At 71.4% G+C, this 56,519-nt stretch carries 55 protein-coding genes and 1 pseudogene (2 of these 56 only partly in view); 47 read left to right on the top strand and 9 right to left on the bottom strand.

The window, feature by feature from the left end; all coding sequences use genetic code 11:
- The 12 genes from P3T35_RS17575 to P3T35_RS17520 form a co-directional block, all read left to right on the top strand.
- Window positions 1–432, top strand: partial view of a GNAT family N-acetyltransferase gene (locus P3T35_RS17575; protein ID WP_101380556.1) — the 3' portion only. Its footprint begins 3 nt before the window's first position; the window shows 432 of its 435 coding nt (coding positions 4–435); its start codon lies beyond the left edge, outside the window; its stop codon occupies window positions 430–432.
- Window positions 433–664: 232 nt separating this feature from the next.
- The gene (locus P3T35_RS17570; RefSeq protein WP_101380555.1) at window positions 665–2,275 is read left to right on the top strand and encodes a biotin/lipoyl-binding protein; all 1,611 of its coding nucleotides are present in this window, start codon (window positions 665–667) and stop codon (window positions 2,273–2,275) included.
- Window positions 2,275–3,126: an ABC transporter ATP-binding protein gene (locus P3T35_RS17565; protein WP_101380554.1), complete on the top strand. Its 852-nt coding sequence runs from the start codon at window positions 2,275–2,277 to the stop codon at window positions 3,124–3,126. Before P3T35_RS17570 ends, P3T35_RS17565 begins: the two co-directional genes overlap by 1 nt.
- The gene (locus P3T35_RS17560; RefSeq protein WP_101380553.1) at window positions 3,123–4,334 is read left to right on the top strand and encodes an ABC transporter permease; all 1,212 of its coding nucleotides are present in this window, start codon (window positions 3,123–3,125) and stop codon (window positions 4,332–4,334) included. Before P3T35_RS17565 ends, P3T35_RS17560 begins: the two co-directional genes overlap by 4 nt.
- 7 nt (window positions 4,335–4,341) lie before the next feature.
- On the top strand, window positions 4,342–5,010 hold the full coding sequence (locus P3T35_RS17555) for a hypothetical protein (RefSeq protein WP_180356468.1): 669 nt from the start codon (window positions 4,342–4,344) through the stop codon (window positions 5,008–5,010).
- A gap of 128 nt (window positions 5,011–5,138) precedes the next feature.
- Window positions 5,139–5,840, top strand: a complete 702-nt coding sequence (locus P3T35_RS17550; protein WP_101380551.1) for a VC0807 family protein — start codon at window positions 5,139–5,141, stop codon at window positions 5,838–5,840.
- A 202-nt stretch (window positions 5,841–6,042) separates the two neighbouring features.
- Complete coding sequence (locus P3T35_RS17545) at window positions 6,043–6,888, top strand: response regulator transcription factor (RefSeq protein ID WP_101380550.1); 846 nt, start codon at window positions 6,043–6,045, stop codon at window positions 6,886–6,888.
- 4 nt (window positions 6,889–6,892) lie between these two features.
- On the top strand, window positions 6,893–8,446 hold the full coding sequence (locus P3T35_RS17540) for a HAMP domain-containing sensor histidine kinase (RefSeq protein WP_218976678.1): 1,554 nt from the start codon (window positions 6,893–6,895) through the stop codon (window positions 8,444–8,446).
- A gap of 285 nt (window positions 8,447–8,731) precedes the next feature.
- Window positions 8,732–10,276: a cytochrome ubiquinol oxidase subunit I gene (locus tag P3T35_RS17535; protein ID WP_101380549.1), complete on the top strand. Its 1,545-nt coding sequence runs from the start codon at window positions 8,732–8,734 to the stop codon at window positions 10,274–10,276.
- A gap of 19 nt (window positions 10,277–10,295) precedes the next feature.
- Window positions 10,296–11,297, top strand: a complete 1,002-nt coding sequence (gene cydB, locus P3T35_RS17530) for a cytochrome d ubiquinol oxidase subunit II (RefSeq protein WP_101380548.1) — start codon at window positions 10,296–10,298, stop codon at window positions 11,295–11,297.
- 27 nt (window positions 11,298–11,324) lie between these two features.
- On the top strand, window positions 11,325–14,894 hold the full coding sequence (gene cydD, locus P3T35_RS17525) for a thiol reductant ABC exporter subunit CydD (RefSeq protein WP_101380547.1): 3,570 nt from the start codon (window positions 11,325–11,327) through the stop codon (window positions 14,892–14,894).
- A gap of 50 nt (window positions 14,895–14,944) precedes the next feature.
- Window positions 14,945–15,298, top strand: coding sequence for an antibiotic biosynthesis monooxygenase (locus P3T35_RS17520; protein WP_101385038.1), 354 nt, complete (start codon window positions 14,945–14,947; stop codon window positions 15,296–15,298).
- Window positions 15,299–15,963: 665 nt separating this feature from the next.
- On the opposite strand, the gene P3T35_RS17515 is transcribed toward P3T35_RS17520, so the two are convergent.
- Entirely contained in the window at window positions 15,964–16,860 is an 897-nt protein-coding gene (locus P3T35_RS17515; protein ID WP_180356467.1) for a type II CAAX endopeptidase family protein, read from the bottom strand.
- 112 nt (window positions 16,861–16,972) lie between these two features.
- On the opposite strand from P3T35_RS17515, the gene P3T35_RS17510 reads away from it, so the two are divergent.
- The 3 genes from P3T35_RS17510 to P3T35_RS17500 all read left to right on the top strand — a co-directional run bounded on the left by P3T35_RS17510 (window position 16,973) and on the right by P3T35_RS17500 (window position 19,186).
- The gene (locus P3T35_RS17510; RefSeq protein WP_218976677.1) at window positions 16,973–18,244 is read left to right on the top strand and encodes a histidine kinase; all 1,272 of its coding nucleotides are present in this window, start codon (window positions 16,973–16,975) and stop codon (window positions 18,242–18,244) included.
- Window positions 18,232–18,906, top strand: coding sequence for a response regulator transcription factor (locus P3T35_RS17505; RefSeq protein ID WP_101380545.1), 675 nt, complete (start codon window positions 18,232–18,234; stop codon window positions 18,904–18,906). The genes P3T35_RS17510 and P3T35_RS17505 overlap by 13 nt, the downstream gene beginning before the upstream one ends.
- Window positions 18,907–19,042: 136 nt before the next feature.
- A complete protein-coding gene (locus P3T35_RS17500; RefSeq protein WP_180356466.1) occupies window positions 19,043–19,186 on the top strand; it encodes a hypothetical protein in 144 nt (47 codons plus the stop codon).
- A 15-nt stretch (window positions 19,187–19,201) separates the two neighbouring features.
- On the opposite strand, the gene P3T35_RS17495 is transcribed toward P3T35_RS17500, so the two are convergent.
- The 3 genes from P3T35_RS17495 to P3T35_RS17485 all read right to left on the bottom strand — a co-directional run bounded on the left by P3T35_RS17495 (window position 19,202) and on the right by P3T35_RS17485 (window position 21,423).
- The gene (locus P3T35_RS17495; protein ID WP_101380544.1) at window positions 19,202–20,077 is read right to left on the bottom strand and encodes a GNAT family N-acetyltransferase; all 876 of its coding nucleotides are present in this window, start codon (window positions 20,075–20,077) and stop codon (window positions 19,202–19,204) included.
- Between the two features lie 84 nt (window positions 20,078–20,161).
- Window positions 20,162–20,296 carry a hypothetical protein gene (locus P3T35_RS17490; protein WP_280706634.1) on the bottom strand — a complete coding sequence of 45 codons (135 nt, stop codon included), beginning with the start codon at window positions 20,294–20,296 and terminating at the stop codon, window positions 20,162–20,164.
- A complete protein-coding gene (locus P3T35_RS17485; RefSeq protein WP_101380543.1) occupies window positions 20,293–21,423 on the bottom strand; it encodes a radical SAM protein in 1,131 nt (376 codons plus the stop codon). Before P3T35_RS17485 ends, P3T35_RS17490 begins: the two co-directional genes overlap by 4 nt.
- A gap of 915 nt (window positions 21,424–22,338) precedes the next feature.
- On the opposite strand from P3T35_RS17485, the gene P3T35_RS17480 reads away from it, so the two are divergent.
- Together P3T35_RS17480 and P3T35_RS17475 are read left to right on the top strand one after the other, a co-directional pair.
- Window positions 22,339–23,691, top strand: a complete 1,353-nt coding sequence (locus P3T35_RS17480) for a transcriptional regulator (protein ID WP_101380541.1) — start codon at window positions 22,339–22,341, stop codon at window positions 23,689–23,691.
- 30 nt (window positions 23,692–23,721) lie between these two features.
- Window positions 23,722–24,243, top strand: coding sequence for an NUDIX domain-containing protein (locus P3T35_RS17475; protein WP_180356464.1), 522 nt, complete (start codon window positions 23,722–23,724; stop codon window positions 24,241–24,243).
- A 100-nt stretch (window positions 24,244–24,343) separates the two neighbouring features.
- Here the strand turns inward: P3T35_RS17475 and P3T35_RS17470 are convergent, their stop codons facing one another.
- On the bottom strand, window positions 24,344–24,682 hold the full coding sequence (locus tag P3T35_RS17470) for a hypothetical protein (RefSeq protein WP_101380540.1): 339 nt from the start codon (window positions 24,680–24,682) through the stop codon (window positions 24,344–24,346).
- 130 nt (window positions 24,683–24,812) lie between these two features.
- On the opposite strand from P3T35_RS17470, the gene P3T35_RS17465 reads away from it, so the two are divergent.
- From P3T35_RS17465 to P3T35_RS17455, 3 genes are all read left to right on the top strand, one after another.
- Complete coding sequence (locus P3T35_RS17465; RefSeq protein ID WP_101380539.1) at window positions 24,813–25,724, top strand: hypothetical protein; 912 nt, start codon at window positions 24,813–24,815, stop codon at window positions 25,722–25,724.
- Window positions 25,725–25,769: 45 nt separating this feature from the next.
- Complete coding sequence (locus P3T35_RS17460; RefSeq protein ID WP_143676814.1) at window positions 25,770–26,480, top strand: hypothetical protein; 711 nt, start codon at window positions 25,770–25,772, stop codon at window positions 26,478–26,480.
- Between the two features lie 94 nt (window positions 26,481–26,574).
- Complete coding sequence (locus P3T35_RS17455) at window positions 26,575–28,356, top strand: GAF domain-containing protein (protein ID WP_348533418.1); 1,782 nt, start codon at window positions 26,575–26,577, stop codon at window positions 28,354–28,356.
- 45 nt (window positions 28,357–28,401) lie between these two features.
- Here the strand turns inward: P3T35_RS17455 and P3T35_RS17450 are convergent, their stop codons facing one another.
- Window positions 28,402–28,953: a carboxymuconolactone decarboxylase family protein gene (locus tag P3T35_RS17450; protein WP_101380536.1), complete on the bottom strand. Its 552-nt coding sequence runs from the start codon at window positions 28,951–28,953 to the stop codon at window positions 28,402–28,404.
- Between the two features lie 85 nt (window positions 28,954–29,038).
- Here P3T35_RS17450 and P3T35_RS17445 point away from each other — a divergent pair, with 85 nt between their 5' ends.
- The 11 genes from P3T35_RS17445 (at window position 29,039) to P3T35_RS17395 (ending at window position 41,438) form a co-directional block, all read left to right on the top strand.
- Window positions 29,039–29,533 (top strand): MarR family transcriptional regulator, encoded by a 495-nt coding sequence (locus P3T35_RS17445; RefSeq protein ID WP_101380535.1) that lies wholly within the window; start codon window positions 29,039–29,041, stop codon window positions 29,531–29,533.
- Between the two features lie 218 nt (window positions 29,534–29,751).
- The gene (locus P3T35_RS17440; RefSeq protein WP_280706627.1) at window positions 29,752–30,339 is read left to right on the top strand and encodes a DUF1508 domain-containing protein; all 588 of its coding nucleotides are present in this window, start codon (window positions 29,752–29,754) and stop codon (window positions 30,337–30,339) included.
- Window positions 30,332–30,745: a hypothetical protein gene (locus P3T35_RS17435; RefSeq protein WP_101380533.1), complete on the top strand. Its 414-nt coding sequence runs from the start codon at window positions 30,332–30,334 to the stop codon at window positions 30,743–30,745. The genes P3T35_RS17440 and P3T35_RS17435 overlap by 8 nt, the downstream gene beginning before the upstream one ends.
- Before the next feature lie 321 nt (window positions 30,746–31,066).
- Complete coding sequence (locus tag P3T35_RS17430; RefSeq protein WP_101380532.1) at window positions 31,067–32,122, top strand: substrate-binding domain-containing protein; 1,056 nt, start codon at window positions 31,067–31,069, stop codon at window positions 32,120–32,122.
- 137 nt (window positions 32,123–32,259) lie between these two features.
- A complete protein-coding gene (locus P3T35_RS17425; protein WP_101380531.1) occupies window positions 32,260–32,853 on the top strand; it encodes a hypothetical protein in 594 nt (197 codons plus the stop codon).
- Between the two features lie 205 nt (window positions 32,854–33,058).
- On the top strand, window positions 33,059–35,665 hold the full coding sequence (locus P3T35_RS17420) for a hypothetical protein (protein ID WP_143676813.1): 2,607 nt from the start codon (window positions 33,059–33,061) through the stop codon (window positions 35,663–35,665).
- Window positions 35,662–36,663: a phosphate ABC transporter permease subunit PstC gene (gene pstC / locus P3T35_RS17415; protein ID WP_101380529.1), complete on the top strand. Its 1,002-nt coding sequence runs from the start codon at window positions 35,662–35,664 to the stop codon at window positions 36,661–36,663. Before P3T35_RS17420 ends, pstC begins: the two co-directional genes overlap by 4 nt.
- A gap of 40 nt (window positions 36,664–36,703) precedes the next feature.
- On the top strand, window positions 36,704–37,861 hold the full coding sequence (gene pstA / locus P3T35_RS17410) for a phosphate ABC transporter permease PstA (protein ID WP_218976676.1): 1,158 nt from the start codon (window positions 36,704–36,706) through the stop codon (window positions 37,859–37,861).
- 29 nt (window positions 37,862–37,890) lie between these two features.
- Entirely contained in the window at window positions 37,891–39,684 is a 1,794-nt protein-coding gene (locus P3T35_RS17405) for a substrate-binding domain-containing protein (RefSeq protein WP_101380528.1), read from the top strand.
- Window positions 39,681–40,583, top strand: a complete 903-nt coding sequence (locus P3T35_RS17400) for a sortase (RefSeq protein ID WP_101380527.1) — start codon at window positions 39,681–39,683, stop codon at window positions 40,581–40,583. Before P3T35_RS17405 ends, P3T35_RS17400 begins: the two co-directional genes overlap by 4 nt.
- 33 nt (window positions 40,584–40,616) lie before the next feature.
- On the top strand, window positions 40,617–41,438 hold the full coding sequence (locus P3T35_RS17395) for a phosphate ABC transporter ATP-binding protein (protein WP_101380526.1): 822 nt from the start codon (window positions 40,617–40,619) through the stop codon (window positions 41,436–41,438).
- 29 nt (window positions 41,439–41,467) lie between these two features.
- On the opposite strand, the gene P3T35_RS17390 is transcribed toward P3T35_RS17395, so the two are convergent.
- Window positions 41,468–42,301, bottom strand: coding sequence for an HAD family hydrolase (locus tag P3T35_RS17390; protein ID WP_101380525.1), 834 nt, complete (start codon window positions 42,299–42,301; stop codon window positions 41,468–41,470).
- Window positions 42,302–42,607: 306 nt separating this feature from the next.
- On the opposite strand from P3T35_RS17390, the gene P3T35_RS17385 reads away from it, so the two are divergent.
- From P3T35_RS17385 to P3T35_RS17370, 4 genes are all read left to right on the top strand, one after another.
- A complete protein-coding gene (locus P3T35_RS17385) occupies window positions 42,608–43,132 on the top strand; it encodes a helix-turn-helix transcriptional regulator (RefSeq protein WP_101380524.1) in 525 nt (174 codons plus the stop codon).
- A 222-nt stretch (window positions 43,133–43,354) separates the two neighbouring features.
- Window positions 43,355–43,921, top strand: a complete 567-nt coding sequence (locus P3T35_RS17380) for a hypothetical protein (RefSeq protein WP_101380523.1) — start codon at window positions 43,355–43,357, stop codon at window positions 43,919–43,921.
- Window positions 43,921–45,135, top strand: a complete 1,215-nt coding sequence (locus tag P3T35_RS17375) for an MAB_1171c family putative transporter (RefSeq protein WP_101380522.1) — start codon at window positions 43,921–43,923, stop codon at window positions 45,133–45,135. Before P3T35_RS17380 ends, P3T35_RS17375 begins: the two co-directional genes overlap by 1 nt.
- 5 nt (window positions 45,136–45,140) lie before the next feature.
- Window positions 45,141–45,644, top strand: a complete 504-nt coding sequence (locus P3T35_RS17370) for a hypothetical protein (RefSeq protein WP_101380521.1) — start codon at window positions 45,141–45,143, stop codon at window positions 45,642–45,644.
- Here P3T35_RS17370 and P3T35_RS17365 read toward each other — a convergent pair.
- Window positions 45,615–46,079 (bottom strand): helix-turn-helix domain-containing protein, encoded by a 465-nt coding sequence (locus tag P3T35_RS17365; protein WP_101385034.1) that lies wholly within the window; start codon window positions 46,077–46,079, stop codon window positions 45,615–45,617. The two genes, P3T35_RS17370 and P3T35_RS17365, sit on opposite strands and share 30 nt — an antisense overlap.
- Window positions 46,080–46,088: 9 nt before the next feature.
- Window positions 46,089–47,009, bottom strand: coding sequence for an MBL fold metallo-hydrolase (locus tag P3T35_RS17360; protein ID WP_101380520.1), 921 nt, complete (start codon window positions 47,007–47,009; stop codon window positions 46,089–46,091).
- Between the two features lie 570 nt (window positions 47,010–47,579).
- Here P3T35_RS17360 and P3T35_RS17355 point away from each other — a divergent pair.
- The 12 genes and pseudogenes from P3T35_RS17355 to P3T35_RS17300 all read left to right on the top strand — a co-directional run.
- Window positions 47,580–47,819: pseudogene (locus tag P3T35_RS17355) on the top strand (LLM class flavin-dependent oxidoreductase); the annotation flags it as partial.
- Window positions 47,820–47,938: 119 nt separating this feature from the next.
- Window positions 47,939–48,547: a Crp/Fnr family transcriptional regulator gene (locus tag P3T35_RS17350; protein ID WP_180356462.1), complete on the top strand. Its 609-nt coding sequence runs from the start codon at window positions 47,939–47,941 to the stop codon at window positions 48,545–48,547.
- A gap of 10 nt (window positions 48,548–48,557) precedes the next feature.
- Complete coding sequence (locus P3T35_RS17345; protein WP_280706614.1) at window positions 48,558–49,409, top strand: NADP-dependent oxidoreductase; 852 nt, start codon at window positions 48,558–48,560, stop codon at window positions 49,407–49,409.
- 57 nt (window positions 49,410–49,466) lie between these two features.
- Window positions 49,467–50,357 (top strand): LLM class flavin-dependent oxidoreductase, encoded by an 891-nt coding sequence (locus P3T35_RS17340; protein WP_101380517.1) that lies wholly within the window; start codon window positions 49,467–49,469, stop codon window positions 50,355–50,357.
- Window positions 50,358–50,362: 5 nt separating this feature from the next.
- A complete protein-coding gene (locus P3T35_RS17335) occupies window positions 50,363–50,674 on the top strand; it encodes a hypothetical protein (protein WP_101380516.1) in 312 nt (103 codons plus the stop codon).
- A gap of 88 nt (window positions 50,675–50,762) precedes the next feature.
- A complete protein-coding gene (locus P3T35_RS17330; RefSeq protein ID WP_101380515.1) occupies window positions 50,763–51,551 on the top strand; it encodes a hypothetical protein in 789 nt (262 codons plus the stop codon).
- A 4-nt stretch (window positions 51,552–51,555) separates the two neighbouring features.
- Window positions 51,556–52,386: a hypothetical protein gene (locus P3T35_RS17325; RefSeq protein WP_143676812.1), complete on the top strand. Its 831-nt coding sequence runs from the start codon at window positions 51,556–51,558 to the stop codon at window positions 52,384–52,386.
- Entirely contained in the window at window positions 52,383–53,195 is an 813-nt protein-coding gene (locus tag P3T35_RS17320; RefSeq protein WP_180356461.1) for a hypothetical protein, read from the top strand. Before P3T35_RS17325 ends, P3T35_RS17320 begins: the two co-directional genes overlap by 4 nt.
- On the top strand, window positions 53,192–54,055 hold the full coding sequence (locus tag P3T35_RS17315) for a hypothetical protein (RefSeq protein ID WP_180356460.1): 864 nt from the start codon (window positions 53,192–53,194) through the stop codon (window positions 54,053–54,055). Before P3T35_RS17320 ends, P3T35_RS17315 begins: the two co-directional genes overlap by 4 nt.
- Window positions 54,056–54,215: 160 nt before the next feature.
- Window positions 54,216–55,157, top strand: a complete 942-nt coding sequence (locus P3T35_RS17310) for an ABC transporter ATP-binding protein (RefSeq protein ID WP_101380512.1) — start codon at window positions 54,216–54,218, stop codon at window positions 55,155–55,157.
- Entirely contained in the window at window positions 55,147–56,085 is a 939-nt protein-coding gene (locus P3T35_RS17305) for an ABC transporter permease (protein ID WP_280706608.1), read from the top strand. The genes P3T35_RS17310 and P3T35_RS17305 overlap by 11 nt, the downstream gene beginning before the upstream one ends.
- A 9-nt stretch (window positions 56,086–56,094) precedes the next feature.
- Window positions 56,095–56,519 carry the beginning of an ABC transporter ATP-binding protein gene (locus P3T35_RS17300; RefSeq protein WP_101380511.1) on the top strand. It continues 493 nt past the right edge of the window, so the window shows 425 of its 918 coding nt (coding positions 1–425); its start codon is at window positions 56,095–56,097; its stop codon lies beyond the right edge, outside the window.

The following is a 56,519-nucleotide window of genomic DNA, read 5'->3' as shown; positions in this document are numbered from 1 at the left end:
CTCACCATTGACAGGCTGACCGAGGGCGACCGCGCGGACTGGGCGGAGCTCTTCCGCGACTACTTCACCTTCTACAAGCGGGACGAGCCGCAGGAGACCTACGACCGCTCCTGGGCCGGCTTCCAGGAGGACACCCGGATCCACGCGCTCGGCGCCAAGCTGGACGGGCGGCTGGTCGGGATCACCCACTTCCTGGTGCACGCCAACACCTCGGGCCCGGACGTCTGCTACCTGCAGGACCTGTTCACGGCCGCCGACGTGCGCGGCAGGGGCGTGGCGCGGGCGCTGATCGAGGCGGTGGTCGAGTTCGCCCGCGAGCGCGGCTGCGGTCGCGTCTACTGGATGACCCACGAGACCAACGCCACCGCCCGGCTGCTCTACGACAAGGTGGCCGACAACCGCGGCTTCATCCGCTACCAGATCGACCTGTGATCGACCGGTAGGCGCCAGGCCTCTCGGGCTCCCGGGGCCCCGAGGGACTCGTGAGATCCACGACCCAGGTGGCTGGGAAGACTCTGGGAGTTGCCTCAACGGCGTCTTCGACGGGCAGAGTCAACTGGGGCATTTGTCCAAATATGTCGGCAACCGCCTGGACTGGGTGGTTCAGCGTCCACCCAGGCGGCGCCCAGGGCTTCGCAAGAGCACGGGGCGACCCTTGACAGCCATGAAGGTCCTCCCGCGACGGCGTGGCGCCGTCCTCGTCAACTCGGTGCTCGGCGCGGCCCTGGTCGCCGGCGGGGTGCTGGCATACACCACCGTGAACAGCACCAGCAGCGCGGCGGCAAGCAAGCAGACAACCCGCACTGCGACCGTCAGCAAGGGCACGGTCCTGGCCACGGTGTCCGGATCCGGCACCCTCTCCTCGCCCACCGACGCGGGCGAGGACTTCGTGACCGGCGGAAAGCTGACTGCCGTGAAGGTGTCGGTCGGCGACACCGTCACCCAGGGCGAAGTGCTGGCCACCGTGGACACCACCGCGGCGCAGCAGGCAGTGGACGCGGCCAACGCGGCACTGTCGACGGCGCAGGCGGGGGTGGACTCGGCACAGGCCAACCTGACCAAGGCGCAGGCGGGGACCACCACGACCAGCACCGTGCCGGTCGGGCAGGCGGGCAACACGGCGGTGCAGGCGTCGTTCACCGGCCCCGGTTCCGGCGGTGGCGGCTCCCGCCCCTCGCCGTCGCCGGATCCGTCGGCCTCGTCCGGTTCGGCCACGCCCACCAGCTCGACGTCCGGTGACCAGACGTCGACCTCGTCGACTTCCCACGGCGGCGGCAGCAACAACGGCGGCGGCAGTAACGGCGGCAGCACCGGCGGCGGCGCCCCCGCCCCGCAGACCACCACCATCACCACCACCAAGGTCGACCCGGCCGCCGTGGCCCAGGCGCAGCAGCAGCTGACGCAGGCCCAGCAGCAGCTCGCCACCGCGCAGACCAACGTCACCAACGCCCAGACGGCGCTGGCCGGCACCACGCTGACCGCCTCGGTCGGTGGCACCGTCGCGTCGGTCGGCGGCAAGGTCGGCGACACCGTCAGCGGTAGCGGCGGCTCCGGGGCGACGGGTTCGGGCGGCAGCGGCAGTGGCAGCTCCTCGGCGTCGAAGACCACGTCGAGCAGCAGCAGCGGCTCCAGCACGCCGTCCGGCTTCATCGTGATCACCAACCCGAGCGGCATGCAGGTGACCGCGGACTTCTCCGAGCTGGACTCGCTCAAGCTGCAGAAGAACCAGTCCGCCACCGTCACCCTCAACGCGCAGTCCGACACGGTGCTCGGCGCGACCGTGCTGAGCGTCAGCTCGCTGCCGGTGAGCAGCGGTTCCAGCGGAGGCGGTGCGAGCTCCGGCGGCGCGGTGCAGTACGCCGCGGTGCTGCAGATCAACGGCGACACCAGCAAGCTGCGCACCGGCATGAGCGCGACCATCTCGGTGGTCACCGGCAAGGCGGACAACGCGCTCTCGGTGCCGGCCGCCGCGCTGGCCGGCACCGGCGCCAGCCGGACCGCCACCGTGGTCAACGCGGACGGCACCACCTCGCGGGTCAACGTCACCGTCGGCATCCAGGGCGACACCACCGACCAGGTGGTCTCCGGTCTGAACGAGGGCGACAAGGTGGAGATCATCCCGACCACCGCAGGCGGCAGCAACGGCTTCCCGAGCGGCGCCTTCCCCGGCGGCTTCGGCGGTGGCGGCGGCCTCGGCGGCGGTGGCCGCGGCGGGGCCGGCGGTGGCGGTGGCGGTGCCCGGACCGGTGGCGGCGGCAGCAAGGGCGGCAACTGATGATCCGCCGCACCCGCAAGTCGCGGGCGGCCGAGGAGCGGCGGCAGGGCCCGCCGCCCCCGGTCATCCAGGTCCACCGGCTCACCAAGTCCTACGGCCACGGCGACGCGACCGTGCACGCGCTGCGCGGTCCGTCCGACCCGGCCACCGGTGAGCCGCAGGGTGTGACGCTGGACATCGAGCAGGGCGATTTCGTTGCGGTGATGGGCAGTTCGGGTTCCGGCAAGTCCACCCTGATGAACATCCTGGGTTGCCTGGACGTGCCGACCGCCGGCCGCTACCTGCTGGACGGCGTGGACGTCGGGCACCTGGACGAGCAGCAGCTCTCGCTGGTGCGCAACCGCAAGATCGGCTTCATCTTCCAGTCGTTCAACCTGGTGCCCCGCACCACCGCGCTGGCCCAGGTGGAGCTGCCGCTGGCCTACGCCGGCGTGCGGGCGGCCGAGCGGCGCCGGCGCGCCGAGGCGGCGCTGTCGCTGGTCGGCCTGGAGCAGCGGATGGACCACAAGCCCAACGAGCTCTCCGGCGGCCAGCAGCAGCGCGTCGCGGTGGCCCGTGCGCTGGTCACCGCGCCCGCCATGCTGCTGGCCGACGAGCCCACCGGCAACCTGGACAGCCGCTCCACCGAAGAGGTTCTGAACATCATCGACGGACTGAACGCGACCGGCCGAACGGTCGTGCTGATCACCCATGAGGACGAGGTGGCCGCCCACGCCAAGCGCGTGCTGCGGCTGGTCGACGGCCAGGTGGTGTCCGACGTGCGGCAGGGCGCGGTGGCCGGACCGCCGCCGCTGCTCGCCGACACCCTGGCGACCACCCGGCAGATCCCGCTGGTCGGAGGCCCCCGATGATCCTCTGGCAGATGATCCGCTTCGCCTTCGCGGGCCTGGCGGCCAACAAGGTGCGCTCCGCGCTCACCATGCTCGGCGTGCTGATCGGTGTCGCCTCGGTGATCCTGCTGCTCGCCGTCGGCAACGGCTCCTCGGTGGCGGTGAAGAACTCCATCACCGCGCTCGGCACCAACTCGCTCACCGTGACGTCCGGTTCGAGCGGCGGCGCCCGCACGGCGAGCACCGTGAAGAAGCTGACCGTCGACGACGCCCGGGCGCTGGCCGATCCGAGCACCGCGCCCGACATCAAGTCGGTCGCCCCGGTGGTCACCACCACCGCGGCTGCCGACTACGGCAACATCTCGTACACCCCCGGCTCGGTGATCGGCACCTACCCGGCGTACTTCGAGACCGCCAACGAGAAGATCGCGCACGGCGACTACTTCAGCAGCGACGACGTGCTCAACTCCCGCAAGGTGGCGGTGATCGGCTCGACCACCGCGCAGCAGCTGTTCGACACCGAGGACCCGGTGGGCAAGCAGATCAGCCTGGGCGGCACCCCGTTCACCGTGGTCGGCGTGCTGGCCACCAAGGGCGGTGCCACCGGCTTCAACGACCCGGACGACGTGGTGATCGCCCCGCTGCCGACCGTGCAGAACGCCTTCACCGGCTTCAGCTCGGTCAACCAGATCCTGGTGGAGGCGACTTCGGCCGACACCACCACCCAGGCCCAGTCCGAGATCACCCAGATCCTGATGGGCACCCACTCGCTGACCGACCCGACCAAGCTGGACTTCCGGGTCAGCAACCAGTCGTCGCTGCTCAGCGCGCGGGAGAGCACCAGCCAGACGTTCACCGTGCTGCTCGGCGCGGTCGCGGCGATCTCGCTGCTGGTCGGCGGGATCGGGATCACCAACATCATGCTGGTGACGGTGACCGAGCGGACCCGCGAGATCGGCATCCGCAAGGCGCTGGGCGCGCCCAAGGCGGTGATCCTGGGGCAGTTCCTGGCCGAGTCCACGCTGCTGTCGGTGATCGGTGCCGGGCTCGGGGTGGCGGTCGGGATGCTCGGCTCGCACTTCAGCGTGGTCGGCATCAAACCGGTGGTGATCCCGTCCTCGGTGCTCGGCGCGTTCGGCATCGCGGTCGCCATCGGCCTGTTCTTCGGCAGCTATCCGGCCAACCGGGCCGCCTCGCTGCGACCCATCGACGCCCTGCGGCACGAGTGAGGAACCCATGAGCATCGACAACGAGCTCACCGAGCTCACCGGCCCCATGGCCGACCCCGTCGACCCGGCCCGGCTGCTGGCCACCCCGCCGGACGCGCGAGACATCAGCGCCGAGCTGGCCGCCCCGCCGCGCCGCAAGCTCCCCTGGCTCAGCCTGCTGCTGGCCGGCGGGGTGATCGCGGCCGGCGCCTTCGCCGGCGGGGCCTGGTACCAGAAGCAGTACGGCGCCACCAGCGGCGGCAACAACCGGGCGGCGGCCGCGGCCGCGGCGCAGCGCGGCTCCCAGGGCGGCGGCGGCCGGACCCGCGGCGGCGGCTCCCAGGGCGGCGGCTCCCAGGGCGGTGCCGGCGGCTTCACCCGCGGCACGGTCAAGCTGGTGGACGGCAGCACCGTCTACCTCACCGACGCCAACGGCAACATCGTCAAGGTGACCACCGACGGCTCCACCAAGGTCTCGGTCTCCCAGGACGGCAAGGTCGGCGATCTGCAGCCGGGCCAGAGCGTGACCGTGGTCGGCACCCCGGACGGCTCGGGCGGCTACTCGGCCAGCCAGCTGACCGAGGGCGGCGCGGCCGCAGCCGGCGGCTTCGGTGGCGGCGGCTTCGGTGGGGGTGGCTTCGGCGGCGGAAGCGCCGGTGGTGGTTCCGCCGGTGGCGGTGCGAAGAACGGCGGGTGACGTCTCCTCAGGAGCGAAACCGGACCCTCCCCTTCTCTGTACCGGAACCCCGCTGTTCCGCCACAATGTGCGACGCGTCGGCGATAGTGCGCCGGCGCGTCGCACATTCGCTTCCCCGGGGGAATAGCTTGTCCAGTTCCGCTCCGCCGCCCGCTCCTGCCCGCAAGGGCGCCAACGCGGCCCTCAGCTGGTTGGTCAGCATCGGCTTCAACATCCTGGCGCCGATCTTCATCTACAACCACTTCCACGGCCACACCAGCGAGTACCTCGCGGTGCTGCTCTCCGGCCTCGGCCCGGTCATCGACGTCGTGATCTACCTGGTCTGGCACCGCCGGGTCGACGAGTTCGCGGTGGTCTCGCTGGTCTTCGTCGCGCTCACCCTGATCGTCTCCTTCATCGGCCCGCACGACGCCAAGCTGCTGCTCGCCAAGGACTCGGCGATCACCGGCCTGTTCGGGGTGCTCTGCCTGGTCACCCTGCTCGCGCCCAAGCCGCTGATGTTCTACTTCGGCCGCAAGTTCGCCACCGACGGCACCGCCGAGCAGATCGCCTGGTGGAACGGCCTGTGGCAGTACGAGGGCTTCCGCACCGTGCAGCGCAACCTCACCATCGGCTGGGGCGTGGGCTTCCTGCTGGAGGCGGCGATCCGGCTGGTCTGCGTCTACACGCTGCCCCACGGCCAGGTGGTCACGGTGAACAGCATCCTGCCCTACGCCTTCACCGGTGCGCTGGTCTTCTGGACGATGTCGTACGCCAAGCGCTCCCGCGCCCGTGGTGAGGCCGCCCGCGCGGCGCTGGCGGCCCAGTGCGAGCCGGGCGCCACCGCCTGATCTTCACCCGCGCCACCGGCGAGGCGTTCACGAACAAGCCGGTGGCCGCATGCCAACGCGGTGTGACCGCGCCGATCCGGTTGGTCTCGTCGAATACGGAGGGACCAACCGGCTCATGCATTTTTCACAGATTTCGCGTAGCCTCCGGAACCGTCTGTCATCCGATCGGAAGAACGCCCAGAGCCGGGAGGCCCGCCACGTGATGCCAGGGATCGCCACACAGGAAACCATCCGCCCAGGAACGACCGCCGGCGCGCAAGCCCCGATCGGCCAGCCCAGCGGTGAGGCCTTCCTGCTCGTGGTGGACGACGAGCCGAACATCCGCGAGCTGCTCTCCGCCTCGCTGCGGTTCTCCGGCTTCCGGGTCGAGTCGGCCGCCACCGGTGAGGAGGCGCTGGCCGCCATCGCCGAGGAGCGGCCCGACCTGGTGGTGCTCGACGTGATGCTGCCCGACGTGGACGGCTTCACGGTGGTGGAGCGGCTGCGCGAGCAGACCCGCCGCCAGCAGATCTCCAACCCGGCCGGCCTGGCCGCCCGCCCCGGCCGTCCCCGCCCCTCCGAGCACCTGCCGGTGCTCTTCCTCACCGCCAAGGACGGCACCGAGGACAAGGTGCACGGCCTGGCCGCCGGTGCGGACGACTACGTCACCAAGCCGTTCAGCCTGGAGGAGCTGATCGCCCGGATCCGGGCGATCCTGCGCCGGGCCGGCGGACCGGCCGAGGACGGCCGCCTGGTGGTCGCCGACCTCACCCTGGACCCGCTGGCCCACGAGGTCACCCGGGACGGCCGCCCGGTCTCGCTGTCGCCCACCGAGTTCAAGCTGCTGCACTACCTGCTGGCCAACGTCGGCCGGGTGGTCTCCAAGGCGCAGATCCTCGACCACGTCTGGGCCTACGACTTCGGCGGCGACCTCAGCATCGTCGAGTCCTACATCTCCTACCTGCGCCGCAAGTTGGACGCCGGGCCGGAGCACGGCCCCAAGCTGATCCACACCGTGCGCGGCATCGGCTACGCGCTGCGCCGCCCGCCCCAGCAGAACCAGGACTGACCTGGTGCGGCGACTGGCCCGGGTGCGCGGGCGCGTGCTGAAACCGCTCTCGCTGCGGGCCAGGCTGCTGGCGCTCACCCTGGTGCTGGTCGCCGCCGGTCTGGTGGTCAGCGACCTGGTGGTGCTCGGCACCGTGCGCAACCAGATGACCAGCCGGCTCGACCAGCAGCTGGAGCGGGTCGGCACCCCGCTGGCCCACCGCAGCGGCCAGCACGGTGCCGGGCCGTCCAGCTCGCCGTTCGCCGTCGACAACTCGGTCACCACCCGCCGCAACCCGCTGACCGGCATGCTGCCCAGCCTCTACGAGGTGCGGATGCTGGCCGCCGACGGCAGCGTGCTGCGGACGATGCGGCAGCCGATGACGCCCTCGGACCCCGGCCTCCAGCTGCCGCACTTCACCCCCGACGAGCTGACCGCCCACTGCGGGCAGGCGTTCGAGGTACCGGGCCAGAGCGGGGACGGCGACGACCCCTGGCGGGTGCTGATCCTGCCGGTGGACCGGCCCGCCCCGGCCTCCGGGACCGGCAAAGCTTCTGGGAACGGCGGCTCCTCCGCCTTCGTGGTGGTGGGCGCCTCGATGGACGAGGTGGACTCCACGGCGGACAAGCTGGGGGTCGCCTTCGTGGCGATCGGCGGCGCGGTGCTGGTGCTGCTCGGCGGGGTCGGCTTCTTCGCGGTGCGGGCCGGGCTGCGCCCGCTGCGCCTGATCGAGAACCGCACCGCGCTGATCGCGGCCGGTGAGCTCTCCCAGCGGATGCCCGAGCTGCCGACCTCCACCGAGGTCGGGCGGCTCGCACTGGCGCTCAACGGCATGCTCGACCAGATCGAGTCGGCGTTCGCGGCCCGGGCCGCCTCCGAGGCGAGGATGCGCCGCTTCGTCGCCGACGCCTCGCACGAGCTGCGCACCCCGCTGGCCGGGATCCGCGGCTTCGCCGAGCTCTACCGGATGGGCGCGCTGCGCGAGGAGGCCGACGTCAAGCGGACCATGGGCCGGATCGAGGCCGAGGCCCAGCGGCTCGGCGGCCTGGTCGAGGACCTGCTGACGCTGGCCCGGCTCGACGAGGAGCGCCCGCTCGACCTGGCGCCGATGGACCTGCGCACGCTGGCCGCCGACGCGCTGCACGATCTGACCGCGCTCGACCCGAGCCGGCCGGTCTCACTGACCGGCCCCGGCGGCACCGGCGCGCCCGGCGCCGCGCCGGTGCTGGGGGACGAGGCGCGGCTGCGCCAGGTGGTCAGCAACCTGGTCGGCAACGCGGTCAAGCACACCCCGCCGGGCACCCCGGTGCGGATCGGGGTGGGGTCGGTGAACGGCTCGTGCCTGCTCGAAGTGGCCGACGCCGGACCGGGGTTGACGGATGATCAGGCGGAGCGGGTGTTCGAGCGGTTCTACCGGGTGGACGCCTCGCGCAGCCGGCTCGACGGCGGTGGCGCGGGCCTCGGCCTGGCCATCGCGGCAGCCCTGACCCGCGCCCACGGCGGCGAGCTGACCCTGGAGACCGGGGCCGGCGCGGGCGCCGTCTTCCGTGTCGCGCTGTCGTCGGCGACAGGCTCCTGACCCGCGCTGTCGTCGGCGACAGGCTCCTGACCAGCGTCTTCACACCGCTGTGAGCGGTTTAACAGCACCCCCGCCGCATCGTGCTGATGGTGTGTAGGTCATACTGTTCGCAGACCTTGTGAAAGTGTTCACGTTCACAAGCTCACTAGCTTGACCTGCCTTGGTGCGGTTTGCGACAAAGCGCACCTTTGCCGGTTAAGTGAGGCAGGATTCTGGTGAAATCCGGTCAGAACGGACAGCCGTCCGCTCCGGGGCCGGGCGGCGATCAGCAGGGAAGAGGCCGAGGTGGAGCTGGCAATCGCTCACGAGACCATCGCCCGATGGCAGTTCGGGGTCACCACCGTCTATCACTTCCTGTTCGTGCCGCTGACCATCAGCCTGGCCGCGATGACCGCCGGGCTGGAGACCGCCTGGGTCCGCACGGGGAAGCAGAAGTACTTCCACGCCACCAAGTTCTGGGGCAAGCTCTTCCTGATCAACATCGCCATGGGCGTGGTGACCGGGATCGTGCAGGAGTTCCAGTTCGGCATGAACTGGTCCGACTACTCGCGCTTCGTCGGTGACGTCTTCGGTGCCCCGCTCGCGATGGAGGCGCTGATCGCCTTCTTCTTCGAGTCCACCTTCATCGGCCTGTGGATCTTCGGTTGGGACAAGCTGCCGAAGAAGCTGCACTGCGCCTGCATGTGGCTGGTGTCGATCGGCACCATGCTCTCCGCCTACTTCATCCTGGCGGCCAACTCCTGGATGCAGCACCCCACCGGCTACCGGATCGACCCGGTCACCGGACGGGCCCAGCTCACCGACATCGGCAAGGTGCTCTTCCAGGACACCACCCTGGTCGTGGTCTTCCACACCCTCACCGCCGCCTTCCTGACCGGCGCCGCGTTCATGGTCGGCATCGCCTCGTACCACCTGTGGAAGGCCAAGCGCCGCCCTGAGCAGGTGGACGGCCGCAAGGTCGCCTCGATGCGCACCTCGCTGCGGCTCGGCCTGGTGATGGCCGTGGTCGCCGGCCTGGGCACCGCGGTCAGCGGTGACACCCTGGCCAAGGTGATGTTCGAGCAGCAGCCGATGAAGATGGCCGCCGCCGAGGCGCTCTGGAACACCGAGCAGCCCGCCCCGTTCTCGATCTTCGCGATCGGCGACGTCACCAAGGGCCACAACTCGGTCGAGCTGCAGATCCCCGGGATACTGTCCTTCCTCGCCAAGAGCAACTTCACCGACGCGGTGCCCGGCATCAACGACACCGCCGCCGCCGAGGCCGCCAAGTACGGCGGCAGCCCGCACGACTACATCCCGAGCGTCTTCGTCACCTACTGGGGCTTCCGCCTGATGATCGGGTTCGGCATGACCTCCTTCGTGGCCGGGCTGATCGGACTCTGGACCACCCGCAAGCGGCGGTTCCTGGCCCCCGAGTTCCGCACCGGCGACGACGAGCCGCCGCGCCTGATGCTCACCCCCACCCGGGAGATGGGCCCGCTGCTCACCAAGTGGAGCTGGCGGATCGGCATCCTGACCATGGGCTTCCCGCTGATCGCCAACAGCTTCGGCTGGATCTTCACCGAGATGGGCCGGCAGCCCTGGAGCGTCTTCGGCCTGCTGAAGACCGCCAACTCGGCCTCGCCCAACGTCAGCGTCGGGACCCAGATCGGCGCGTTCGTCACCTTCACCGTGCTCTACGCGATCCTCGCCGTGATCGAGGTCCGGCTGCTCGCCAAGTACGCCAAGGCCGGCCCCGACGTCGACGAGCAGCCGCCCGCCAAGGACCCGGTGCTGCGCGGTCCCGGCGCGGACCAGGACGCCGACCAGCCGATGGCCTTCGCCTACTGAGCCCGGAAGGGAACTCGCCATGCACCTTCACGACGTCTGGTTCGTGCTGATCGCCGTCCTGTGGATCGGGTACTTCTTCCTGGAGGGCTTCGACTTCGGAGTCGGCATCCTCACCAAGCTGCTGGCCCGCGACCGTTCCGAACGCCGGGTGCTGATCAACACCATCGGCCCGGTCTGGGACGGCAACGAGGTCTGGCTGCTCACCGCGGGCGGCGCCACCTTCGCGGCCTTCCCCGACTGGTACGCCACCCTGTTCAGCGGCTTCTACATCCCGCTGCTGATCATCCTGGTCTGCCTGATCGTGCGCGGCGTCGCCTTCGAGTACCGCCACAAGCGCAGCGGCGACGCCTGGCAGAACGGCTGGGAGCAGGCGATCTTCTGGAGCTCGCTGCTGCCGGCCTTCCTCTGGGGCGTGGCCTTCGCCAACATCGTGCACGGCGTCGACATCGACCAGCAGAAGAACTACGTCGGCACGTTCTGGGACCTGCTGAACGGCTATGCGATCCTCGGCGGCCTGGTCACCCTGTCGCTCTTCGTCTTCCACGGCGCGGTCTTCACGGCGCTGAAGACGGTCGGCGACATCCGGGTCCGGGCACGGGCGTTGGGGCTTCGGGCCGGACTGCTGACCGCCGCGCTGGCGGCCGCGTTCCTGATCTGGACCCAGGTCCACCAGGGCGACGGCTGGAGCCTGGCGGCCCTGGTGGTCGCGGTGCTCGCCCTGGTCGGCGCGCTCGCCACGCTGCGGATCGGCCGGGAGGGCTGGGCGTTCACCCTCTCCGGGCTGACCGTGGTGGCCGCCGTCGGCATGCTCTTCCTGGCGCTCTTCCCGAACGTCATGCCGTCCACGCTCAACCCGGCCTGGAGCCTGACCGTCAGCAACGCCTCCTCGACCGCGTACACGCTCAAGGTGATGACCGTCGTGGCGGCCGTCTTCACGCCGCTGGTGCTGCTCTACCAGGCCTGGACGTACTGGGTGTTCCGCAAGCGGATCGGCGTGCAGCACATTCCGGTCGAGCACTGAGTTCCGGTTAGTGAGCGGGGAGTTGACGTGAAACCGGTGGATCCACGGCTGCTGGCCGAGGCACGGGCGGCGCGGCTGTTCATGGCGGCCACCGTGCTACTGGGTGCGGTGGGTGCCGCGCTGACCCTGGCACAGGCGACGCTGATCGCGGAGATTGTCGTCCGATGCTTCCAACACGGCCAGGACGTGCGGGCGTTGGCCCTCCCGCTGGGGCTGCTCGCGCTGGTGGCGCTCGGCCGAGCGGGCGTCGCCTGGCTCACCGAGCTGGCCGCGCACCGCTCGGTGGCCCGGGTCAAGTCCCGGCTGCGCGGGCGGCTGGTCGAGCACGCCACCGCGCTCGGCCCGGCGTACCTGGCCGGCCGCCGCACCGGTGAGCTGGTCACCCTGGCCACCCGGGGCATCGACGCGCTGGACGACTACTTCGCCCGCTACCTGCCGCAGTTGGCCCTCGCCGTGGTCGCCCCGGCGGTGCTGCTGGCCCGGATCCTCGGCGCCGACTGGGTCAGCGCCGCGATCATCGTCGGCACGCTGCCGCTGATCCCGCTGTTCATGGTGCTGATCGGCTGGGCCACCCAGGGCCGGATGGACCGTCAGTGGCGCTCGCTCGCCCGGCTCTCCCACCACTTCCTCGACGTGGTCGCCGGATTGCCGACTTTGAAGGTCTTCGGCCGGGCCAAGGCCCAGGCGGCGGCGGTCCGCAAGATCACCGACGACTACCGCCAGGCCACCCTGCGCACCCTGCGCCTGGCCTTCGTCTCCTCCTTCGCGCTGGAGCTGCTGGCCACCATTTCGGTGGCGCTGGTCGCGGTGTCGATCGGCTTCCGGCTGGTGGACGGGTCCATGGACCTGGAGACCGGCCTGCTGGTGCTGATCCTGGCGCCCGAGGTCTACCTGCCGCTGCGCCAGGTCGGCGCGCTCTACCACGCGAGTGCGGAGGGGCTGGCGGCGGCGGGCGAGGTGTTCGCGGTGCTGGAGACGCCGCTGCCGTCGGCGGGTGCGGTGCCGGCGCCCTCGCTGGAGGGGGCTTCCTTGGTGATTGACGGGGTGACGGTTTGCTACCCCGGGCGGGTGGAGCCGGCCGTCGACGGGGCCGACTTCTCGGTGGCGGCGGGGCGGACGGTGGCGCTGACCGGGCCCAGCGGCGCGGGGAAGAGCACGCTGCTGGCGGTACTGCTGGGGTTCGTCGCCCCGTCCGCCGGGGCGGTCACGGTAGTCGCGGCCGACGGGCGGGCGTATCCGTTGGGGTCGCTGGACCTCGCGTCCTGGCGGGCCCAGATCGCCTGGGTGCCGCAGCGCCCGCACCTGTTCGCCGGCACCGTTGCCGAGAACGTCCGGCTGGCCCGCCCCGAGGCGTCGGACGCGCAGGTCGCTGACGCTCTGCGGGCGGTGGGCGCCCTCGGGTTCGCCGCACCGGACACCGTGCTGGGGGAGGGCGGCACGGGGCTCTCCGCCGGGCAGCGGCAGCGGCTCGCGCTGGCCAGGGCGCTGCTGGCCGACCGTCCGCTGGTGCTGCTCGACGAGCCGACGGCCAACCTGGACGCCGAGAGCGAGGCAGCGGTGGTCGACGCTGTGCGGGCGCTCGCCGCCGACCCGCGCCGCACCGTACTGCTGGTCGCCCACCGCCCGGCGCTGCTGGCGCTGGCGGAGGAGAGGGTGGCGGTGGGGGGTGCTCCGGTGGCGGCTGTTGCGGTTCACGCTGCTGTTGGCGCGGCCTCACCAGTTCCTCCCACTCCCTCCGAGCCCGCCTCCGGCGCCCCGCTGCCTTCCTCCGGTACCCCGCTACCCGCCTCCGGTACCCCGCTGCCTTCCTCCGGCACCCCCCTCCGCAGGCTCTCCCGGCTGTTCCGCACCGCCGAGGCCGGGCGCCCCCGGCGGCGGTTCTGGCTGGCCGTGCTGCTCGGCTCGCTGGCGCTCGGCTGCGCCATCGCGCTGCTCGCCACCTCCGGGTGGCTGATCTCCCGGGCTTCGCAGCACCCGCCGGTGCTCTACCTGATGATGGCGGTCACCTCGGTGCGCGCCTTCGGGGTGGGGCGCGGCTTCTTCCGGTATGCCGAGCGGCTGGTCTCGCACGACGCCGTGCTGCGCACCCTGGGCAGCCTGCGGGTCACCGTCTACCAGCGCCTGGAGCGGCTGGCGCCGGCCGCGCTGCCCGCGTTCCGGCGCGGCGACCTGCTCTCCCGGCTGGTCGCCGACGTCGACTCGGTGCAGGACTGGTACCTGCGCTGGCGGCTGCCCGCCTGCGTGGCCGGTGTGGTGTCGGTCCTCGTCTCCGTCGGCCTGGGCCTGCTGGTGCCCGCCGCCGGGGTCGTGCTCGCGCTCGGCCTGCTGCTCACCGGGGTCGCCGTGCCCCTCCTGGCCGCCCGGTCCTCCTCGCTGACGGAACGTCAGCAATCCCCCGCACGCGGCACGCTGGCCACCGCCGTGGTGGATACCTGCACCGGTACCGCCGAACTCACGGTCGCCGGGGCGCTGCCGAGCCGCCTGGCCGCCGTCCGGGCCGCCGACGCCCGGCTGACCCGGCTGGCCGCCCGCTCGGCCGGGACCACCGCGCTCGGGGCCGGGCTGACCGCACTGCTCACCGGGCTCACGGTGGCCGGGTGCGCGGCGGTCGGCGTGCAGGCGGTGGCCGGCGGCCACCTCTCCGGGCTCTTCCTGGCCGTCGTCATCCTCACCCCGCTCGCCGCCTTCGAGGCGGTGGCCGGGCTGCCCGCCGCCGTCCAGGTGCGCGAACGCAGCCGGGCGGCGGCGGAGCGGCTCACCGACGTCCTCGACACCCCGGACCCGGTGGTCGAGCCCGCGTACCCCGCGCTCCCTCCGGCCGACCCCTTCCCGCTCGCCGTCCGCGGCCTGCGCGCCCAGTACCCGGGGCAGCAGGGCCACGCCCTGGACGGCGTCGACCTCGACATCGCCGCCGGTCAGCGGATCGCGGTGGTCGGCCCCTCGGGCTCCGGCAAGACCACGCTGGCCCAGGTGCTGCTGCGGCTGCTCGACCCGACCTCGGGGAGTGTCACGCTCGCCGCAGCTTGTCCACAGGCTGTGGATAGTCGAACCCTGGACGGCGACGCGGTACGCCGCCTGATCGGCCTCTGCGCCCAGGGCGCCCACGTCTTCGACAGCTCCCTGCGCGAGAACCTCCGCCTGGCCCGGCCCGACGCCACCGACGCCGACCTGCGCGCCGCCCTCGCCTCGGCCCGCCTCCTCGACTGGGTCACCACCCTGCCCCAGGACCTGGACACCATGGTCGGCGAACACGGCGCCCGCCTCTCCGGCGGCCAGCGCCAGCGCCTCGCCCTGGCCCGCGCCCTCCTCGCCGACTTCCCCCTCCTGATCCTCGACGAGCCCGCCGAACACCTCGACCTCCCCACCGCCGACGCCCTGATGGCTGACCTCCTGGCGGCCACGGAAGACCGCGCCACCCTCCTGATCACCCACCGCCTCGCCCCCCTGGCAACGGCCGACGTGGACGAGATCCTGGTGCTGGCGGATGGCCGAGTCGCGGAGCGCGGCAGCTGGGGCGAGTTGATGGCCCGTCAGGACGGCCGGCTGCGCGGGCTGTGGGAGCTGGAGACGATGGGCGAGCGCGCATTGGCGGCTTGAGCTTCGGGTGGGGCTGGATCGTCGGATGCATCCCGCCCTACGGTGGCGCCATGAGCAATCACTCCGAAGAGCCGGTCGCGCCCGTCGAGGCCTATGAACCCCCTTACTACGTCGCCGTGTTCACCGCGGTGCGAACCGAGGACCAGAGCGGCTACAGCGAGACCAACGCACGCATGGAAGACCTGGTGAAGGACATCCCTGGTTACCTGGGGATGGACTACGCGCAGACCCCTGGCGGCCTGGCCATCACCGTCGGGTACTTCCGCGACGCCGATGCCCTCAAGGAGTGGCAGTCCAACGCCGAGCACCGCGCAGCACAGAAGCGCGGCCAAGCCGAGTGGTACCAGAGCTACACGCTCCATGTGGCGAAGGTGGAGCGGAGCCACGGGTTCGTGCGGGCGTAGGTCCAACTGTGCGACCGGCACTGGTCCGCCCGGGTGAGCAGCTGTGCTCCCGATCGAGCGGATCGTTGAGGGGCGTCAGACGGGTGTGCCCAGACGACTTACGAGCTCAGGCGATGTGCCGGTCACCAGAGCAGTCAACCGTCCATCACTGCTGGTCACTTGATCGGTGGCGTACTCGAACCACACGACCTTCCCGGCTCTGGAGGGTTCCCATCCCCACGAGTGCGCCACGTCCGGCTCGACATCCCACTCCTGCGGCACCGGGAAGGAAGCCGTGTCCAGCGGGCTCATCTTCGGTCACCACCCTCCGAGTTGAAAGGTGCGTCATGGGCGGGCGCAGGGTGGAGGCGTCCCGGGGGGGGCGTCCACTCCTCCCCGCCCTCGGGTGGACGCAGGTGGTACGAGTAGACCCCCTCGCCGGGAACGTCCACTATCACGCCGACGGTGCCGTTGATCGTGTCGTGCGCCAGGTCCCCGAGGCGGGGTGTCCAGGGCGCTGCGGGGCCGTTCGCGTCTTGGGAGTTGAGGCGTCGTCCGCTCATGCAACAGACGGTAGGTGGGCGATTACACCTGAATATGAATCCGCGGAATACTGCTATCCGTCCAGGTGGAAGCGGTCGGACATGAGGCGCTGCTCGCATCTGGCATTCGCAAGGCCTCGGGCGCTAGCGGGACGCGGTCAGCTGACCTTCCGCCGCCGGCAGGGGCTGGTCCCGCCCGGTGCGCCGTCGGTAGGCCAGCCAGATGCCCAGCACGGCGAGGGCGGTCACCGGCCAGGTCGAGATGCTCAGCGGGCCGGCGAGCAGCGGGTCGACGAGTCGGCCCGACACCTCGCGGGTGAGCGGCAGCGTGAACTCGTTGAGCGACAGGTGTGCCGCGACGGCCGCCCACACCGATCCGGTGGACAACCGGACGGTGGCGATCACCGTTCCGAGCAGCATCGCGGTCACCACGGCGACGGGTATGCCCAGCAGCACCGAATGGCCGGGGTAGCTTCCGCCGAGCGCCGTCATCGGGACGTGCCACGCCCCCCAGATCGCGCCGCCGATCAGGAGGCCCCGGGTCCTGCCGTAGCGGAGCAGCCGTGGCAACAGGTAGCCCTGCCAGCCGAGTTCCTCACCGAAGTACAGCGGAACGGACAGCAGCGCGCTCAGCACGAGCGGCGCGACGGTGGCGGGCCCGGGCAGGTGCGCGGGGGTGTACCAGCCGACGAGGGTGGCCACGGTCAGGCCGGCGGCGGTGAGGCCGAGCGGGATCGTCAGCGCGACCGCGACGGAGCGGACTTCGTGCCGCCACGGTGTGGCCCTGGCGAGTCCGAGGACCCGCACGGCCTGGCGCGGCCCCCGGCCGCGCGCGGTGAGACCGAACGCAGTCAGCGCCGGCACCAGCATCATCAGGATCATGCACAGCGCTGCGAGTCGCGGCGTCCCCTGCGCGGCGCTCGTCCGGCGGAGGCCGTCCACCCAGAGCGGGATCATGGTGATCCACGCACCGACGAAACTGATCGACAGGAAGAGGATGAGATCGGAGCGGGAGTTGCCCGAAGTGCTCGTTCGTTTCATGGTCCTGACGCTACGAACCGCAGGGCGACCGGGGCGATCGTGCAGGCTCGCCGACCAATGGTGTAGCACGCTCCACTGCGCCGGGAGGCCGAGGAGGGGAAGACTGGCCGCCGTGAACGACTTGTCGATGACGCGAGCGAGCGCGGCGCGTTCGGCCCGTGCCGCCGGGTACTGCGCAACCGTGTTCGTCCGCGCACTGGCCCTGGTCGTGCTGGTGCCCGTCCTCATGTACTCGGCCGTACTCTGCCTGGTCGGCGTGGGTCTGCTCATCCTGCCGCACGAGCTCCGGCTGCTGCGCCGGCTGGCCGACGGCGAACGCGACCGGCTGGGACGGTGGGCGGCGGCGTCCACGCCACCGGCCGGGCCGCACGCGCGAAGGCGCCTGATGGCCGTGCTGTCGGACCCGGCAACCGGCCGCGACCTGCGGTGGGCGGCCGCCATGACGGTCGCCGGCACCGCACTCGGGCTCATCGGCGCGGCGCTGTTCCTGTTCCCGGCGGCCGTGGTCGTGCTCGTCGGCCTGTGGTGGCTGTTCCCCGCGGACGATCCGATCAGGCTGATCCTGAACGTCCCGATCGACAGCTGGGGATCCGCGGTCTACGCCGGGGTGCCGCAGTTCCTGCTGAGCGTGCTGCTCGCCCTGTTCGGCCCGCCGCTGCTCGCCAGGCTGGCGGCGTCCGTGAGCCGGTGGCTGCTCGCCCCCTCGGCCGCCGCGGTCCTCGCCGAACGCGTGTCGACACTGGACCGGACACGCACCGGGGCGATCGACGCGCACGGCAACGAACTGCGCCGCATCGAACGGGACCTGCACGACGGCACCCAGGCCCGGCTGGTCTCCCTGGCCATGCAACTCGGGCTCGCCGAAAGGACGCTGAGCGCCGACCCCGCCGCGGTCGGCCCGCTGCTGGCCCGGGCACGGGAGGGCGCCGAGGAGGCAATGGCCGAACTGCGCGACGTGCTGCGCTCCGTCTACCCGCCGATCCTCGCCGACCGGGGCCTCGCCGGTGCCGTCTCGGCGGTCGTCGCCCGCTGCCCGGTGCCCGCCACCGTCGAACTCGGCGAACTCGGGCAGCCCGGCGGACCCCGCGGACTCGGTGACGTACCGGCGCAGGTCGAGGTAGCCGTGTACTTCGCCATCACCGAGGCTCTCACCAACGTGGCCAAGCACGCCCACGCCGACTCCGTCTCGGTCACCCTGGCCAGGGCCGACGGCACGCTCCGCGCGGAGATCACCGACGACGGCCGCGGCGGAGCAGTCGAGGGCGGCGGCACCGGGCTGCGCGGCATGCGGCAGCGCATCGAGGCAGTCGACGGCGTCCTGCGGGTCCAGAGCCGGCCGGGCGGGCCCACCGTGATCACCGTGGAGTGCCCGTGCGGATCGTGATCGCCGAGGACAACGCACTGCTCGCGCAGGGACTGACCGCGCTGCTGGAGGCCCTGGGGAACGAGGTGCTCGCCACGACCGAGGACGCCGAGTCCTTCGTGACGGCCGCCATCACCCACCGGCCGGACGTGGCCGTGGTGGACGTCCGCCTCCCGCCGTCCTTCACCGACGAGGGCATCAGGGCCGCGCTGCGCGCCCGGGAACACGTCCCAGGCCTGCCGATCCTCGTACTCTCCCAGTACGTCGAGGACACCTACGCCCGAGAACTGCTGGCCGACGGCACCGGCGTCGGCTACCTGCTCAAGGACCGGGTCGCCCGCGTCGACGACTTCGTGGAGGCGCTCCACCGGGTGGCGGCCGGCGGCACGGTGCTGGACCCCGACGTGGTCCGGCAGCTGCTCGCGACGCGCGGCAACCCGCTGTCGCGGCTCACCGAGCGCGAACGCGAAGTACTCGCGATGATGGCCCAGGGATACGGGAACTCCGAGATCGCCGCTCGCCTCGTGGTCACCGAGCGGGCCGTGCACAAGCACGTCGGAAACATCTTCGTGAAGTTCGACCTCCCGCCCGAGGACAGCGGCGACCGGCGCGTCCTCGCAGTCCTCACCCACCTCGGAGCCCCTCAACGCCGATCCCGACGGCCAGGACCGGAAGCCGACTAGGAGAGAAGACGCCTGCAGGCGCTGCGGGAGCTGGAGGTGACGGTGTCGTGCAGCGCGGGCGCGACCGCCCCGCGCCTACCGAAGGCAGCGCCACCCTCCTGATCACCCACCGCCTCGCCCCCTGGCAACGGCCGACATGGACGAGATCTCGGTGCTGGCAGATGGGCGGGTCGCGGAGTGGGGCAGCTGGGGCGAGTTGATGGCACGGGAGGACGGCCGGCTGCGGGCGCTGTGGGAGCGGGAGACGGCTGGGGATCGGGTGGCGCTGCGCGTCGGGTGACTGATGCGTCGGCGCCTACGCGGCAGAGGTCAGGACATAACCGAGGCTGTCGAGCCCTTCGGCCTGGCACAGATGGTCTGATGCACCATCCAGTTCGGTCTGCAGGAGTTGGTAGGCGGCACCGCAGGACTGACCCCAGTACATGGCGGCACGCCAGAGCTGACGGCCGTAGCCGTGGCCGCGCTGATCCGGCAGCACTCCGAAGTACTGCGGGAGCAGCCGAGCGGTTCCCTCCGAGTCCTTCATGATGTCCATGGGACCGATCGCCCCGACCACCCTCTCCTCGGCAGTGATGGTGAGAATCGGACCGTCCAGGGCACCAGCACGGAACCGGCTCCACAGGAATGCAAAGCCATCTGCCGCCATCTGGTGGGAAAACTCGGCAAACGTTGCTGCCACCGTCGGCTGGAGGTCTCGTAGGTCTCGTACGGCAGTGGCCTGCCGTGGCTCCGGATGATCAAACGCCTTCAGCTGAATCCGAGTGCAGGACGCTCCGACAGGCACAGCAGAAGCCTCGGTCTGGAACCAGATGATCCGGGCCGCTTCGGCGCCGTGTGCGGCTTGAAGCTTGGCCGCCACGTCCCGCAGCTCTGTGAGATCTGGTGCAGTGGATGCGTAGTGGTGCAGCTTGACCGTGGCACGACCGCGTCTGACGAGCGTCGGGATCACTGTGCGGCCGGGCCGGTGGATGATCGCGTCGACGAGAACGGTCTCGTCCTTGGTGGCCGCCCAGCGTTGGTCCTTGTCGTGCGGCAGGAACCGGCCGGTGCCGGCCACCGCGAGCACGTCGGCGAACAGTTCAGGCCTGAGGGTGCCGGGGTGGACTGGACCGATGGTCGGCACATAGGGCACGGTCACCACGGGGCTCAGCCAGTCCCAGTGCAATCGCATGGCGGCACCCTATCCACGCGCACCACGTGCCGCAGGCCCCGACGCGATTGCGACCGGAGCCCGCGGGGTGGTGATCACTCAGGATCAGTACGGGTTGTCGTCACCGGCGTTGCACGAGCACTTCGTGGACTCCGCCAAGTCGTCGAGGTCGTCGACGAGTTCGATCTCGACCACGCTGGCGCGCGTGGTGCCGAGCTGGATCAGGCTCTGCGGGTTCATACTGACACCTCCTCCCTCTTTCGTCCGTGCTGGCAGTAACTTGCGAGTGGTGCCTTCGCCTCCTGGTAGAGCTTGGCCAGCGGCCGGCAGACCCCGCATGATCCGGAGAGCTGGCAGCCGGAGCACCCACCGGTGCGAAGCATGAGTTGGTCGGCGATCGCACCCAGCTGACGGAGACCTTCGACGCCCTCGGCCATCAGGTCCACGTGCGGGTCGCGGCCGACCTTGCAGATCGACGCCTTGCCGTGCGGGTCGGAGTGGAAGAAGGTGTGACCGGCGTTGCAGCCGGTGAACACCTTCCGCTGCCGCAGGTGCTTGGCGGACTGCGCGGGCAGTGACTCGTCCCCGCCGTAGATCGTCGGGGACATGTTGACGTAGCTGTTGTGCTCCAACCCCCAGCGCTCGGCCATCGCCACCATTGCGGCCTCCTCGTCCGCCGAGTGCTCGGTGACGACCAGGTTGAGGCGCATCGGGATGCCGGCCTCAAGGGCTGCGGCCATCCCCCTTTGGAAGGTCGCGAAGGAGTTCTTGCGCCGGGTCAGGCCGTCGTAGCTCGCGGCTGTGGCGCCATAGACGCTGACGACGACCCGGTAGGCGGGCATCCTGGTCAGCGCGTCGAGGATCTTGGGCTGCCACAGGCGAGAGCCATTGGTCGAGATGGTGATCATCATCCCGAGTTCGTAGGCGAGGGCGTACGAGTCCACGAAGTCCCGGTCGATGGTGGGCTCGCCGCCAGTGATCTGCAACCACAGCACCCCGGCATCGCGCATGACGTGCAGCAGACGGGCTTTGTCGGCCATGGACAGACCCTCGAACTTCTTCAGGCCGAGGTAGCAGTGCTCGCAGTCGTAGTTGCAGCCGAGGTTGATCTCCCAGGACGCGCGGCTGTACTGCGGCTCCGCCCTCTGCCGGACCAGCAGGAAGTCCTCGACCGGGGAGGCGGGGGCGAGGTCCATGGCCCAGCGCTGCCGAGCCGCCTTGATGAGCCAGGACGGCGCGGGCGCGCCCGACTTGGCCGCTTGCTCCAGCTCGGCGAACTGGCGCAGCGGGATCTTGATGCCAGCGATGCTCCCCGGGCAGACCACCAAGTAGTCGTACAGGAACCGGCTGGTGATGAGTTGGTGCACGTGTGGTACCTCCTCTTGGTGGGGGTGGTATCGGCGAACGCACACGGGACTGTGCGGCCGGCACCGACCCGCCCGAACGAGCACGTGTCATCCTGATCGAGCGGATCGTGAAAAGGGGTGTCAGACAGACGCGCCCAAACGACTTGCGAACTCAGACGAAGTGCCGGTCATCCGAGCGGTCAACCGCTCATTGCCGCCAGGCAGTTGATCGGCGGCGCACTCGAACCAAACGACCTTTCCATCCCCGGACGGCTCCCAGCCCCACGAGTGCGCCAGGCCCGCGACGACCATCAGGCCTCGACCGCCGGTCACGGTGTCCTCCGCCGTGGCCGGGTCCGGCGGGTGAGGACTGCTGTCCGCGACCTCTACCCGCAGTCGCAGGCCCGTCCAGCGCACCGTTACCCGGCACCGAGCCTTCGTGTGCTCCATGCCGTTCGCCAATAGCTCGCTCGCACACAGAGCTACATCAGCCAACGCCTCCTCGGACAGCGGGACCCTCCAGTGCCGCGCGATGTCCACGATCAAGCGCCGAGCCGACGGCACCGCAGCGGCGTCAGGCTTGACATCCCACCCCTGCGGCACCGGAAACGATGCCACGGCGAACGCGCTGGCCCGTTCGCCGTGGTCTGCAGTCGAAGGCCTGTCAGACGGTGTGTAGCAGCCCCGAGCGGCGACGTTTGCGGACACGCGATACCTCCGGCCAACAGACGAGTTGAGAGGGCGCCCTCCCCGGTGCAGAGCAGGGTGAGCGCCGCTGTTGCCACAGCCTGGGGACTTTCCCGGCAGAACCCGGGGCACCTGTCCATCTCCCTGGGCAGCTGACGTACAGTCAACCCACCCAAGAGCACGATGGGTACTCTCACCCACACGTAGAGTGGTTTACGCGGTTTACAGCTCCACCTCAGGGGATCGATCGTGACCACACGCAAGGAACCCAATCAGCGTCTCAGAGAAGTGATTTCAGCTGTTGGCTGGACCTACGAGGCGCTAGCCCACGCAGTACGACGGATCGGCGCGGAGAACGGCGAGACGCTGCTGACCAACAAGTCGGCGGTAGCTCACTGGATCTGCGGCGCGCAACCGGCTGGCCAGGTCGGCCAGTACATTGCTGAGGCTTTGTCCCGCCGTGCTGGCCGTCGGATCACCCTGGCCGATCTGGGATTTGCCGCCCCCGAGGACTCGTTGGCGGCCAGCAGCGATCCGGTGGAGGCCGCCGCCAACCTTGGCCGTGCGGATGTCGAGCGCCGCACCTTTCTGGGCGTTGCCGCCTTCACGACCGCAGGCGTGGCCATGCCGTTGCTCTACGACCCTGAGCCGGTCTCACGCTTGATGCGCGCCCGCACCGGCAGGGCCCGCGTCGGTGTTGAAGAGGTCGAGGTCGTCCGACACATCACTGCCGTCTTCAGCGCGGCGGACGAGAGACTTGGCGGCGGCCACGGGCTGACCACCGTGACCGCCTACCTTGCAGACACCGCAGCCCCGATGCTCAACGGGCGTTTCCCCGATGAGATCACCCGGTGTCGAGCCTTCGGAGCAGTCGCCGAACTCGCCTACCTCGCCGGGTGGAAACACCACGACCTCGGCCAAGAAGGTGCGGCCCAGCACTACTATCAGGTCGGCTACCAACTCGCCGTGGAGGCGGACCCTCACGGTCATGCGGGATGGATGATGCGAGCCCTGGCCCATCAGGCGCTCAGTCTCAAGCAGCCCCACCACTGTGTTGCGCTGATCGAGAGCGCCCTCGCTCGTAGCATCGGCCGCGTGGACGGTCAGACCGAGGCGCTTCTCCACATCACCCATGCCCGCGCATTCGCAGCCACGCGGGACAAGCCGGCCGCAGCCCGAGCGCTCCTTGCCGCTGAAAACGCTCTCACTCGTGACGACGACCCACAGCCAAGCTTCTCACTTGTCAGCGGCCCAGCCGCGGGAACCGTCGCCAGCCACATGGCTAGAACCCTCACCGACCTCGGAGACCACGTAGGTACTGAACAGCAGCACCGCGCCGCCCTGGTCCGTTGGGATGCCGAGAAGTACAAGCGCGTCCATGCCCTCACGTATGCCGATCTAGGAGACAGCCTTGCCGCTCAAGTCCGAGCAGACGAGGCAGTGGCCACGTGGGGCCGCGCGCTCGATCTCATGGACGGCATGACCTCGGACCGCACCAGAAAGGCGATCTTGTCGTTCCGTCCTCACTTGGCGATCTACCGTAGACGGGGCGTGCCAGGAGCCACCGACCTGGAGCGCCGCGCACGCGACGCACTGACCTGACAGCCGCACCGCAGGAAGGACCGGATCGACGTGACTCAGCCGACCACCGACCAGACCACCGTGCTCAAGCCCGCCACGGAGTCGATGACGCTGCTGGTCGCCGCCGTCATCGTCCACGACCTGGAAACCCAGCGGGTTGCCCTCCTCCGGCGCGGGCCCAATGCCAAGTTCGCCCAGGGCATGTGGGATCTGCCAGTCGGTAAAAGCGAACCAGGTGAACCGATCACCGAGACGGCCGTCCGGGAATTGAAGGAGGAGACCGGCCTCGTCGTTGCTCCCGAGGACCTGCGCTTGGTCCACGTGATCCATGGGGCCCGAGGGGTTGAGGCACCCAACGGATTTCTGACTGTCGTTTTTTCCGCCCATCGCTGGTCAGGTGACCTTGTGAACGGCGAACCCGAGAAGCACTCAGAAGTTGCGTGGGTGAGCACCGGTGCCATCCCAGAGGAGTTCGTGTCCACCACCGACACGGCCCTGCTCAGCTACCTCAACAACGGGTCGAGCGTCTCGCTGGACTCGTGGCAGAGCGGATCACCGACACCGGCGCAGTGAGCTCCGTGTTCGTCGGCTCGGTGGGCGAGCGGCACAAGGGAGTCGGTCGGTGCGCCGTCGGTGACACAGTCCTCGCCGAGCAAATACTTCCAGGTTCAGCTCACTCGTTCACCGCTGTGTAGACGACCCGGTAGATAGTGGCGACTTCCGCCGCATTGGTGCGGCACTCCTCGACGGTTTCCGCGTGGCTGGCCAGGTAGTTGGCTCGGTGGTAGGCCGCTGCGCTCTGTGGGACGCGCTCGATCTCGACCACGGCTGCCCAGTGAGCGACGAACGAGCGGAGCGGGTTGATCGTGCCTCCCTTGAGGGCTTCCGCCATGGCCCGGGTCTGGTCGTTCACCAGTTCCGGGAGACGGTCTGCGGCCACCACGGAGAGCGCGGCTTTGAGCGCGGCCGGGCTCTTCTCGGGGCGGGGAACGAGTTCGCCGTCGTGGCGCACGGGCTGACTCCAGGACCGGCGGATATCACGCTTCGCGTGTGCTACGTTACGCGCAGCGAGATAAGTAAAGACTTGTGACCCCGGCAGTGCGCCAACACTCCGGGGCCCGGCACAGGAGGAAGCAACTCCCATGCAGATTCATCGTAGCGAACAGCTACGCCGATTCACCGTGCTGCCGAACGGCCTGTTGCAGGATCGTCGGCTCAGTTTCACCGCGCGCGGTCTGCTCGTCGATCTGCTCTCCCGGCCCGATGGCTGGCGGGAGGATGGGCGGCAGATGGCGGACAGCAGTCCGCAGGGGCGCGGGGCGGTGCAGCGGGCGCTCAAGGAGCTTGCGGCGGCGGGGTATTACCGGGTTGAGCGGGTGCGGCGGGCGGACGGGACGATCCGGTCCGAGGCGCATGTGTTCGATAGGCCTCAGGTGAGGCTGCCGACTGTCGGGCGTCCGGTGTCCGGTGAGGCGAGGCCCGGTCCAGCTGACGTTCCTTCCGTAAAGGACCAGGGAAAGAACCCCACCCTCCCTACTCAGGCTCGCTCCGGGGCGTCGAGCGATCCGGTGGCACTGGCTGCCGTCCTGCCAACTGCCGTGGCTACGGCCCCGGATGAGCAGACGCAGGCGGCTGTCGCCGTGCTGTACCGGGTGATCCGCCCCGATCCGCGGCTGGGCCTCGGTGAGGCGGAGGCACGGGAGTTGGCGCCGCTGGTGGCCAAGTGGCTGGAACACGGGTACGCGGAACGGGACTTGGCGGACGCCCTGCTCCCCGGCCTGCCGGCGTCCGTGCACTCGCCTGCCGCCGTGCTCCGCAGTCGCCTGGTGCGAAAGCTGCCGCCGCCCAAGGCGCACGGCCAGCCGAAGCCGTCCTACGCCGAGTGCGCCAAGTGCCACGATCCGGTGCCCGCCCCCGGGATCTGCCGCCCCTGTGCGGGGTTGGGGCGCGCATCCGCACCGTCCGAGGAGCGGGAGTCGCTCACGGCACGTGGGATGGCTCGCGTGCGGGCAGCCTTGCAGGGGGCGGAAGTTGAGGTTCCCACAGGCAGCTGAAGCACAGGCCTGGGCCCGCGCTAGTCCGGCCGCTAGGATCCCGACGTGAGCGCGTTTCTTGGCGAACTATCCCCGATTTTATGGGCCGTCGGCATCGGCTCGTTCCTCGGATTGATCACCCGTCAGCTCGCCAGGCGCGGCAAACGCTTCAGCAAGGCGCAAATCCGTGACTTCGCCAAAGACCTGCGCCACGAGCTGTACATGCGCTCGACCGGTCCGGGCCAGAGGGTCGACCTCACCGACTACCTCCAGGGCCAACCGTACTTCGGCAGCCAGTGGCTCATGGAGGTCTACAGCATCCTGTACCGGGAGAAGATCGTGTTCGGCCTGACCCCGCTCACGGTCGGCGGTAGGGTCACCTTCCGCCTGACCGACAAGGGAATTGAAGAAGCGAGGATGGAGCGTCTGATGTCAGCCGCAGAGAACCCGCGCACGGTGAACAACTACCAGGCGGGCGTGGTGCAGATCGGCGACCACAACAGCGCCGAGAACGTCACCGCCAACTTCGGCACCGACCAGAGCCGGCTGCTGGCCCAACTCGTGGCCGCCCTCGTCGCCGTGGCGGGCGACACCGCGCTGCAGCCGCAGCTGCGCGGCGTTGCCGAGCAGGCCGCTGCCGATCTGGAGACGGCCACCCGGCAGGATCCGTCAAGGGTGCCCGTGATCCTGGAGCGGATCCGGGGCATCGTGAGTGTCGCCGCGACCGGCTTCGAGACAGTCCGGCCGATCCTGGAGGCGATCGGCTCGGCGCTGTAGCAGCGCAGGGCTTGCGGGGCCGGTCCCGTAGCCGACCCCGCTCGCCGCGCGCTGGTCGGTCCGATTTGGTGCGATACGTCTTATGGTCGTAACCGTGAACACCTCCGACTCCGCAGCCCCCGAGCCCACACCGCCCCGCGTGCCCGAGATCTCGTCGCTCGGCCTGGACACGCTGGTGACCGAGGTGTCGGAGCGGCTGCAGTCGGCGGCGGCGGTGACCGACCGGATGCAGCGGCTGCTGGAGGCCGTGGTGTCGGTCGGGGCGGGCCTGGACCTGCATGCGACGCTGGAGCGGATCGCGTCGGGCGCCGCGGAGCTGGTGGACGCCCGGTATGCGGCGCTCGGGGTGGTGGCGCCGGGTGGGCACGGGCTGTCGGACTTCATCCACGTGGGGATCGACGCCGAGACGGCGGCCCGGATCGGGGATCTGCCGTCCGGCAAGGGCATCCTCGGAGTGCTGATCGACAAGCCCGAGCCGCTGGTGCTGGACGACCTCAGCAAGGATCCGCGCTCGGCCGGGTTCCCGCCGCACCACCCGCCGATGCGGTCGTTCCTGGGGGAGCCGATCCGGGTGCGCGGCGAGGTGTTCGGCAACATCTACCTCACCGAGAAGCACGGCGGTGGCGGTTTCACGCCCGAGGACGCGCAGGTGGTGCACGCGCTGGCGGCGGCGGCCGGGGTGGCGATCGAGAACGCGCGGCTGTACGAGGAGGGCCGACGGCGGGAGCGGTGGATCGCGGGCGCGGCGGCCGTGACCACCGCGCTGCTCTCCACCAAGGCGGATGACGCGCTCGGGGTGGCCGCCGAGCAGGTGCGGGAGCTGGCGGACGCCGAGCTCGGGATGATCATGCTGCCGACCGGGGACGGCGGGCTACGGGTCTCGCACGCCGCCGGCGAGGCCGCCGAGTTCGTGGCCGGGGAGCTGGTGCCCGGCACGGGGTACGCGGCGCGGCTGCGGGACGGCGAGAGCATCTTCATCGACGACATGTCGCAGGACCGGGCGCTGGTGATGCGGGCGGCCCGCCGCTACGGTCCGTCGATGGCGCTGCCGATGGTGGCCCACGGCCGGGTGCTGGGCGCCCTGGTGGTGTGGCGCGGGCGCGGGGCCCGGCCGTTCAGCGAGGTGGAGAAGCAGCTCGCCGCCACCTTCGCCTCCCAGGCCGCCCTCGCGCTGCGGCTCGCCGAGGGCCAGCGCGACCAGCAGCGCCTGGCCGTCTTCCAGGACCGCGACCGGATCGCCCGGGACCTGCACGACCTGGTGATCCAGCGGCTGTTCGCCACCGGGATGATGCTGGAGAGCGCGGCCCGCCGGGCGGGCGTCCCCGAGGTGCAGGAGCGGCTCGGGCACGCCGTGGACGAGCTGGACGCCACCATCCAGGAGGTCCGCACCACCATCTACGCCCTGCAGCACGACGACGCCGGCAGTGAGCCCGACACCCTGCGCACCCGGGTGCTGCGCGAGGGCAGCCAGGCGGCCGCCGCGCTGGGCTTCAAGCCGTCGATCAGCTTCGTGGGGCCGGTGGAGAGCGTGATCGGCGACCAGGCGGAACGCCAACTGCTTGCAGCGCTACGGGAGATGCTCTCCAACACGGCCCGGCATGCGCGGGCCTCGCGGGTCAGCGTGGCGCTGGACACCACCGTCTACCTGGACGCCGAGGGCCACCCGGTCTCCGGCGACCCGGAGGCCGCCGTCCGCCCGGGCCGGCCCGGGGTGCTGCTCACGGTGGCCGACGACGGGGTGGGCATCCCCGAGTCCGGGCGCCGCAGCGGCCTGGCCAACCTGCGGCGGCGGGCCGAGAACCTCGGCGGGGCGGCCTGGCACGAGCCGGGCCCGAGCCGCCGGGGGACGGTCGTTCGCTGGTCGGCCAGGCTCTGACCGCAATCGGCCAGGCTCTGACGGCAAGACGTGCCAGGAAGGTGCTCAGCCCTCCCAGGCGAACTCCGCCAGCCGCTCGTCCACCGGCGCGTCGGTGAGCCGGTTGGCGAGGGTGGACATGGTGTAGGTGCCGATGCCGAGCACCACCTCCAGGGCGTTGCGCTGGGTGTATCCGTGGTCGAGGAAAGCCTCCAGGCTCTCCGGGGCCACCGCCCCGGCGGTGCTGATGACCTCCAGGGTGAAGAGGCGCAGCGCCTCCAGGCGGTCGTCGGGGAGCGGGCGCTGGTCGCGCAGGGCGGCGACCAGCTCGGGGGCGGCGCCCTGCTTGCTCACGATGGCGGTGTGCATCGCGACGCAGAGGTGGCAGCGGTTGCGGGTGGCGACGGTGAACACCACCACCTCGCGGGCGAGCGGCTCCAGGGTGCTGCTGCTGAACAGGGCGTTGGACTTGGTGAAGGCCTCCAGCAGCTGCGGGGAGGTGGCGAGCCGGCCGACGGCGGCGGGCAGGTGGCCGAGGTGGCGCTGGACGCCCTCCATGACGGGGCGGGCGGCCGCCGGGGCGGTCTCCAGGGTGTGGGTGGCAAAGGTGACGGGCATGGCGGAGCTCCCACTCGTTAAGATGGACAACGCGGTTGACTAAAAAGGTAAACCTGGTTGTCCATCTCTGCAAGGGGGTTCCGTCATGCCCGATGCCAAGCCCGACCACCAAGAGCCACGCGAGAGCTACGGCTTCGAGCTGCCCCTGCTGCTCTTCGCCGGCTTCCGCTCGATCATCGATGAGCTGCACGCCGAACTGGCCCGCCAGGGCCACCCGGAGGCCCGCCCGGCGCACGGCTTCGCGCTGCAGGCGGTCGGCCGGGCCGGGGCCACCGCCAGTGAGGTGGGCCGGCGGCTCGGGATCTCCAAGCAGGCGGCGGGCAAGACCGTCGACCGGCTGCTGCAACTCGGCTATGTGGAGCGGGTGGACGACCCGACCGACGCCCGCCGCAAGCTGGTTCGGCTCACCCCGCGCGGCGTCGACCTGCTGGCCCGCTCGGCGCAGATCTTCGAGCGGCTGCGCGGCGACTGGATGGCGCGGCTGGGCGCGGACCGGGTCCGGGCCATGGAGGCGGACCTGCGGACCATGGCGCCGGAGGGCTTCTTCCGGCTCGACGTGGCGGGCTGGTTCGGGGGCTGACCAGCCGTCAGCTCGTCAACTGCCGTACAGATTAACGAGGGAGAACTTCCGGACCAATAGACGGGCCGAACGGCCTTCGCCACTATCCGTGTTCGGGGCGGCCCACCTACGGTGGTGCCCGCTTGGGAGCCGAGCACGAGATCTCTACACGACACCCGCGCGTCCCGCGCCGACCGCGCCGGGCCGCACGGGGTCGGGGAGTGGGGCGGGTGGGCCTGGTGGGTCAGCTGCGTGCGGGCCGGGCGGGGTCGGAAGCGGTTCGAGGCGGGTTCCAGATCGAACGGGCGGCGAACGGGCGCTACCAGTGGCAGTTGAAGGCGCCCAACGGCCGGATCGTGGCGGTCTCCTCGCCGGTCTTCGAGACCATGGCCGAAGTGAGCCGTGCCGTCGAGCAGTTGCGCGGCGAGGCGGCCGAGTTGACCGCGCGGATCACCCATGTCCGGGACGGGATCGGCTGGATCTGGGTGGTGCCGGGGTCGCGCGGCCTGGCCGAAGCGCGCAGCAGTCGCGCCTATGAGCGGTACGCCACCTGCCAGAACGCGTTCCGCCGGTTCGTGGCACTGCTGGAGCGCCAGGCCGAGCGCCAGGCTGAGTCCCAGGCCGAGCGCCGGGCCCAGGCTGAGTCCCAGGCCGAGCGCCGGGCCGGGGCCCAGGCCTCCGAGTCCCAGGTCTCCGGGGCCCAGGCCTCCGAGTTCCAGGCCCGCGAGGCCCGCGAGGCCCGGGAGGCCTCCGAGCCCCGGGCCTCGCGGGCCTCCCGGGCCTCGCGGGAGCGCTCCCTGATCGAGCGCGCCCTCGGCGATGGCTGACCGCCCGCAGGCGGTACGCGGCCCGCGGCTGCTCGCCATGCAGGGCGCCGGACGCCTGGTGGGCTGGTCGCTCGCGGCCGGCAACGGCCGTCAACTGGCAGTCTCCGCACGGTTCTACCGCACCGAAGCGGAGCTGGTGGCGGCGCTGCGCGAGCTGCTGATCGAACGCGGCTCGCTGCGCTACGCGTTCAGCCAGGACCAGTCCCGCACCTGGCGCTGGTCCGCCTTCCTGCCGCCGCGCAGCACCCGGTCCGATCCGGCGGCCGAGGAGCCGGTGGCCCGCAGCGCCCGCGGCTATCTGCGGCGCGACCAGTGCCGCCAGGGCATGACCGGCTTCCGCGCCGGACTCCAGGCGCTGGAACGGGAGTTGCATACGCCGGGCCGCGAGGGCCGGTGGCCCTGGTGACCTTGAGGTTGCCGGATCCGACCCGAATCGCCACCGCGAGAAGAACGTCCGGCACCGCGTGCCGCCACTGCGCGGATGCACCGGCGCACGAACCACGAGCGCGGGCCAGCGAGTAAACCGCCAAGTCGACAAAATCCAGAAGTTCACCCGCACTCCGGCACCTGGCCAAGGTCCTTCCGGGCTCGCCGCGGACCGATGAGGATCAGTCCCGCTGGTCCGGGCCGGGCACAACTCGGGCCCCCGGCAAGCGGGTTCAACGGACCCGATGCTCCGATTCCGTAGCACGCCATGCCTTCCCTCTCCCACCGGAGGAATAGCACCATGCGTCACACCGCTGCCAAGCTGTTCGCCGTCGCGGCGATCGCCACCGCCTTCACCACCGTTGCCGCCGGCTCGGCCCTGGCCGACCCGACCGTGACCCCGGCCGCCAAGGACATCGTGGGTGCCGGCTCCGACACCACCCAGGCCGTGGTCGGTCAGTTCTCCACCGACTACAACGCCTTCCTGGCCGGCAAGGGCGACACCACCTCGCCGCGCCTGTACAGCTGGGACGCGACCGGCAGCAGCCCGATCACCCCGAAGACCGGTGCCAACACCATCACCCGGCCGAACGGCTCCAGCGCCGGCATCAGCGCGCTGAACGCCAACACCAAGACCACGCTGGACTTCGCCCGCTCCTCGCGCAGCCCGCAGACCGGTGACCTGACCACCGACGACTTCGTGGCATTCGCCAAGGACGGCGTCGCCTGGGCGGCCAACGGCACCGGCAACGCGCCGGCCAACCTGAGCACCTCCGACCTGGTCGGCATCTACACCTGCACCATCACCAACTGGAACCAGATCACCGACGTCTCCGGCTACACCGGCCCGAACGCCACCATCAAGGCCTACCTGCCGCAGATCAACTCCGGCACCCGCGCCTTCTTCCTGAAGGCCCTGGGCGGCGGCACCACCTCGATCACCCCGGGCACCTGCGTGCAGGCGTACACCCCGGAGGAGAACGAGGGCACCGACCCGGTGTACACGGACGCCAACGCGGTGACCCCCTACTCCGCCGCGCACTACATCGGTCAGGTCTACGGCGGCCACACCACCACGACCGACGCCCCCGGCCCGCTGACCCTGCGCAACGTCGACGGCATCAACCCGATCACCAGCACCCACACCCTGAACCCGACCTTCACCGCCACCAACTACGGCCGCACGGTCTACAACGTGGTCCGTGACGGCGACTGGACCGGCGGCACCCCGGCGCTGAAGAGCATCTTCGGCACCACCGGCTGGGTCTGCACCAACGCCACCGCCAAGGCCGACATCGCCAGCTACGGCTTCCAGACCCTGCCGCTGGGCGCCTGCGGTTCCGTGACCCACCTCTGAGCGCCACCACGCGCCCCCGCGACACCACGCTCTCCAGCGACACCACGCTGCTCCCGCAACACCCCGGCGGCCAGGGCCAGTTCCCTGGCCGCCGGGCCGCTCCCAGCCCAAGCCCGTGCACGAAGGAGACCATCCCAGTGATCAGCCGCAGAGCCGTCCGCCTCGCCGCCGCCCTCGCCACCGCCGCCGCCCTCGCCCTGACCGGCCTGAGTGACTCCGCCTCGGCCGCCACCACCGCGCCCACCGGCAGCCTGGTGATCCAGGAGGACAGCGGCTTCCTGCAGAACTCGCTGCAGAGCGGCATCGTGGCCATCGCGCTGCCCAATGCGACGGTGAACTACAACGCCGGCACCGGTTTCTCCGGCACCTTCCCGGTCACCGGCGGCTCGGTGAACCTCGGCGGCTACTACGGCGCCGTGCAGCTGGGCGGCAGCCTGCTGGTCGTCAACGCCACCACGGGCAAGACCGTGGACTTCACCAACCTGGCCTTCGACGCGGCCACTTGGGCGGTGACCGGGATGCCGCTGGGCAGCAGCACCCCGGTGAACCTGTTCGACCCGGCCGGCAATGTGGTGAGCACCAAGAGCGGCACCACCCAGAACCTCTCCGCCGACGACCTGGAGATCGACCCGGCCGGCGCGCAGTACGCGGACACCGCGCTGGGCACCACGTTCTTCGCCGGCGGCCAGCACGTGGGCACCACCGCGCTGAGCTTCACCGCCGGCAGCTGATCCTCGCCGCGGGCAGCTGAGCTTTCCGAAACCCCAGGCGTTTCCCGAAACCCCCGGCGTCGGGGCCCGGTTGGGGCCTCGTACACCTGATCCGACATCAACTGTCATGTGGTCATGGACGAATGGGCTCACGGGAATCCGTGGGTCCATTCGTATATCCGTCCCCACTCGCGCATCCGCACCGCGAACGCCGGAGGTACCCCTGATGAGAGACCGAGAACGGAGTCCGAGAGGCCCGGGGTGGTGGACGCGCGCCTGGTCGGCCGCCGTGCTGGCCTGGGCGGTGGTGGCGGTGCCGGCGGTGCTGCCACTCGGCGCGGGCACGGTGCCGCAGGCGCACGCGGATTCGGGGTCCGCCTCGGTGCCCGGGCCGCCGGTGTGGATCCCCGCGACGGGCCGGTACGGGGTGCCCGGCACGGTCACCGTCTCGCCGTCCAGCAACCTCGGCGACCAGGTGGTGCACGTCTCCTGGTCCGGATTCACCCCGAGCGTCCTCACCACCGGCGGGCCCGCGACCACCGTGACCCCGGGCAACGGCACGGTGATGTACCCAGTCCGGGTGTACGAGTGCCGGGGCGCCGACCCCAAGCCGACCGACTGCTACGGCTCCACGCTCTACGGCGGCGACCCGGCCAAGGGGTTCCAGCAGCCGGAGCCGGCCTCGGGCCTGCGCACCCCCGAGCTCCCGTCGAACGCCCAGTACGCGGTCACCGGCAGCGACGGCACCGGCTCGGCCGACATCGAGGTGTGGACGGCCGAGCAGAGCCAGACCCTCGGCTGCGACACCGCGCGCGCCTGCTCGATCGTGGTCGAGCCGAACTACGGCGGCGATCCGCTGAGCATCATCGCCTCCCTGAACGGGGACACCAGCGGCGCACCCGCCTGCGACGACCACGAGTTCGACAGCGACGGCTTCTTCAACACCGCCACCGACAGCGTGACCCAGCAGAACAACCTGGGGAGCAACAACTTCACCGGCGAGGCCTGCTCCTGGACCCACCGCACGGTCGTCCCGCTCTCCTTCGCGCCGACCGCGAGCAGCTGCAAGGCGGCCGGCAACGACTTCACCACCGCCGGCGCGCCGATGGCCGAGCGCGCGGTGCAGCAGTGGCGGGCCGGCGCCTGCCTCAACTCGGCTCCGATCAACGCGGGTTACACCGCGCTGGGGGAGCCGGAGGCGCGGTCCGCGTTCCTGCAGGGCGGCGGCGCCGATGTGGCGCTGGTCAGCCGGCCGGACACCGGCCCGGCCCCCAGGCCCTATGTCTACGCCCCGCTGGCCGACTCCGGGATCTCGGTGGTCTTCGCGATCGACGACCCGGCGACCGGCCGTCCGATCACCGGCCTGAAGCTCAACGCCCGGCTACTGGCCAAGGAGTTGACGCAGTCCTACAGCCAGGGCCCGGCCGGCTCGGTGGCGGCGTCGGTCGCGGGCAACCCGCAGTGCATCTTCGCGGACCACGAGTTCCTGGCGCTCAACGATCCCAAGTCGATCGCACCGGCCCAGTGGCCCACGTGCAACCCCAAGGGCTCGCCGGACAGCCTGCCCATCGTGGTCGGCAACCGCACCGACCTGATCCAGCAGCTCACCACCTGGATCGCCGCCGACCCCGACGCCGAGAGCTTCCTGCAGGGCCAGCCGGACCCGTGGGGCATGCACGTCGACCCCTACTACCAGCGGCCCGCCTACTCCGGATACCCCACGGACATCCTGCGCCCGCAGGACAGCACCGGCTTCGAGCAGAAGGACCCGAGCGGCAAGGTGGTGGGCGACCTGCACGAGAAGCAGTACGAGTGGAGCCCGGTGCTCAGCGGCCTCGACGACAGCGTGCGCAGCGTGCTCTCGTTCAAGCCGACCTGCTCCGACCCGCACGCCGACGGCACCGGCAACCACCCGCACTGCGCCGCGGCGCTGGTGGGCCAGCGCCAGCTGATCGGCATCGTCGACACCGCGGACGCCAAGTCCTACAGCCTGAACGAGGCGAGCCTGGTCAATCCGGCCGGCGTCGCGGTCGCGCCGTCGACCACGTCGATGCAGGCCGCCGTCGGCGACATGCCGCTCGACCCGGGAACCGGCACCCGGCAGCTGCCCTACGGCGTGCCCAACACCTCGTTCAGCACCGACTCGCAGGCCTATCCGCTCACCTCGGTGCAGTACGCGATGGTGCCGACCAGCGGACTGGGCAACAAGGCCGCCGCGGTCGGCCGGTTCCTCCAGCAGGTGACCGATCCGGGCGACGGGCAGATCTACGGCCGCCTGCCCGGTCAACTGGCCCTCGGATACGCCGACTTGACCACTACGCAGCTCAATGAGGCGCAGGTCGCCATTGCCCATGTCGCCGCCCAGGACGGCGCGCTGCCGGGCAACCAGCAGCCGGCGCCCTCGGGCGGCGCGAGCACGGCGGGGGCGACCGGCGGCCGATCCGGCTCGGGGGTGGCGCCGCAGTCCGGCGCAGCGGGCGGCAACGGCCAGGGCGGTGGCGGGAGTTCGGGCGGGACGGGCACCGGCGGCACGGGTGGCGGCGCCGGGACGGCGGGCGGCAGCACCGGCGGCGCCCCGGCCGGCTCGACCTCGTCCACCAACAGCCCCGCGCCCGGTGCCGGCAAATCGGCCAACCCCTCGCTGGCACCCGTGGCCGCCGGCACCCCGTCGCCCGACCGGGCCGGCCTCGCGCGGCTGCTGCTGCCGGTGGTGCTGATCGCCGGCGCGGTGCTGCTGGTCGGCGGACCGGCGGCGCTGCTGCTGGGCGGTACGGCCGCCGGCGGCCGGGTGGTCGAGCGGGTGCGCCGGTTCACCGGAGGCAGCCGCTCATGACCTCCGCACTGCCGCCGTCCCCCGCCGAGGCGGACCTCGACCGGCCGCGGCGGCTCACCGCCCCGGCCACCCGCGGCGACCTGGTCTTCCGCGGCCTGCTCCGGGTGGGCGGCTACTCGGTCTTCGCGATCATGGGCCTGATCGCCTTCTTCCTGCTGCTGCGCGGCACCACCGCGCTGCGGGCCAGCGGCTGGTCGTTCCTCACCCAGGTCAAGTGGGTGCCCGCGGCCCACCAGTTCGGCATCGCCGCCGTGCTGCCGGACGGGATCCTGATCGCGGTGATCGCGCTCTGCTTCGCCGTGCCGGTGTCGCTGGTCGCCGCGCTCTTCATCTCCGAGTACGCGCCGCAGCGGATCCGGCGGGTGCTGATCTCCGTCGTCGACCTGATGGCGGCCGTGCCCAGCATCATCTACGGGCTGTGGGGCTTCTTCTTCCTGCAGCCCCGGGTGATCGGCCTGGTCAGCTGGACCGCGCGGCACCTCGGCCCGGTGCTGCCGTTCCTGAAGGTGCGCACCGGCGACTACGGCACCTCCTACACCTCGTCCACCTTCATGGCGGGCCTGGTGGTCTCCCTGATGATCACCCCGATCATCACCTCGCTCAGCCGCGAGGTGTTCTCCCAGGCCCCGCAGGGTGAGCGGGAGGGCGCCTACGCCCTGGGCAGCACCCGGTGGGGGATGATCCGCGCCGTGGTGCTGCCGTTCGGGCGGGGCGGTGTGATCGGCGCGGTGATGCTGGGCTTCGGCCGGGCGATGGGCGAGACCATCGCGGTGGCGCTGATCATCTCGCCGGCCTTCAAGTTCACCGGCCACATCCTGGAGGCCGGCGCCAACTCCATCTCCTCGCTGATCGTGCTGCGGTTCAGCGAGTCCGACGGCCTCTCGCTCTCCGCGCTGATGGCGGCGGGCCTGGCGCTGTTCGCCGTGACCCTGGTGGTCAACGTGCTGGCCGGCCTGGTGGTCAGCCGCTCCCGCTCCGGCGCCTCGACGGCGGACTGACCTCGATGACCGACCACGCCTACCACGAGGGGGCCACCCCGTGACCACCGTCGACCTGCCCGCGAGCGCCGCGGCAGCCGGCCCGGCCGAGCCGGCGCCCGCCGAACCACCCGAGCAGCGCCGCAAGTTGGGCGGCGCGACCGGCGCCGAGCTGGCCACCCTGGCCGGCGCCCTGGCCGGCTCGCTGGCACTGGACTGGCTGCTCTACGAACGGGTGCTGCCGTTCAGCGGCGCCCAGGGCTTCCTGCTCTGCTGGTACCTGCTGTTCCTGGCGTTCAGCTACGCGATCGGCAGGCTGCAGTGGCCGGCGCCGCACGTGCGGGAGCGGCTGGTCACCCTGGTCGCCTGGAGCTCCGGGCTGCTGCTGGTCTTCCTGATCACGGCCCAACTCGGCTTCATCACGCTGCGCGGGCTACAGGCCGTCACCCATGGGAACTTCTTCACCCAGACCATGCAGACCACCTCCGCGGTCTCGCCGATCACCTCCGGCGGTGCCCTGCACGCGATCGTCGGCTCGCTGGAGCAGATCGGCCTGGCGACGGTCTTCGCGGTGCCGCTGGGCATCACCGCGGCCGTCTTCATGTCCGAGATCGGCGGTCGCGCCGCCCGGCCGGTGCGCACCCTGGTGGAGGCGATGACGGCGCTGCCGTCGATCGTCGCGGGGCTCTTCATCCTCGGCGTGGTGATCCTCACGCTCGGGCTCCAGGCCTGCGGCTTCGCGGCCTCGCTGGCGCTGACCGTGATGATGATGCCGATCGTCACCCGGGCCGCCGAGGTGGTGATCCGGCTGGTCCCGGGCACGCTGCGGGAGGCCTCCTACGCACTCGGCGGCAGCCAGTGGCGCACCGTCTGGAACGTGGTGCTGCCCACCGCCCGCCCCGGGCTGGCCACCGCGGTGATCCTCGGCATGGCGCGCGGCATCGGCGAGACCTCGCCGGTGCTGCTGACCGCCGGCTTCACCTCCGGCATGAACGCCGACCCGCTGACCGGCCACCAGGTCAGCCTGCCGCTCTTCATCTGGAACTGCGTACGCCAGCCCTACCCGGCCATGGTCGCCCGCGGCTTCGCCGCCGGCCTGACCCTGATGGTCCTGGTGCTGGTGCTCTTCGTGACCGCCCGGCTGATCGGCGGGCGCCGGCCGGGCGAGCTGAGCCGCCGCCAGCGGCGGCAGCTGGCCCGACAGGCGGCCGGCCGATGACCAGACCCACCCCTTCCGGAGGAACCGTCATGCCCTGGGCCGCCGCTCACCGCCCCAGAGTCGGCCGGGTCGTGGCCCTGCTGCTCTCGTTCTTCGTACTGACCCTCAGCCAGGCCACCCCCGCGCTCGCCACCACCACGCTCAACGCCGACGGGTCCAGCTGGGCCGGGCCGGCGATCGAGAAGTGGCGCACCGACGTGGCCAACCAGGGGATCAACCTCAACTTCGCGCCCAACGGTTCGGCGGCCGGCCGGATCAACTGGGAGAACGGCTCGGACGACTTCACCGCCTCGGACGTGCCGTTCCGCACCCAGCGGGACACCGGGGCGAGCGGCTCGGTCGCCGGCTCCGGCGCGGCCGACGCGGAGAACCCGGTCTACGGCTACTCCTACGTCCCGATCACGGCCGGCGGCACCGCCTTCATGTACAACCTGGTGGTCGCCGGCAAGCAGGTGACCGACCTGCGGCTGTCGCCGGACACCCTCGTGGGCATCTTCACCGGCGCCATCACCTCCTGGGACGACCCCAGGATCACCCAGGACTACGGCCGGCAGCTGCCCAGGCTGCCGATCACGCCGGTGGTCCGCTCCGACGGCTCGGGCGCCACCGCGCAGTTCACCCGCTGGATGGAGCACACCCACCAAACCCAGTGGGACGCCTACTGCAAGAGCGTCAACAACGTCAGCTGCGGCGACTACACCGAGTTCTACCCGCCGTCCGGCCGCATGATCGCGCAGAGCGGCTCCGACCAGGTGGCGCACTACATCGAGGCGCCCTCCGACAGCGGCGCGATCGGGTACGACGAGTACGCCTTCGCGCTCACCTCCGGCTGGCCGGTGGTGAAGGTGCTCAACCCGGCCGGGTACTACACGCTGCCGACCGCCTCCAACGTTGCGGTGGCGCTGACCGCGGCGAAGATCCGCGGCGTCGACGACAACACCTCGCCGAACGACCCGAACTTCCTCCAGCAGGACCTGGACGGCGTCTACAGCAACGGCGACCCGCGGTCCTACCCGATCTCCAGCTACAGCTACCTGATCGTGCCGCGGGCCGGCGCCGCGCTGCCGGTGACGCCGCGGTTCACCAACGACAAGGGCGCCGCGCTCAGCCAGTACCTGGACTACGTGCTCTGCGGCGGGCAGGCTACCGGCAAGGGCGGGATCGACTCGATCGGCTACTCGCCGATCCCGCGCGGCCTGGTGCGCGGCGGGCTGCTGCAGGTGCAGCACATCCCCGGCTACAGCGGCAACGTCGACCCCAACACCCTGGCCAACTGCCCCAATCCGACCTTCGACAGCCAGGGCAACCTGATCATCCTCAAGAACGCGCCGATGCCCAACACGTGCGACAAGCAGGGCGCGCCGCTGAGCTGCGATCCCAACAACCCCTCGGCCGGCGGTGGCTCGGGCTCCGGTGGTGGTGCCAACGGTGGTGGTGGCGGCGGTGGTTCGGGGAACGGCGGCTCGTCCGGTGGTAGCGGCGGCAAGGGCGGCGGGGCCGGTGGCGGCGGCTCGGGGTCCGGTGGTGGTGCCAACGGCGGTGGTGGCGCCGGTGGTTCGGGTAGCGGCGGGTCGTCCGGTGGTAGCGGTGGCAGCGTCATCGACCCGCAGACCGGTGAGGTGGTGCAGAACGGCGGCGGCAGCTCCAGCGGCGGCCAGGTGGCGGCCAATGTGGTCAACGTCGGTGGCCGCCCGGACAATTGGCTGCTGACCACGCTCACCGCCGTGGAACTGCTCGCCGTGGTCGCGCTGCCGCCGTTCCTGGGCGGCTGGCTGCGCCGGCGCCGGGCCGGTTCCCAGGCGGGCACCGGGGGTTCCCGGTGACCCTGACCGCTACTTCCGCGACCGACGACACCGTGGTGCTGCCGACGATCCAGGCTGCGCCGCCCCGACCGGCCGAACCGCCGTCCACCGCCCGCCGGATCACCGTCCGACTGGGCTGGACGGCCACCCTGCTGGCCGCCCTGCTGCTCGGCTTCGCGGTCTTCCTGCTGGCGCTCTCGCCACTCCAGGAGCTGCACTACCAGGCCGAGGCGTACCGCACCTTCCAGGACCGGCTGGCCAACCAGCTGGGACCCACCGGTGCCGCTACCGACGGGTCGCCGGTGGCGATCATCGACATCCCCAGGATCGGCGTGCACCACGAGGTGGTCGTCGAGGGCACCACCGGGCGGGACCTGATGCGCGGTCCGGGCCACCGCCGGGACACCGCGCTGCCCGGGCAGGCGGGCGTCGCGGTGATCTTCGGACGCGGCACCGCGTTCGGCGGCCCGTTCGGCCGGCTCGGCGAGCTGCGGGTCGGCGACAAGATCCAAGTTACCACCGGGCAAGGGCAGTTCAGCTTCACCGTGAACGTCTACGGGAACAGCACCCACCCGGTGCGCGACCCGGCGCCGTCCCGCCTGGTGCTCACCACCAGCAACTCGGGCTGGATCCCGACCGGCACCGTGCTGATCGGGGCCCGGCTGGACGGCGACCCGCAGGCCAACCCGCACGGCCGCCCGGCGCAGCTGCCGGCGGACCATGCGCTGGCCCAGGACAGCGGGGCGCTGGCCGCCCTGCAGCTCTGGTCGGTGGCGCTGCTCGGCGCGGTCGCGCTGGCCACCCTGGCGGTGCGGTACTGGGTGCGGCGGGCCGCCTATCTGACCTTCGCCCCGGTGCTGGCCGCGCTGCTCTGGTCCGTCTACGAGAACGCGGCGGCGCTGCTGCCCAACCTCTACTGAGCAACTGACGATGCGTCAGAAAGGACTCGTCCGATGACCACCACCGTTCCCCAGCCCAGTGCCACGGCCGAGCCGGGCCGGCTGTCCGGCCTGGAGAGCCGGTCCGTCTCCGCCTGGTTCGGCTCGCACAAGGTGCTGGAGCGGGTCTCGCTCGCCATGCCGGCCGGCGAGGTCACCGCGCTGATCGGGCCGTCCGGCTGCGGCAAGTCCACCTTCCTGCGGATCCTCAACCGGATGCACGAGATGGTGCGCGGTGCGGCGCTGGCCGGCGAGGTCCTGCTCGACGGCGAGGACATCTACCGGCACGGACGCCGGCCGGCCGAGGTGCGGCGGCGGATCGGCATGGTCTTCCAGCGGCCCAACCCGTTCCCCGCCATGTCGATCGCCGACAACGTGGCCAGCGGGCTCAAGCTGGCCGGGATCAAGGTGGGCCGGGAGCACCGGGACCAGCTGATCGAGGACAGTCTGCGGCAGGCCGGGCTGTGGAACGAGGTGAGCGGCCGGCTCTCCACCCCGGGCGGTGCGCTCTCCGGCGGTCAGCAGCAGCGCCTGTGCATCGCACGGTCGTTGGCAGTGGGGCCGGACATCCTGCTGATGGACGAGCCCTGTTCGGCGCTGGACCCGACCTCCACCCGACGGGTCGAGGAGACCATCGCCGAGCTGCGGGGGCAGCTGACCATCGTCATCGTCACCCACAACATGCAGCAGGCGCAGCGGGTTTCGCAGTCCTGCGCGTTCTTCCTGGCGAGCCATGACACGCCGGGCCGGATCGTCGAGGCCGGGCCGACCGAGCGGCTCTTCAGCGATCCGGTCGACCCGCGGACCGCCGACTACGTGAACGGGCGGTTCGGCTGAAGCCGCTCAGCTGGGCCGGCTGATGCCGCTCAGCCGGATATGGAGTTGACGATCTGCTCGATGACCAGGGCGACGCCGTCGTCCTGGTTGCTGACGGTGTGCCGGGCGACCGCGGCGAGCACTTCCGGGTGGGCGTTGGCGACCGCGTAGGACTCGCCGGCCCAGGCCAGCATCTCCAGGTCGTTGGGCATGTCGCCGAAGGCGACCACCCCGGTGCGGTCGATGCCCTGCTCGGCGCACCAGCGGGCCAGGGTGCTGGCCTTGGTGACCCCGGCGGCGCTGATCTCCAGCAGGGCTATCGGGCTGGACCGGGTGATCTCGGCCAGCGGGCCGACCGCCGCCCGGGCCCTGGCCAGGAAGTCGTCCGGGGTCAGCTCGGGGTGCTTGGCGAGGATCTTGTAGCTGTCCCGGGCTTCGGCGGCGATCAGCTGCTCGGCGGGGGCGACCAGGTGCGGCTCGTCGTCGCCCCACATGGCCACCTGGTACTCGGGCTCGCGGGAGAAGCCGGCCGGGTACTCGAAGGCGAAGGCGGTGCCCGGCAGCGCGGCGCGCAGCCGCTCTACCACCTGGCCGGCCGCGTCCGGGGTGAGCGGGAAGCTCTCCAGCAGCCGCTCCCCGCGGACGTCGACGATCGCGCCGCCGTTGGAGCAGATCGCCACGCCGTGGCCGCCGATGTGCGTGCCCAGCAGCCGCATCCAGCGCGGCGGGCGGCCGGTCACGAAGACCACCTGCAGGCCGGCCCGCTCGGCGTCCGCCAGCGCGGCCGCGGTGCGGGCCGAGACGGTGCCGCCCTGGCAGAGCAGGGTGCCGTCGAGGTCGGTGGCGATCAGGCGGGGGCGGGGGCGCGGGGCTGGCTGGGTCACCCGTCCATCCTCCCAGGTGCCCGCGGGGACCGGCCTTGGCCGTGGGGAAAGAAGTGACGGCGCGCGGTCAACCCCCGTGTGACCGTGCGCCGTCCGGCGAGCCGTCTATTTTGTTGGACGGCTCACGGTTGAACATACGCTGAACCCTCCCCGGGCTGTCAACCGTGTTACAGATGGGGTTCGAGTCAAGATGAGCTGAGGATGGGCTGAGAAAACGCAGGATCTCCTCGATTTCTGCGTCTACTTCAGTAGATACTGGACGCACCCGGTCCAATCGGACGGGTTCGATCGGACAAGGGAGCAACGATGCCGTCGGCTGAGCAGACCCCGGCCCCCCGCTCCCTGGCCGAGAAGCTGGACCACCTGTTCCAGGTGATCCATCCCGCCGGCCGCGGCCCGTTCAGCTACCACGAGGTGGCCCAGGCGATCCGGGAGCAGGCCGGTCCGGGCGGGCCCACCGTCTCGCACGGCACCCTGCAGCAGATCCGCACCGGTGCCAAGACCAACCCCACGGTCAAGACGCTGGAGGCGATCGCCGCCTTCTTCGGGGTGCCGGCCGCCTACTTCCTGGACGACACGGTGGCCGACCGGGTCGATGTGCGGCTGCGGGAGCTCAAGGAGGCCGCCGAGAGCCGGCCGGTCCGGCGGGCCGCCGCCGCTCCGCGGCGGGACGAGCTGGCCGACGTGCTGGCGGACAGCGACATCCGGGCCGTGGCGTTCCGGCTGGCCGGGCTGTCGCCGCGGGCGCTCAAGGGCCTGCGGGCGATCGTCGACCAGGTGCGGGCGGTCGAGGGGCTGCCCGAGGTGGGGCGGACCAAGAAGGCCTCCTGAGTTCGGCCGCCGATCGGTGACGGCGCCTGCCATGGGTGAGGGCAGCCTCGGTTGGTGAAGGCGGCCTCCGTTGGTGAAGGCGGCCTCCGTTGGTGAAGGCGACCGCATACGAATCGACCATGACTTTTCACTTGGAGGGCCGCAGCCGCACGTGACCGGCACAGCACCGAACGCTTATGCTGACGCTTCGATCATTCCGGGTGCGGAGAGGGCAGGCCGGCCATGAGATGGCGCAGACAGCCGCGCTCCCGGTTCGCCGAGCTGGTCAACCGGATCGAGGTGCCCAAACCCTTCCAGCTTGAACGGTTCTGCGACTCGATCGCCCGGCAGCGCGGCCGCCCGCTGCGACTGGTGCCGCTGGAGAACGCCGCCGGTCAGGATCTCCCGTGCGGGCTGTGGATCAGCCTGCCCGCGGTCGACCTGGTCTTCTACGAGGCCGGTGCGGCACCCATCCTGAAGACCCAGATCGTGCTCCACGAGATCTCCCACATGCTGCTCGACCACGGGGCCCCGGCCGCCGGCGGGACCGCGCCGGCGGCGGCCCGAGCTGCCGTCGAGGAATCGCTGGTCACGGCCGCCGACCAGGAGCTCGGCCTCGCCACCGACCGGGTGCTCGCCCTGCTGGCCCGCAACGGCTACACGGACCGCCAGGAGGCCGACGCCGAGGCACTGGCCACCCTGCTGCTGGAGCGCGCCACCCGGGCCGGCGCGGGCCGGCGGTCCAGCGAGTCCACCGAGGTGCTGGACCGACTGGACGCCGCCTTCGGCCACCCGGTCCGGCGGCAGTGATGCACCCCGCCGTACCGCAGCACCTCGGGCCCGACCTGGCCGGCGCCGCGTACTCCCCGTACAAGCTGCTGATCGTCGTGCTGGTGGGGCTGGTCACCCTCTGGCGCCTGCCCGCCGCGATCCGCTCGCCCCGCCACCGCCCGCTGTGGACCGCGTTCGCCGCCACCACCGGGCTGCTCGCCCTCGGGCTGCCGTGGCCCGCCGCCTGGATCGACACCACCAGCGGCGTGCACAACCTGGCGATGCTGCTCAAGCACCAACTCGACCTGGTCGCCAGCTCGGCCGGGCTGACCTTCTGCGCCCAGACGGCCCGGCCCGACCTCGCCGCCCGCTGGCGCCGCGTCCGGCTGGCCGTGCTGCCGGCCGCCCAACTCGGCCTGGTCGCCACCTTCTTCACCCTGCACCGCCCCACCGAGGTGGCGGACTTCTACCAGGCCTACCCCGCCTCGACCGCGGCCGCCCTGTACGTGCTGATCATCGCCGGCTTCATCGGCGCGTCCATGGGTGTCGGCAGCTGGCTGTTCGGCAGCCACGTCCGCGGGGCCGCCACCCGCTCGCTGCGGGCCGGGCTGCTGGTGCTCGCCCTGGGCACCGCCACCGGCGTCGCCTACTCGGCGCTGCGGATCTGCCAGATCGCGCTGGAGGCGGTCGGCCGGCCGATGTTCCTCGACGAGTGCTGGGTCCTGCGGATCGACTGGGTCTCGATCGCGCTCATGCTGCTGGGCAGCGTCATCCCGGCCGTCGGGGTGGCGCTGCGCGGCCTGCGGGACTGGTGCACGGCGCGGCGCCTGGTGCCGCTCTGGCGGGAACTCACCGCGGCGGTACCCGAGGTGGTGCTCACCGAGCGACTCGGGCGCGGCCCCCGGCTGCGGCTGCACCGGCTGGCCATCGAGATCCGGGACGCCGCGCTGGTCCTGGCCGGCCACGCGGACCCCGAGATGCGATTCCAGGCCGCCATCGTGGCCGTGGCGGCGGGGCCCGAGCAGTCCGCCCTCGCCGAGGCCTGCTGGCTCCGCGCGGCCGCCGCCCTCCGCCGCGCCGGCCACGTTCCGCTGATCCCCACCGCGCCCGCCCAGGCCGCCGGCTGCGAGGAGCTGGACTTCGCCACCGAGACCGACCGCCTCCGCAGCCTCGCCGCCGCCTACGCCTCTCCGACCGCCGTGGAGTTCGCCCGAGGTGCCGCGGCCGGCCGCGGTGTTGCGGTGGCCCGCTGACCGCCATGGCCTTCCACTTCGCGCTGACCCCGCCGGCCGAAGCCGCAGAACCGTCTGTCGCCGAGCCGTTGGAGGACGAAGAGGACTACTGGTACCTGGCCATCTGCGCCAGCAAGGCGCTGGCCCTGGCCGGCTACCGCTTCGACATCGGCGGATTCGGCCACCCGGACTGGAAGTTCGACGTCTCGTACGACATGTCCACCTTCGCCGAGCAACTCCCCGACCTCATCGCCGGCCTGCGAACCGGCCGACCGGTCGAGATCGACCTCTACTCCCAAGGCGTCGAACGCACACTGAAGTTCGCCTGGTCCCAGCATCAGGCCCGCATCACCTGCGTCTCGCGAACATCCTGGCAGCCGTCCCCTGCCACCGAGTTCATCGACCGCACACAACTCGAGCTGATGGTCAGGGAGTTCTGCCGCACCCTTGCCTCCGGCCTGGTGGCAGCCGATCCCCGAATAGCAGCACTTCCGCCCTTCTCACGCTGGCGGGACGGGGAGCTGGTCTGAGCCGTCCGCCACCCGGCGCTCATAGTCGGCCCGGGCCGCGTTCACCTCGTTGATGTACCGCTCCGCCCAGTCCCGGATCGCGCCAAGAGGGGCCTCCAACGTCCGCCCCAGTTCGGTGAGTTGGTACTCGACCTTGGGCGGCACGGTCGGGTGGACGGTGCGGCTGACAAGCCCGTCGCGCTCCAGGCTCCGCAAGGTCTGCGTGAGCATCTTCTCGCTGATGCCGTCGATGGCCTCGCGCAGTTCGCTGAAGCGCAGCGTGCCGTCCGCCAGGGCGCCGACGATCAGGGCGGTCCACTTGTCGGCGATCCGGTCCAGGGCCGAACGGGACGGACAGGGCGCGCTGTACGTGTCGGCCGGCTTGCCGTCCGGCAGCCGGGCCAGGACCCGGCCGGGAGTTCCCGGGCGAGGGCGGCGGGTGTGGGGAGCGGGCATGCCCATACGCTACTGAACGACCGTCAGGCCTGCTCCGACGGCGGCCGGTCCGCCGGCCCACGCCCGCCGCAGCGCGGGAGGGACGACACGGCCGAAGACGTGCCCCGCGAAGTGGCCCCCGGCCAGGATCGTGCTTCCGTCCTCCAACTCCTTGAGGAGCCGGGCCCGGGTGCGCAGGCCCTGCTCCGGGTCGTCGTCGAACACACAGGTCCAGTGGTCCTGGGTGACCTGCACCTGGCAGTGCATGATGTCGCCGAGGACGATCAGGCGCCGGTCGTCCGCACCGGCCGGATCCGTGACAACCAAGCTGCTGTGGCCCGGCGTGTGCCCGGGCGTGGACAGGATCCGTACGCCGGGGGCGATCTCCTCGCCGTCCGTGACGAAGCCGATCACGCCCCCCAGCGGCTCCTGCACGGCCTTCGCATCCGGTCCGGGAAACGCCCCGCGGCCCTCCCAGTGCCGCCACTCCGCCTCGCTCACCAGGTGCCGGGCCGCGCGGAACGTCAGCCCGCCGACCTCGCAGCCCTCGGGGAACCCAGGTGCGGGCGCCACGTCGCTGGTCCACCCGACGTGGTCGTGGTGCAGGTGGGTGTAGACAACAGTGTCCACCTCGGCGGGCGTCAGCCCCTCTCCGGCCAGGCTCTCCAGCATCGCACCGGCCTTGAAGGACGCCACACCGGGAATCACGAAGTCAACGGCCCCCAGCCCGAGATCGACCAGGACCACCCGCCCGCCGGCCCGAACCAGGAACGACCCGATGCTGACCGGAAACCAGCCACGCTCGTCCAGGAACTCCGAGTGCGTCGCCCAGCCGTCCGGCACGCTGGAAGGAAAGAACGCAGCCGGATTGAGCCACCCCTCCCCATCCGGCAGATAGGTCACCGTCGTCTCACCAATGGCGATCTGAGCGCGGAGCGCGGGCTTGACCATGGTTCTCTCCTCGACAGGCTGTTCCGTTCGGGCACGGCCGGGGGCCGTGCCCCTCAGCACTGACTATTGGAGAGTGACGATCCGTAGGGAAGTACGCACTTGCAAGTGCGTCCCACGGCCTGGGCCTGTGGTGACAACTACGCCGCCGAGACCGGTGCCTTGGCGGAGAGCGCGAGGCGGAACATCAGCCGCGAGGCGCGGGAGTCGTCCACCGGGGAGTCTGGTCGCCACGTCGCCGTCCGCCGCCGCCTCGAGCGCGCCCGCTCCGGTGCACCACGGCAAGCCGGAGAAGCGCCGGCCGGCACCGCGAGCGCCGCGCCGACGGCGGGATGTCATCGCGGCGTAACGGCACCGCTTGTGCACGAAGCGGGCAGCCGTCGCCCGTCAGTCCTCGATCTGCCGGGCCGAGCCTGGCGGCGTGCGTGCGCGTTCGGCGGCTGAGAGGCGAGGACGGAGAGCACCCGTTGTTTGTTGTCGTCGATGCCTCGTCCAGGCGGTGACGACGCGGCTTTCAGAACCTGATCCGAGAGCACGGCGGCACTGCGCCGAAGCTCCCGTAGGGTCGAGTCCATGCGACTGAGCACGGTGATCCTCCCCATCCACCGGTGGGCCGAGGGGCAGAAGATCTGGCGGCGGGCCGATGAGCTCGGCTTCCACGCCGCGTACACCTACGACCACCTGTCCTGGCGGTCGTTCCGGGACGAGCCGTGGTTCGGGGCGGTTCCGACGCTGACGGCGGCTGCGGCGGCGACTGAGCGGATCCGGCTCGGGACCCTGGTGACGTCGGTCAAGCCTCGTTCACCCATCACCGCCTGACCGCGGAGACCGTGCGGTGGCAGCCGCGTGCCGCAGGACGGGCCGTACCGGGGAAGCTCCAACAGCTGTTCGTTGCTGGGAGCTTCAGAAGGACAGGGGAGGAGATCGGCAGAGTGGACGGCTACGAACGGCTGTTTCGGTTCCTGGCGCAGTGGGAGGACGTCCCGGCGGGGGAGGCGGAGCAGGTGCGACTGCTCTTCCATCCTGCCTCACGGCCCAGAGGCGAACTGCTCGCACGCGCGGGCGAACCACCACGGCATGTGGCGTTCGTCCATCGCGGGCTGGTCCGGCTCTACTTCACGGGGTCGGACGGTCAGGAGCGCACGTACGGCTTCCGGGACGAGGGTCACCTGGTCTGCGCCCACAGCGCCGTGCGGACAGCGGAACCCGCCACGATGTCGATCGAGACGCTGGAGGCCTGCGAGCTGCTGATCGCGCCCCACAGGGCGTTCCGGGAACTGTGCGAGAGCCACGCCTACTGGCGGCAGCTCAGCGCACGGCTCACCGAGGCGCTGTACGTTCAACAGCTGCGCCGCCAGCGCGAGCTCCTGATGGACGACGCGGCCACCCGCTACCGGAACTTCGTGGCCACCTACCCCGCGATGGCAGGACGCCTGACACAGCGGCAGATCGCCGCGTACATCGGCATCACTCCAGTGGCCCTGAGCAGGCTGCGCTCACGGTTGATCCGGGTTAACGACGCGGCCCCGCCCGGTTCCTAGCCTGTCCTCCATGTCAACGATGCGAGCCATGGCGGTCTACCGGTTCGGCCCCGCGGAGAACCTGCGGCAGATCACCCTCCCGACTCCCGAGCCGGCTCCCGGCGAAGTGCTCATACAGATCGCCGCAGCGGCGGTGAATCCGGCGGACATCGGCATGCGCGACGGCCGGTACCGCTGGCGCGAGCCCGTGCGCTTTCCACTGGTGCCAGGCTACGACGTGGCGGGCACGGTCGCGGTGAGTGCCCCGGGATGGCCGCTGGGGACACCGGTGATCGCCGTCACCGCCCACTCCCGCACCCAGGCGGGCAGCTACGCGGAGTTCGTCAGCCTTCCCGCGGAGTACCTCGCCCCCGCGCCGGCCGGCCTCGACCCGGCCCACGCGGCGAGCCTGCCGCTTGCCGGGCTGACGGCACTCCGGGCCCTGGCCGAACTCGACCTGGCCGCCGGTCAGACACTGCTGGTCAACGGCCCGCACGGTGCGGTCGGCGGCTTCGCCGTTCAACTCGCCACCCGGGCCGGGATCGAGGTCAGGCCCGCCGGCCCGGTGGACGCGGCGCTCGACGTGGTCGGCGGCACCGCCGCCACCGCGGCCTTCGCTGCTGTCCGGGACGGTGGCCGGTACGCCACGGTCGTCCCGGAGTTCTGGGTCCCCGGCGGGCCGTTCGCACCGGCCCGGGGGATCAGCCCCGTCCTGGTGCTCGTCGAACCCGACGGCCTCCGGCTGGCCGAGATCTCCAAGCTGGCGGAAGTCGGTGACCTGCGCACCAGGGTGGCGCAGCGCCTGCCCCTGTCGTCCGCCCCGCAGGCCCACGCCCGGCTGACAGCCGGCCGCCTCCGGGGAAAGCTGGTGCTGATCCCCTGACCCGCCCCGGCACGCTGGTGGACGCCCGTGCCGGGAAACGGTCGTAGGGTCGACGGCATGCGACTGAGTACCGTGATCCTCCCCATCCACCGGTGGGCCGAAGGGCAGAAGATCTGGCGGCGGGCCGAGGAGCTCGGCTTCCACGCCGCGTACACCTATGACCACCTCTCCTGGCGGTCGTTCCGCGACCAGCCCTGGTTCGGAGCCGTCCCCACGCTCACCGCCGCAGCGATGGCTACGGAGAGTATGCGTTTGGGCACCCTGGTGACCTCGCCGAACTTTCGGCATCCGGTGACGTTGGCCAAGGAGGTGGTGACGGTTGACGATGTGTCCGGTGGGCGGTTGACGCTGGGGATCGGGGCCGGCGGGGTCGGGTTCGATGCGACGGCGATGGGGCAGGAGGCGTGGTCGCCCAAGGAGCGGGCGGCGCGGTTCGGGGAGTTCCTGCCGCTGCTGGACAAGCTGCTGCGGCAGGATGCCACCACCGAGCAGGGCACGTACTACTCGGCGGTCGAGGCGCGGAACATCCCCGGCTGCGTGCAGCGGCCGCGGGTGCCGTTCTATGTGGCGGCGACCGGGCCCAAGGGGCTGCGGCTGGCGGCCGAGTACGGTCAGGGCTGGGTGACGTACGGCGACCCGCGCGGACCGGCGGACGTGCCGGTGGAGCAGGCGCCCGAGGTGATCGCCAAGCAACTGGAGAAGCTGACGGCGGCCTGCGAGGCGGCCGGGCGGGACGTCGGCGAGCTGGAGAAGGTGCTGCTCCAGGGTTCGACGGCGGAGAAGCCGCTGGATTCACTGGACGCCTTCGTGGACTGGGCCGGACGGTACCGCGAGCTGGGTATCACCGAGGTGGTGATCCACTGGCCGGTGCCGGACTCGATCTTCGCGAACGACCTGGCCGTGTTCGAGCGGATCGCCACCGAAGGGCTCGCCCAACTGGAGAGGTGAGGCGGATGGGTGCGGATCGGGCCGGCCGGTCGCCCGAGGAGGCACGGCGGGCGTTCGCGACGGGCTCGCGGTGCCGACGGCGGGCGTGGCGCTCGGGTACGCGCAAGGCCAACCTGCTCGTCGTGCCCCGGGACTGGGCGGCCGAGTTCCGGCTGTTCGCCGAGCGCAATCCGCGCCCCTGCCCGGTACTTGAGGAGACCGCACCGGCCGGCTGGCCCCCGGTGCCGACCTGCCCGGCTACCAGGTGTGGGCCGTTCGCGATCATCCGTGCACCGGGGCGGATGTTCATCACGGACGTGCGGGACACCGAACCGTAGGCCGAGCGCCGGCACTGTCGAATTGGTTGTCGGACCGGACGTCTTTCATACTTCCTGATGACCGATGGTCCACTCCGGGGGGAGTTCCTTGTCCACGCCTGACGAAGGTGTCGCGGCGGCCGGGGGTGCCGAGGCCGATCCGCGCCGGGTGCCGCGCGGGGTCACCGTCACGCTGGCCACGCTCGGCCTGCTCGCCGTCACCGCGGCCAGCGCAACGGTGACGGTCGCCGTGGGCAGGCCCGATCACCCGCATCGGGCGGCCGTCGCCGCCACCACCGGGCCGGGTACGGGGGCGGCGCCGAGCACCGGCCCGACGCCGGTGCCGCTGCCGAGCATCACCCTCGCCCCGGAGCCCGGCAGCACGCTGCACGGCACGGCGGACGGCGGCACGCACGGCGGTGACCTGCGGTACTTCCTGCTGCCCGTCCCGGACGGCGCGGAGCCCTACGGCTCCCCGGACGGCACGGCGCTGACCGTCGACGACCTGGCCGCCCAGTACGCCCAGTCGACGGGCATCAAGAGCGTCCTCGACTCCTACGGCTACCAGGAGGCGGTGTCCCGTCGGTACCGCACCGCCGACGGGAAGGCGGAGGTCGAGAGCCGGCTGATGCGGTTCGCCACGCAGGGCAGCGCCCAGGGCTTCGCCAACGGCGCCTCGTTCGCTGGCGGCAGTCCGATCGACGTGCCTGGTGACAGCACGGCCAAGGCCTACGTCTTCAAGCCCGAGCAGCAGGCCTTCACCGGCCGTCTGGTCGGCGTCTCCACGGTGGGCGACGTCGAGTACGAGGTCACCGTGGACGTGAAGGGCGACCCGGACCAGGGGCTGCTGGCCGATGCGATGAAGCGTCAGCGCGACAGGCTGTCCCATGGAGGCTGAGCCCGTGGAGCCCGATCGGAGCCTGGAGTCCGCTGAGGCGGCCGAGGCCGCTGAGGCCGCTGAGGCCGCCGAGCCCGTCGGGCCCGCCGAGGCCGCCGAGCCCGGGGAGCCCGCCGCCGTCGCGACGCCGCGGCCGCCGGTGCGGAGCTCCCGCACGGTGCTGCTGGTGGTCGGCGCGCTGCTGCTCGGGCCGCTGGTCGGTGGCGGGATCGGCTACGCGGTCCAGGCCGGCCGTTCGGCCACCCCGCTGCCGTCACTGCAGTCGGCCGAGCTGCCCGCCTACCAGCCCGGCGCGCTGGACCCGACGGCCGCGGCCGCCGCGTCCCCGAAGCCGCTCGCCATCGACGGCGACCTGCGCAAGCTGCTGCTGCCCAAGCCGGACGGCGCCCAGGACTGGGACAGCGGGTTCGCCGCCTCCAGCGACTGGGAGACCGCCGGGGAGATGGCCCGGTGGCACGCCGACTCGGCGCGGTACTTCGAAAAGCTGGTCGGCTCCGGTCTGCGCAGGGCCGCCGTGACCACCTTCCAGAAGGACGGCGTCAAATACCGGATCGAGCTGATCCAGTACCAGCCGGACCAGGCCGGCGCGGCGGTCGCGGCCATGCGGCAGTCGAAGGTCGCCGGGGCCACCGACATGCCGGACGGGATGGAGGGCGCCTACTGGGCCTCCAACACGCAGGAGACGTACGCGGATTCGACCGAGACCTACTACCCCGGCAGCGCCGTGACGCGGCGGGGTGACGTGGTGGTCAGCGTGACGGCGTTCGGCACCACCCAGGTCAGCGCGGACGTGCTCCGCGACCTGGCCAAGCAGCAGTGGGAGCGGCTGGCATGAGCGATGCGGGGATGCCCGGCGAGGTCGGGGAGGAGTCCGCCGGGAACCCGGGCGAGTCCCCCACCCCGAGCGGGAAGCGCCGTGCGCTTCGCGCCGGCGCGGCGGTCGCCGCCGCGGTGCTGCTCGGGGTGGGGATCGGGGTCGGCATCATCAAGTCGCAGTACCGGCAGACCAGTGCCACCCCCGCCGCGCACACCCCGGCCGCCGCGCCGTCCCCGGGGGCGGCGCGGCCCTCCTACGGCGCGCAGTCCGACGGCACCCATTTCGGGGCGATGCGCGACCTGCTCCTCCCGGTGCCGACCGGGTTCGCGCTCGGGCCGGACGACGGGGTGTACGGGGACGACACCGAGCTGACCAAGGATCAGATCGACGGCTACCTGGACGACCGGGTGGCCGAGCTACCCAAGGACCAGCGCGACAAGGTCAAGGCGGCGCTGCAGGCGCAGGGCCACCGGACGGCCGGGGTGCGCAGCTACCGGTCGTCGGACGGAGCCCTGGTGGCGACGGTCTGGCTCGACCGGTTCGACAAGCAGGCGGTGGAGGCGGCGAACGCCTTCGACGCCGCGATGGGGTCCGACTCGGGTCTGTTCCGGCAAGGGCCGGCCGTTCCCGGTCACCAGCAGGCGGCCTGCTTCCTGCCGCCGCTGCGGCCGAGCAACCCGATCGACGAGTTGGACTGCACGGCCGGCGTCGGCGACATGCTGGTGACCATGCACGTCGAGGGGGTCGCGCCGCTGCCGAAGAGCGAGGCCGTGTCCATCTTCCGTCAGCAGCTGGAGCGGCTGGCCATCCCCGGAGCAACCGCATGACCGAGCACCCCGAGCAGACCGAGCACCCCGAGCAGACCGAGCAGACCGAGCAGACCGAGCACCCCGAGCAAACCGGGCACCCCGGGCACCCCCAGCCCCCCGAGCAGCCCCAGCCCCCCGAGCAGCCCCAGCGCCCAAAGCCGCGTGCCGCCACCGTGGTCCGCTGGACGGCGTTCGCCCTCGCGCTCGCCGCCGGTGCGACGGCCGCCGCCTTCGCCGTCGCCGCGCCCGCCCGTGGCCGGCTGCCCGGCCTGGCCACCGCCAACGACGGCCGCTACACCTTCGCCCCGCTGACCCTGCCCCAACTCCCGTCCGGCAAGCCGGCCCCGTCGGCCCCCGGCTCCGGCCACCGGCACTACGCGGCGCTGCCGGCCCTGGTGCTGCCGGCCCCGCAGGAGGCGCCGGGCGCGGCACCCGCGGCGGCGGCCGACTGTGCGGACTACGCCAAGCTGCACGAGGACGGCGCCCACCTGCCGGTGGTGCTGGCGACCAACGCCTGCCGGAGCGCCGCCACCGCGTCGTGGACCGCCAAGGACGGCACCCGGACCGAGATCTGGCTGCTCCGCTTCGGCTCCTCCGACGAGGGTGGCGCGTTCGCCGAGGCCCTGGTGCAGCGGGGCAGCCTCAAGGCCGTCCCGCAGGCGGTCCCCGGCGACGACGACGCGACCCTGCAAGCGGGCCAGCACGCCACCATCCGCATCACCCCACCCACCAGCCCCACCAGCCCCACCAGCCCCGGCGAGGCCGCCTACCTCACCGCGGGCGACGTGGTGGCCACCGTCCTACTGACCAACCCCCACGGCGTGCCGCACCAGGCGTTCCGGCAGGTGCTGACCCTGCAGGCCGATCTGCTCAACTGATCATCAGTCAACTCACCGAAACACCAGCACCAGACGTCGAAATCGCCGACGTTTCGCGTCACCCCTAGGGGGTGGCAGCCGCAAGTCATCCCGTAGGACGACGGCAGCGCAGGCCTGTGGTCGAATCCCAACGGGGCGTAGTGAGCGCTAACTTGGAGGTGTGTCCACGCCTGTCATCGCAACGGACGCCCTCACCAAGCGGTTCCCCGCCGTCACCGCGCTCGATCAGCTCACCGTGGAGGTGGGCCCGGGCGTGGTGGGGCTGGTCGGAGCCAACGGCGCGGGGAAGTCCACCCTGATCAAGATCCTGCTCGGCCTCGCCCCGGCCACCTCGGGCAGCGGCCGGGTGCTCGGCCTGGACGTCGCCACCCAGGGGTCGGCGATCCGCGAGCGCGTCGGCTACATGCCCGAGCACGACTGCCTGCCGCCGGACGTGTCCGCCACCGAGTTCGTGGTGCACATGGCCCGGATGTCCGGGCTGCCGGCCTCGGCGGCCCGCGAGCGGACGGCCGACGTGCTGCGCCATGTCGGCCTGTACGAGGAGCGCTACCGCCCGATCGGCGGCTACTCCACCGGCATGCGGCAGCGCGTGAAGCTCGCCCAGGCGCTGGTCCACGACCCGCAGTTGGTGCTGCTGGACGAGCCGACCAACGGCCTCGACCCGGCCGGCCGGGACGAGATGCTGGGCCTGATCCGGCGCGTGTACCGGGAGTTCGGCATCTCGGTGCTGGTCACCACCCACCTGCTGGGGGAGTTGGAGCGGACCTGCGACCACCTGGTGGTGATCGACGGCGGCCGGCTGCTCCGCTCCTCGGCCACCGCCCGGTTCACCGAGGCCACGCAGCTGCTGGCGGTCGAGGTGACCGAGCCGGATGACGGTTCGCCGGAACCGGAAGTCGCCGTGCGGGAGCGGCTGGTGGCGGCCGGACTGACCGTCGGCACGGACGGCGGGCATGTCCTGCTGGTCGAGCTCGCCGGGGAGCAGACGTATGACCTGATCCGCGACATCGTGGCCGAACTGGGCCTGGGACTGGTCCGGTTGGAACAGCGGCGCCACCATGTCGCCGAGCTCTTCGCCCGGGAGGCCGTCGATGACCACTGAGCCGGTGAACCCCGCGACCACTGAGCCGGTGAACCCCGCGACGAGTGCCCGCCCGGCCGCCCCCGACGGCGTGATCCATGACATCGGCTACCGCGGCTACCAGGGCCGCCGCCTCGGCCGCGGCTACGCCACCCGTGCGCTCTTCGTGCAGGGCCTGCGGGCCGCCTTCGGGCTCGGCCGGTCGGCGAAGTCCAAGGTGCTGCCGATGCTGATGCTGGCCGCGATGGTGCTGCCGGCCACCATGGTGGTGGGCATCGCGATCGCCACCAAGGCCACCCACCTGGCCACCGACTACCCGCGGTACCTCAACGGGGTCGGCCTGATCTTCGCGGAGATCTTCACCGCGGCCCAGGCGCCGGTGCTGCTCTCCCGGGACCTGCGGTTCGCCACCGTGCCGCTGTACTTCTCCCGTCCGATCACCCGCGCCGACTACGTGCGGGCCCGCAGCGGCGCGATGGTGTGCGCGCTGCTGATCGTCACCGTGCTCCCGCTGCTGCTGCTCTACGTCGGCGCCCTGCTGGCCGGGATGGATCTGGTGCCGAACACCGAGCACTTCGGCTACGGGCTGCTGGCCGCGCTGCTCTACTCGCTGGTGTTCTCGGCGATCGGCCTGGTGATCGCGGCCGCCACGCCCCGCCGCGGCTTCGGGGTGGCCGCCATCATGGGCGTGCTGGCGGTCTCGGCGATCGTGGCGGAGATCGTCTCCGGGCTGAGCGGCGGGCTGCACGCCGACCCCACGGACTCGGCCAAGTGGGCCTTCCTGCTGTCGCCGGCCTCCCTGGTGAGCCGGCTGGTCAACCAGCTCTGCGGGCTGGGCGGCGGCGACGGCACGCCGGGCGGCCTGGGCGCGGTGGTCTTCGCGATCGAGCTGCTGGTCATCGTGGTCGGCGCCCAGTTGCTGCTGATGCGCCGCTACCGGAAGATCTGAGGGAACGTCATGGCTGTCATCGCGCTGGAGAAGGTCTCCCGCTGGTTCGGCAACGTGGTCGCCGTCAACGACGTCTCGATGGCGATCGGGCCCGGGGTGACCGGCCTGCTCGGCCCGAACGGGGCCGGCAAGTCGACGCTGATCCACCTGATGAGCGGCTTCCTCGGCCCGTCAGCCGGGACCGTCACGCTGGACGGCGCGCCGATCTGGCGCAACCAGCAGGTCTACCGACAGATCGGGCTGGTGCCGGAACGCGAGTCGATGTACGACTACCTGACCGGCTGGGAGTTCGTGCTGGCCAACGCCGAACTGCACGGCCTGCCCGACCCGGGCGCGGCGGCCCGCCGGGCGCTGGCGCTGGTGGAGATGGAGCACGCGCAGGGCCGCCGCACCGGCACCTACTCCAAGGGCATGAAGCAGCGGGTCAAGATGGC

It is taken from the genome of Kitasatospora sp. GP30 (assembly GCF_029892145.1).
Lineage (GTDB): Bacteria > Actinomycetota > Actinomycetes > Streptomycetales > Streptomycetaceae > Kitasatospora > Kitasatospora acidiphila.
The sequence above is the reverse complement of the archived record's forward strand: the minus strand, read 5'-3'. Positions and strand labels throughout refer to the sequence as shown.

What these genes read in the sequence shown, in the direction of transcription:
- P3T35_RS17315 (WP_180356460.1), top strand. Translation starts at nt 53,192, where the DNA reads ATGACCGAGCACCCCGAGCAGACCGAGCACCCCGAGCAGACCGAGCAG.
- P3T35_RS17570 (WP_101380555.1), top strand. Translation starts at nt 665, where the DNA reads ATGAAGGTCCTCCCGCGACGGCGTGGCGCCGTCCTCGTCAACTCGGTG.
- P3T35_RS17305 (WP_280706608.1), top strand. Translation starts at nt 55,147, where the DNA reads ATGACCACTGAGCCGGTGAACCCCGCGACCACTGAGCCGGTGAACCCC.
- P3T35_RS17360 (WP_101380520.1), bottom strand. Translation starts at nt 47,009, where the DNA reads ATGGTCAAGCCCGCGCTCCGCGCTCAGATCGCCATTGGTGAGACGACG.
- P3T35_RS17445 (WP_101380535.1), top strand. Translation starts at nt 29,039, where the DNA reads ATGCCCGATGCCAAGCCCGACCACCAAGAGCCACGCGAGAGCTACGGC.
- P3T35_RS17565 (WP_101380554.1), top strand. Translation starts at nt 2,275, where the DNA reads ATGATCCGCCGCACCCGCAAGTCGCGGGCGGCCGAGGAGCGGCGGCAG.
- P3T35_RS17500 (WP_180356466.1), top strand. Translation starts at nt 19,043, where the DNA reads ATGGACGAGATCTCGGTGCTGGCAGATGGGCGGGTCGCGGAGTGGGGC.
- P3T35_RS17370 (WP_101380521.1), top strand. Translation starts at nt 45,141, where the DNA reads ATGGCCTTCCACTTCGCGCTGACCCCGCCGGCCGAAGCCGCAGAACCG.
- P3T35_RS17385 (WP_101380524.1), top strand. Translation starts at nt 42,608, where the DNA reads ATGCCGTCGGCTGAGCAGACCCCGGCCCCCCGCTCCCTGGCCGAGAAG.
- pstC (WP_101380529.1), top strand. Translation starts at nt 35,662, where the DNA reads ATGACCTCCGCACTGCCGCCGTCCCCCGCCGAGGCGGACCTCGACCGG.
- P3T35_RS17490 (WP_280706634.1), bottom strand. Translation starts at nt 20,296, where the DNA reads ATGAACCCGCAGAGCCTGATCCAGCTCGGCACCACGCGCGCCAGCGTG.
- P3T35_RS17515 (WP_180356467.1), bottom strand. Translation starts at nt 16,860, where the DNA reads ATGAAACGAACGAGCACTTCGGGCAACTCCCGCTCCGATCTCATCCTC.
- P3T35_RS17335 (WP_101380516.1), top strand. Translation starts at nt 50,363, where the DNA reads ATGGGTGCGGATCGGGCCGGCCGGTCGCCCGAGGAGGCACGGCGGGCG.
- cydB (WP_101380548.1), top strand. Translation starts at nt 10,296, where the DNA reads ATGCACCTTCACGACGTCTGGTTCGTGCTGATCGCCGTCCTGTGGATC.
- P3T35_RS17405 (WP_101380528.1), top strand. Translation starts at nt 37,891, where the DNA reads ATGCCCTGGGCCGCCGCTCACCGCCCCAGAGTCGGCCGGGTCGTGGCC.
- P3T35_RS17555 (WP_180356468.1), top strand. Translation starts at nt 4,342, where the DNA reads ATGAGCATCGACAACGAGCTCACCGAGCTCACCGGCCCCATGGCCGAC.
- P3T35_RS17435 (WP_101380533.1), top strand. Translation starts at nt 30,332, where the DNA reads ATGGCTGACCGCCCGCAGGCGGTACGCGGCCCGCGGCTGCTCGCCATG.
- P3T35_RS17420 (WP_143676813.1), top strand. Translation starts at nt 33,059, where the DNA reads ATGAGAGACCGAGAACGGAGTCCGAGAGGCCCGGGGTGGTGGACGCGC.
- P3T35_RS17450 (WP_101380536.1), bottom strand. Translation starts at nt 28,953, where the DNA reads ATGCCCGTCACCTTTGCCACCCACACCCTGGAGACCGCCCCGGCGGCC.
- P3T35_RS17320 (WP_180356461.1), top strand. Translation starts at nt 52,383, where the DNA reads ATGAGCGATGCGGGGATGCCCGGCGAGGTCGGGGAGGAGTCCGCCGGG.
- P3T35_RS17365 (WP_101385034.1), bottom strand. Translation starts at nt 46,079, where the DNA reads ATGCCCGCTCCCCACACCCGCCGCCCTCGCCCGGGAACTCCCGGCCGG.
- P3T35_RS17465 (WP_101380539.1), top strand. Translation starts at nt 24,813, where the DNA reads ATGCAGATTCATCGTAGCGAACAGCTACGCCGATTCACCGTGCTGCCG.
- P3T35_RS17545 (WP_101380550.1), top strand. Translation starts at nt 6,043, where the DNA reads ATGCCAGGGATCGCCACACAGGAAACCATCCGCCCAGGAACGACCGCC.
- P3T35_RS17560 (WP_101380553.1), top strand. Translation starts at nt 3,123, where the DNA reads ATGATCCTCTGGCAGATGATCCGCTTCGCCTTCGCGGGCCTGGCGGCC.
- P3T35_RS17430 (WP_101380532.1), top strand. Translation starts at nt 31,067, where the DNA reads ATGCGTCACACCGCTGCCAAGCTGTTCGCCGTCGCGGCGATCGCCACC.
- P3T35_RS17380 (WP_101380523.1), top strand. Translation starts at nt 43,355, where the DNA reads ATGAGATGGCGCAGACAGCCGCGCTCCCGGTTCGCCGAGCTGGTCAAC.
- P3T35_RS17340 (WP_101380517.1), top strand. Translation starts at nt 49,467, where the DNA reads ATGCGACTGAGTACCGTGATCCTCCCCATCCACCGGTGGGCCGAAGGG.
- P3T35_RS17520 (WP_101385038.1), top strand. Translation starts at nt 14,945, where the DNA reads ATGAGCAATCACTCCGAAGAGCCGGTCGCGCCCGTCGAGGCCTATGAA.
- P3T35_RS17375 (WP_101380522.1), top strand. Translation starts at nt 43,921, where the DNA reads ATGCACCCCGCCGTACCGCAGCACCTCGGGCCCGACCTGGCCGGCGCC.
- P3T35_RS17495 (WP_101380544.1), bottom strand. Translation starts at nt 20,077, where the DNA reads ATGCGATTGCACTGGGACTGGCTGAGCCCCGTGGTGACCGTGCCCTAT.
- P3T35_RS17345 (WP_280706614.1), top strand. Translation starts at nt 48,558, where the DNA reads ATGTCAACGATGCGAGCCATGGCGGTCTACCGGTTCGGCCCCGCGGAG.
- P3T35_RS17395 (WP_101380526.1), top strand. Translation starts at nt 40,617, where the DNA reads ATGACCACCACCGTTCCCCAGCCCAGTGCCACGGCCGAGCCGGGCCGG.